This is a genomic window from Halobacillus locisalis (genome assembly GCF_013694105.1).
GTDB classification, from domain to species: Bacteria; Bacillota; Bacilli; order Bacillales; family Halobacillaceae; genus Halobacillus; species Halobacillus locisalis.
The window spans coordinates 634,039-691,709 of sequence record NZ_JACEFG010000002.1; the positions used below are offsets into that span (position 1 = coordinate 634,039).

The following is a 57,671-nucleotide window of genomic DNA, read 5'->3' on the forward strand; positions in this document are numbered from 1 at the left end:
TCAGATCAAGAAACCGTCCCTGTAATGGAACAAGAGGAAAATCTACAAATGCCTGTCGTCGATGAAGCTCAAGCTTCCATCGTAACGAAGTTCTATGACTACGATGCTTCTGAAGCTGATCAAGAAAGTGCACTGGTCCTATACAACAATAAGTATTATCAAAGTGAAGGCGTAGACATTACAAGAGAAGATGGAGAAGCTTTTGACGTAACCGCATCCCTATCCGGAACGATTACAGAAGTGAAAGAAGATCCACTTTACGGAAATGTCGTCGAAATCACACATGATAACGACATTACGACAGTCTATGCAAGCTTAGATAATGTACAAGTTCAAGCTGGTGCTGAAGTCGCTCAAGGCGACACGCTTGGTACAGCAGGAAGCAACTCTTTCGGACAAGCCAGTGGCGTACACGTACACTTCGAAGTACGTAACGCAGGTGAGCCAGTCAACCCTGAGAACTTCTTCGGTCAGCCATTGAGCAAGATCGATGAAAGTCCAGAAGGTGAAGAAGGCGAGGAAGCGGAAGAAGGAGCACAGCACAACGTCCCATCACATGATGAGTCAGAAGGAACGACGGGGGAAGAAGAAGAAACGCCATCCGAAGAAACTCCATCTGAAGAAGACCCATCTATGGATGAGGAAGAACAACTACCAGAAGAAGATAGCGCATCATCAATCTCTACAATCCAAACATAAAATGAGGGTCTCGTACCCTCATTTTTTTCTTTGTCAAAAGCTCTTTTTAAGGCGGTTGGGGAGCTTATAAAATACTAAACCTTGGATGAACGGGCCTCGATTCGGACATTTTGCCAAGCAATTCGGACAACAGATGCACGAATCCAGACATCCAACTGCTCAATTCGGACAAGCGCCCTTCTATATCGGACATTCCCACCCAATTCGGACACGAGATACAGTTTATCGGACATTTACTCAGCCTATTCAGACAAAACTCACACTTATTAGGACAAGAGTCACATTTAACGAATCTCGACTAAGATAAAGCATCCTGTACCTAAAAAGAGTTTCGTCACTCCATACTTGATTAGGTGGTCGGGAAAATGGGGAGACTCCTGTGGGGTCTGCGGGACAGATGAGACCCCGCAAGGCGATAGCCTGAGGAGGCTCAGCGCACGCCCCACGGAAAGCGACTCATTTCCCCGGCCACCTTCCCTATACTTAAAAGACGAAACACTCCATCCTCTTCATGCATTCCTATCCCGTTATGCCTAGATTAAAGGCATATCTTCAAGATTGTAATAATACAATGAGGATAACCGAGCACTCGGTAGCATCCAGGGTAATCCAACAAGACAAACACCATGAGGTACCCACAAAACTCAATAGCAGTAGCTTTCCTTATGAACCCACCCCCTTGGATAGTCAATCACAGGAGGCGAGTGGAGTGCATGATTACATCAAAGAGAGGACCATCAAGATTGGAGAGCACGTGATTGAAACGAAAAAAACAGTAAGAGTCATTGCCAAGGAATTCGGCGTATCTAAAAGTACGGTCCATAAAGATTTGACGGAGCGGCTTCCAGAAGTGAACCCGGAACTAGCCAAGGAAGTGAAGAAGATTCTTGACTACCATAAAGAAATCCGGCACTTGCGCGGAGGGGAAGCCACCCGTCGGAAATATAAAACGGATCAGTTAGAAGAACGGCCTGCACAACCTCTTTCGTAAAAATGAACGGTCCTTCCTTTGTCAAAAATCCTCGATACTTGGTAACTTTTTTCTTTTTAGGTAAGACGGATGTCGTAATTTTGTGATAGAATATAGAATTAGATATGTATGTTTTTAAAACCATTCGAGAACTTGATGAAGACTAAAAAAACAAGCTTTGATGAATGATAAATAGTATAGGATTGTTTTTACAATAGGGAGGATCTACAGGACATGTTCGCAAGAGATATCGGAATTGACCTTGGTACAGCTAATGTGCTTATACATGTAAAAGGAAAAGGCATCGTATTGAACGAACCTTCTGTCGTTGCCATGGATCGAAACACCGGAAAAGTACTTGAAGTGGGTGAAGCAGCGAGACGCATGGTTGGACGTACACCGGGAAATATCGAAGCCATTCGTCCATTGAAAGATGGCGTGATCGCCGATTTCGATGTGACGGAAGCCATGCTCAAGCACTTCATTCAAAAAACGAATGTGCGTGGCTTTCTTTCTAAGCCCCGTATGTTGATTTGCTGCCCGACGAACATTACAAAAGTCGAGCAGAAAGCGATCAAAGAAGCGGCAGAGAAATCTGGCGGTAAAAACGTCATTCTAGAAGAAGAACCGAAAGTAGCAGCGATCGGCGCCGGTATGGATATTTTCCAACCGAGCGGAAATATGGTCGTGGATATCGGTGGCGGTACAACAGACGTTGCTGTGCTGTCGATGGGCGACATTGTAACCGCATCTTCCATCAAAATGGCGGGTGACAAGTTCGACCACGAAATCCTTCAATACATCAAGAAAGAATATAAGCTTCTGATCGGTGAGCGTACAGCAGAAGATATCAAAGTCAACGTTGCGACTGTATTCCCAGGCTCACGCCAGGAAGAAATCGAAATTCGCGGACGTGACATGGTATCTGGACTTCCACGTACGATTACCGTGAATTCTGAAGAAGTGGAACGTTCGCTTCGTGAGTCGGTCCAAGTGATCGTGCAAGCGGCCAAACAAGTGCTTGAACGCACGCCACCTGAATTATCGGCGGACATCATCGATCGTGGTGTCATCATGACCGGTGGGGGCGCATTGCTTCACGGCATCGATCAATTGCTGGCAGAAGAACTGAAAGTACCGGTCCTTGTTGCAGAATCCCCGATGGATTGTGTGGCAACAGGAACGGGTATCATGCTTGAGCATATCGACAAGCGCGTTTCTTCAAAAGGCTAGAACGATAACATAATCACGACGAAGGCGACCGTTCAGACGGTTGAGCCTTTGTTACATAATTTTTTTAACCAAAAAAGGAGCGATCGACCGGTGTTACGAGGATTCTACACAGCAGCTTCAGGGATGATAGCCAACCAGCGGATGCAGGAAACATTGTCGAACAATATGTCTAATGCTTACACACCAGGATATAAAGCCGATCAAGGGACGATGCGGGCTTTTCCTGAGCTTTTGATTGAGCAGATGGGTACGACGTCGATCCCGACGTCACGTGGCCTGGATCTCCCAGTCAGAAAAGAAGTAGGATCCCTTAACACGGGTGTGTACCTTCAAGAGACGGTCCCTTCATTCTCTCAAGGAGATATAAGAGAGACGGGGATTTCTACGGATATGGCGCTCGTTCAGGGGAATGTTCCGGATGAGTCCGGATTCGTCTTCTTTAACGTCCGGAACGAAAACGGCGAAGAAAGTTATACAAGGAACGGAAACTTTACGGTGGATGGAGAAGGGTTCCTAACCACCAATCAAGGCATGTATGTGCTTGATGACACCGGTAACCCGATCAATACCGATGGACTGGAGTTTGATGTTTCTGAAGAGGGTGTCGTAGCCGTAGGAGATCAGCAGATTCCTCTAGGGTTATCCTATACGCCGAATGCCAATGATATGATCAAACAAGGCAACGACCTTTACCAACCGGGTGAAGAAGCGGCTCCACTAGTAGATGCACGCGCTAATCCGGAGATTACGTATGACGTTCGTCAAAATGTATTAGAAAGCTCAAACGTCGATCCGGCCCGTACGATGACCGAAATGATGAATACATACCGTTCGTTTGAAATGAACCAGCGTGTGTTAAAAGCGTATGACCAAAGTATGCAAAAAGCCGTCACAGAAATAGGGAGACTACGATAAGGGGGACTCGCATTGATCAATCGTTCAATGATCCAAGCATCCGTGACCATGGGACAATTACAGCAGAAGCTCGATTTGATCGGCAATAACTTGTCGAACAGCAATACGACCGGGTACAAGAGTAGAAATTCCAATTTCTCTTCGTTGCTTGTCCAGCAGATCGACAACTTGTCTGATGACGAAGTAGCCCGGGGACGCGTTACACCTGATGGCATTCGTTCAGGGACAGGCGCACAGCTCGGTCACACAAATATTGACTTACGCCAAGGTAGCCTGCAAAATACAGGACGGGAGCTCGACGTCGCGTTGCTTGAGGATAATCACCTATTTCAAGTACAGGTACCGACCGAACAAGGAACAGAAACTCAATACACACGAGCGGGGAACTTTTACTTGAATCCGATTGAAAACGATCAAGTATTGTTGACCAACTCTGATGGGTATCCAGTCGTCGGTGAAGACGGTGACTCGATTGTTCTCGATGAAGGCTTCGATGGCCTGTCCATTACGGAAAATGGCGGCATCCTAGTGACGCGTGGCGATCAGCAGGTCGTCGAAGGTCAGCTAGATGTCATCGAAGCGGTCCGTCCAAGGATGTTAGAAGCAACGGGAGCGAACCGTTTCCGTGTGCCGGATAACATTGATCAAGCTGGTCTTTTCGCTGATGTAGCGGCGAACGACCAACAGATGCAAAGCCAGACCTTAGAGTCTTCGAACGTAGATATTTCAAAAGAATTGACCGATTTGCTTATGGCCCAGCGTGCATATCAATTTAATGCAAAATCGATTTCGACAAGTGATCAGATGATGGGACTTGTCAATCAACTGAGATCTTAATATAAGGAGTTTGACGACCATGGCAACTGATCCTAAATCCGAGAAAAACAAGACCCGTGCAGAAGAGAAGGAACGTAAGAAAGTAGCGAAACAGGAGAAGAAGGGAACGAAGAAGGCCAAAAAAGAAAAGAAACCGAAAAAAGGCCGTCGACGCATCCTCCCGATCTGGCTTCGCATTTTGATCGTTCTGCTTCTTAGTGCGCTTGCTTTGGTCTTGGGTGTAATGGTCGGATACGGCATCATCGGCGATGGGAATCCAACCGATGCTCTTGAATGGGATACGTGGCAACACATTTTCGATATCGTAACGAAAACAGAATAGAGCTTGTACTCCTATGATATGTAGGAAGTCACAAGCTGATGACACGAGTCTATAACAGGCTCGTGTTTTTTAATGGTCCGTTTTTTGTGTGTGGGTGGGGAGGGAAGGGAAAACAGTTCGCTTTCCGCGGGGAACGCTGAGCCTCCTCGAGCTCTAGTAACGTGCGCCTGCGTCTGCCCGTATCGCTCTGTAGCAAGCTTTCTCGGCGCAAGGGAGCAAGGAAGTATATTCAAGTAGTACCCTCTCTGTGGGGTCTCAGCCTGCTCCATCTTCCCGTTATATCCAGTTCCAGCGCCTAGCGGCCAGTGAGACTTCCCTCGCTTCTGTACGATAAGTCAACATCGAATCGCTACGCTCTTCGTGTTTCCTTTATCTCCGACAGCTCAGTCCAGTCCATACGCCGCTGAGCAAAGCGCTTTCACATTTAAGTCAGGAGTCTACCTGTTTTCCCTTCCCTCCCTGCGACGTTTTCTTAAACGGACTGCTAGAACGGTAGTGCCTCTAATAGAGTCCGAGCTAACATCGGCAAATGAATTCGTACATTCGTTTCGTCATTCTATCTATGGAAAGATGGTCGGGGAAATGGGGAGACTCCTGTGGGATCTGCGGGACAGGTGAGACCCCGGAAGGCGATAGCCTGAGGAGGCTCAGCACACGCCCCACGGAAAGCGACCTATTTCCCCGACCATCTTACTCCTTATATGGCAGACGAAACGGGAGTTTTTCATGAATGTTTCCATCTTGTCAAAAAGGGAACTATGTAAGAATAGTGAAGTACTGAACGGCGGGAGGGGAATTCGATTTGAAAACAGACGTATTCATAGCCGGAGGTGGCGTGGGCGGACTTGCGTTAGCTGCAAAGCTTGCCAGCCGAGGCGTCCATGTCACCATCGCGGAACAATTAAAGAGAGAATCACCTGTTTATAAAGGCGAACTGCTGCAGCCGAAGACGCTTGCGATTTTGGAGCGGCTCGGTGTCATTGATGAGATTGAAGAGTGCGGTCACGTCCTCGACCAGCTCAGGTTCCAGGAAATCAAAAGGCGGCCTGGGCAAGCTCCGGAAGAGATCAACTTGACGGAGCTCGATTACGGGCGCGTCGCGAGTGTGTATGATCATGCGTTGATGGTTCCGCATGAACAGACTAAAGCGATTTTACGAAATAAAGGAAAAGAATATGAGGAGTATTATCATTACTTAGGCGGTGCTCGTTTTCTCGGTTTTGAAAATGGAATGGCCAAAGTGAAGCAGAACAAAGAAGTGACCTATATCGAAGCGCAGGTGTACATCGGAGCGGAAGGACGGAGCTCCCCGACTAGAGACGCCATGAACGTCCATGTAAAACGCAAAGACTACAACCACCACTTCCTGACGGTCACGATTCCGAGGCCCGAAGATTTTACAAAAGGCAAAGTCATTACGACATCGAGCTGTTTCTTAGGGTTGTTCCCCTTACCGGATAACGAAGTACGAACCGTTTTTCTTATAAAAGCGGGTGAATATAAAAATGTGAAAGAAAAAGGTTTGGAATATTTGTACCAGGCTTACGGAGAGCTTGAGCCTGAGCTCGCTGAGGGTGTCCGTTCGATCAAAGATTGGAAAACCGTCCAGTTGATGATTCCGTTCACCTATCATGTCGATCACTATTACTCTGGAAATTTGGCGATCATAGGCGATGCAGCCCATACTGTGCATCCGATGGCTGGTGAAGGGATGAACCTCGCCATCCAAGATGCAGACGTATTGGGGGAACTGCTCGCTTGGTGTAAAGAAGAAGGCAAACCGTTTGATGAGAACCTTCATTATTATGAAGACGTTCGCAAACCACGGGTATCGTTTTTGTTACAACTGAGTCATTTGTCGGCACTCGTTTACTCGTTCCGTTTCGAATTATGGCGTCAGATCAGATCACGTGCGGTCCAGCGTATTTACGACGATGACCAGCTGCACGTCAAACAAATGTTGAATATATCAGGCCTTGGCCGTTGGGACTTCAGCCTCTTCGATCGTGCTATCCAAGGAAGTATGCTCCCGACAAGAAAGAAGAAGGTAACCGATCGCAAGCAGCAAAAATACTTATTTTCTGAGGAAGAGGACTATCCTTGGAGATACGAATAGAAGGGATGAAATCTATGAATGAATGGGTAATCGCCATGCAGGCACGAAAATGGATGAAGAAGAATGAGTCGTTTCTACCGAGTTGGCATGCGTATGTCGGAGTAGAACTCGACTTGTTCAACGAGTTTGAAAAAGCCGTGACCATCGATACCGTCAGTGAAAGAACGGGGTATCCTAAAGATTTACTCACGTCATGGGTACGCGTAGGGGTCGCCGTCAAACACTTGAAGAAGCGGCCGAATGAACGCTATCGTTCTTCGAAAGCACGTTGTTCCGCCTTGATGGGAGATGACGTCTCCACAGGTGTCCAAGCGATTTTGAAAGAGATGATGGCGTTACACATTCCGACGATGCTCAAATATCCGGAAATCATGAGGTCTCACGAGCGTGCCCAGTTCGACCATGAACGCCACGGAGAAGTCGTAGCGGAAACGTCAGCACTACTCGAACATTTTGCCATTAAAAAAATCAAGAAGATGATCCGCAACCAGGAAGTGGAGACCATCGTCGATTTGGGCTGTGGTCATGGAGGATATTTGCGTAAGCTCTCAGCAGAATTTCCTGACGTGAAGATGGTGGGCGTCGACATCAACCAAAAGGTCATCAACAAAGCGCGCACGCTCTCTGAAGACTATTCGAACATCAAGTTTGAAGTCGGCGATATCAAAACGTGGAAGCCAGAAGACGATGCACAGGTCGATGTCATTCTCCTGCACAACATCTTCCACTACATCCACCCTAGTGAACGCGGGGAGCTCTTGGAGCACTTACGAAGCTATGTAACGAAACAAGGCCTGATCTCAGCCATCACGCCAATCAATGAAAGCGAGCAAGGTCAAGCCTTCTCATCTGCCTTCAACAGCTTCTTCGTCGCTCACTCGAACCTTTTCGCATTGCCGACGAAAAAAGAACTGGAAGGCATTTCAGAGGATTGCCAATTCGATATGTTCGACCTCGATCCAATCGTCAAAGAAGGATCATGGTACACATTCTGGCTGGCCCCATCATCCCCTGTCCAAGAATTGCGACACACGAAAATGGCCGGAAGCACGGAACAATCGTTATCAACGGAAACCTCTTCTGAACTGACTCGCACTTCTTAATAGTAGAAAGCGCCCTCCAAGGGGCGCTTTTTTCTTGGTTTTCAGTATATTTACTAGTAAGAAACTGAAACGAAGTCAAGGCACGCCCGTTATGGTAGGGGTTCGTCCCTCTACATTATGAAGGGGTGGTTTTGAAACGACGAGACTCCCGCGGGAGAAGGACCCAGGTGAGACCCCACAGGTAGTGTTAACGACCGAGGAGGCTCACCGGCTCCCCCGCAGGAAAGCGAGTTGTTTCAAAACCATCCCCTTCTCCCAATAAGATGACGAACCCAGCACAAAAATACGCCGTGGCAACATGTTCTGTCGCCACGGCGTTCATCTATAACCGTCGTCCTTGCACAAGTCGAACAATCAATACAATAAGAGCGATGATAAGTAACAAATGCACCAAGTTGCCTCCGACCCCACCAATCAGGCCAAGCAGCCACAGCACGAGGATCACGATCAGAATCGTGTATAGCATCGGTCAATCCCTCCCTTGCAAGAAAATGGTTACAGTTATTGATAACCGTAAAGCCTAACAATGAAACCGTACAAAAGAAATTTTGTCCTAACCTTCAACGACCTATATAATAAGACTAGTATGTATGAAAGGGGTCCAATTATGTTAGATATCCAACAAATTAAAGAAATCATTCCACACCGCTACCCATTCTTGCTGATCGACCAAGTCGAGGAGATCATTGAAGGGGAAAAAGCAGTCGGTTACAAAAACGTCACGATGAACGAACCATTCTTCCAAGGCCATTTCCCAGACTACCCAGTCATGCCGGGTGTCCTCATCACGGAAGCCTTGGCTCAAATGGGCGCGGTAGCTATGCTGAAGAAGGAAGAGAACCAAGGAAAGCTCGCCTTTTTCACAGGAATCGACAAATGCCGTTTCAAGCGCCAAGTGGTGCCAGGTGACCGTCTGAAACTTGAGGTTGAAATTGTCCGTCTGAAAGGGCCGATGGGCAAAGGAAAAGCGAAAGCGACGGTTGATGGTGAACTAGCGTGTGAAGCGGAGATCATGTTTGCCTTGAAATAAGGATGAGGGAGTTGAGCCGAGTGCTCAGCTCTTTTTTTATGTGTGGTTGTCTTGTCCGAATAAATGGATGTGGTGTCCGAAATCCTCAATCAAATGTCCGAATTAACGGCAATTGTCCGAAATACGTTGGAGGATGTCCGAATTATTGAGGACGGTGTCCGATATACATGAGAGCCTGTCCGAAATCCTCAATCAAATGTCCGAATACCCCGGCAGACTGCACCCCTAAGCACACTTTCACCGCGCCACCCCACCGGATGTCCGAATAATCCTGGTAATTGTCCGAAATCCCCGATCAAATGTCCGATAAACCCCCAGCCGTCCCACCACACACAACCCCCTTTTATAAACAAACAGTGAATGAATAGTAAATAAATGGATAGACTAGTTGGCGTAGTCAAAATAAAGGAGGAAATTTGGATGAAAAGTTTATCATTTAAGTTGTTGATCGCTCTCTTTGCTGTTTCTCTTCTAGGTGCATGTGCAAACGAAGAAGAGCCGATGGAAGAAAACAATGATACAGAAGAGAACATGGACGAAGAGAATGGCGAGGACAACATGGACGATGGCATGGATGACGAAATGGAAGAAGAGAACGAAACGAACGAAGAAGATATGGAGAATAAAGAAGAAGACCAAGGTGACATGACTGACGGTGAAAATGACGCAACAGAAGATGAAACAAACGAAGATACGATGGATAACGGAGACGATCAATAATACCGCCCAAGCCGCTAATGTTAGCGGCTCTTTTTTTGTTCACGAAACGAAAGGAACATCGCCACAATCACAACGCATATGCCGCCGATCGTAAATATAGGAACAAGAAAATCGAGGAACGATAAAGGCTCAAGAAGATAGATCCCCATCCCCACAAAGAAACCTGCAAAACCAATCACTGAAATAATCCGGCTCATCACAGCCCTCCTCTATATCAAAAAAGCGGCAGGAAGCCCTGCCGCCCACACCTATGTAATACCACAGGCTCAACCTTTCAAATCAATCTGATTCCCGAGGCTCGGGTGAGGAATGGACTCCTCGATCATTTTCACCACTTGGTTACCGCCAGACTCGGCATTGTCCATCGCTTTGTCCGTCACTTTCAGACTCGACTGTTGCTTCACATCGACCGCACTCATCGCCATCGATAAGGCTGCAATATCCATGAAATCCCTCCTTTATCGTTCGTATCGGTTTCCACTCCCGAACTATGAAGCAGAACTCGACTAAGTTCGCGATTTTGTTTTTGTTTGAAAAATGGCCCGTGTTCTGTAGAATGGAGAGTAACAACCATTTGAATGCGTTTTGAAGTTTTTCATCTGCAATGGAGTGGAAATAAGCGAGTAGAGGTGATGACAAATGAAATACCGTACGGCGGAAGATTTACGAGATTTACTATTAGAAGACCACGAATCTGTCGTCAACCAGATTCCGCAAGAAAAATTGGACGTGTACATCTACTTACAGCAATTGTATCAGGATACCTATGTACCAGATGACCACCTGTTCCAATTCGTATTCCGCTACTTTTTCAGGTTAGACAACCCTAGTCTGACAAAAGAATTCGAAGATCAATACTTCAAAGTGATGGAAGAGCAGCGAGGCGAAGAGCGGCCGAACATCGTGCAGATCACGAAACGTCTCTATGAAGTGAAGAATCATAAGGGCAACCCGACGATGCAGTTCCCGCTGGCTGCGGCCATGCTGCACACCATCAACCCGGAATTCCCTACGTACGATGGTGATATCGTGAAAGCCTTCGATTTCTCATCCACGTACCATCTATCAGGATTCGATAAAAAAATGAAGCGGTACATGGAACAGTATCAACATACGTTCCGCACGTATAATGAGCTCTTGGACGAGGAGTCGATGCAGCCGTTATTCGAACATTTCGATGAGCGATTCCCAGGCTACGACCTTCCGAAAGTGAAAAAGCTGGACTTGATCGTCGCTCAATTTGGCAACAAGATTTCTTAATCCATGAACCCGGACTCACATTCATAGAGTCCGGGTTTTTGTATGCCCTCAAAGACTTCCAGCTGAATGCGCTCTCTATCGACACAATTTTGTCACCCGAATCACGGTTCAGCAAGTTGCAATACCATTCGTGCTTTAGTAACATTATTCATAATTGTGACTACTCGGTCAGAACGATGAAATATAGAGAATCAGCCTCTCTGTAAAGGGGAGACTACAAACAACGAATTGCACGTGATTTATGGGGCTTAGAGTTAGATAAGGAGAGGAAGTCTTACATGAAACGTTTAGTCATGCTGTTGATGGTGATGACATTAATCGCCGCCTGTTCGAACGAGGAGGCGAATGAAGAAGTCGAGGAGCGGGTGACACCTGTTGAAACGGCGAAAGTCTCGAAGGATGATTTTATTATCGATCGCAAAATCGTGGGGCGCGCGACAACCGCGAACACGTCCCCTGTTTTATCGGAAACACCTGGAGAGTTGGTGACGCTTGATGTGGCGAAAGGGGACCGCGTTGAAAAAGGCGAAACGATCGCTGTCGTCGACCCGGGAAGCGGCGAAAGCCAGATCGAATTACAGCAGCTCGCTGTCCGCCAAGCTGAAAAGCAACTCGAGAACGCGCAAATTTCTAAGCAGCAAGCAGCCTTAGGCGTGGAAAACGCAAAAGAACAAGTCGACCTTGCGAATCAAGCTGCGAGCGCCGAACAAAGCCAGACCTCGCAGGCTGTCCAAGCTGCTGAGCAACAATACCAGCAAGCCCAGCAGCTCGCGAACCAGACCCAGGAACTGGTCGACGAAGGAGTTGTGCCAGAAGCACTTGGCGTTCAGGCTCAGAATCGTGCCGACCAAGCCCATGCTCAAGTTCAGCAGTTGAAGGGCCAACAGCCGCAGTCGAGTTCAGCCATTTCCCAGGCAGAAGCTCAAGTGGACCAGGCTCAGCAACAGCTCAACCAAGCTCAGGTAGCCGTTGAACAAGCCGAACTTCAAGTGGAGCAGGCGAACGTCCAGCTGCAACAAGCGAAAGATCAGACCGCGAACAAGGCGATTACGGCACCTGCGACGGGGGAAGTGTCGACGTTGAACGCGAGTACGGGCGACTTCGTGACGAACCAGCAGCCGTTCGCGTCGATTGTCAGCCTGAACCCGATGACGATTACGGCATCGATCACACCGGAACAGCTTCCGCTTTTTACAAAAGGTGAAGAATTGCAAGTTGAGATTGATTCCATTAACCAAACGGTCACGTCTACAATCTCCTACGTCAGCTCAGTTCCAGACGATACCGGCCTCTACCCAGTCGAAGCGACGGTCGCGAACGGCGAAGAGACCATCAAACCAGGCATGATGTCGACCTTCATTCTGCCTGAAATCGTCGTCGAAAACACGTTGATCGTGCCGACAGATGCCGTCGTGGATAATGGCGGTGAAAGTTTCCTATATCACGTCGTCGATGACAAAGCGGTGCGCGTTGACGTAACGGTCATCGAAGCGCAAACCGACCTGATCGCGATCGAAGCGGATCTCGAGGCAACCGCAGAAGTCATCACGTCTGGGCAGTTGACGCTGACGGACGGAGGACAAGTGACGATTATGAAGGAGGACGCTTGACGTGAACTTAGTCAATTTATCCGTTAAGCGCCCCGTCGGTGTCATCATGATCGTCGTCGCGCTCTTAGGGCTCGGGTTCGTTTCCTTGAGAAGCTTGACGATCGACCTGTATCCAGAAATCGAACTGCCGATCGCCGTCGTATCCACGACCTATGAAGGCGCAGCCCCACAAGAAGTGGAGAAACTCGTCAGCCGGCCCGTCGAGTCGTCGGTCAGCTCGATCGAAGGGCTGGAAGTGCTGCAATCTCAATCACAAGCGGGCGCATCACTCGTCCTTTTACAATTCAACACAGGTGTAAACCTAGATAGCACGCTTCTTGAAGTCCGGGAAAATGTCGACCAAGTCCGCGGGCTATTGCCGGACGGGGCAGGGGAACCGAACGTACTTCGTTTCGACCCGGGTCAGCTTCCGATCATGAACATCGGTCTGTCCGGAGATACGCCGGAAGAACTGCAACAGCTTGCCGAGAACCGGATCGTTCCGTTTCTTGAGCGTCAATCAGGGGTAGCCTCCGTCGGCATCGAAGGCGGGAAAATCCGCGAGGTCCAAGTCCTGATCGACAGGGCCCAACTCTCGCAATATGGGCTCGACTCGCAAACCGTCGTCCAGACCCTCACCGCCGCCAACCAGTCTGCGTCGGCTGGTGTGATTGAAAAAGGACAGAAAGATTTGCAAGTCCGCATCGAGGGTGAATTCGATTCCATAGAAGACGTCGAAGACACCATCCTGCAATCGCAGACCGGCGCCCGTGTCACGCTCGGCCAAGTCGCTGAAGTCAAGGATACGCTCGTCAACTCGAACACGATTTCCAAAGTCAACGGCGAATCATCCGTCGTCTTATCGATTTTGAAGAAGACGGACGCCAACACCGTCGAAACCGCCGATGAAGTGAGCGCGGCCTTAGACGAACTGCGCGCCGATCTACCCGAGGAAGTCGAGAGCGACATCATCCTCGACACCTCCGAATTCATCAAAATCTCAATCAACAGCGTCGTGTGGAATATCCTCTTAGGAGGCGTATTCTCCATATTAGTGCTTTTATTATTTTTAAAAAGTCTACGTGCGACACTCGTCATCGGGTTATCGATTCCAATCGCCATCATCTCGACCTTCACCCTGATGTACTTCACGGGCGAAACGTTGAACGTACTGACGATGGGCGGACTCGCGCTCGGCATCGGGATGATGGTCGACAGCTCGATCGTCATTTTAGAGAATATCGTAAGCTACAGGCAGCGCGGGTACTCGATGGTCGAAGCCGCCAAGCAGGGTGCATCGGAACTCGCGCCAGCCGTAATCGCATCCGCGACGACGACGCTCGTCGTATTCCTGCCGATCATCTTCGTTGAAGGAATCGCATCGGAATTGTTCACCCCGCTTGCGCTCACAATCATGTTCGCCTTGATCGCGTCGCTTGCGGTATCGGTGACGCTGATTCCGATGCTGTCATCGAAAATGCTGACCAAACCTCTCCAAATGAGCGGACGCCGCTATTGGTTCGACCGCTTTATGGAGAAAGTGAACGATAAATACCGCTCACTACTTAGGCTCGTTTTGAAGTGGAGAAAGATGACCATTGCGATTACGCTCGCGCTCATCGCGGGAAGCGCCGCACTCGTTCCGACCATCGGAACGGAATTCATTCCGCCATCCGACCAAGGTCAGATTACGATGAGAGTCAACATGCCTGAAGGGACATCTCTGGAAGAAACGGAAGCCAAAACGCGGGAAGTCGAAGAGCGCATTGATGAATTCGGTGACGTGATCGATGTCAGCTACGTGACGATTGGCGGGGGAGGCATGACAGGGGTCGGAAACGGCTCATCTGATTTTGCATCCTACACGATTGAACTCGTCGACCCCGGCGACCGCGAACGAACGACGCAGCAAATGGTCGAACAGCTGCAAACCGCTGTCTCGGATATTCCGGGAGCGGACATTCAAGTGAGTGAAATGGACGCAGGCCTCGGAACCGGTGCCCCGCTGCAAGTGCAGCTGAACGGAACCGAATATGAGGTATTGGATGAGCTAGCTCAGCAAGTCGCATACGTCATGAATCAAGTCGAAGGCGTCAGCAACGCGACCTCCTCGACGGATGAAGGACGCCCCGAGCTGCAAGTCGATGTGAACCGTGAAAAAGCGGCTCAATATGGACTGAGCTATCAGCAAGTCATCGGGCAAGTGCGTCTAGCCTTCAACGGCCAAATCGCAACCCGCTACCGAAACGGAAGCGATGAAATCGACGTGCGCCTTATCTTCCCAGAGGATGAGCGCCAGACGATTGCGGACCTAGAAGGGATGTCTGTGCAAACCCCGACAGGCAGCTTGATTCCACTTGCGACCATCGCGACGCTCGAGCAAGTCCAAGGTCCGGTCACGTTACTGCGTGAAGATCAGCAGCCGCAAGTGAACGTCGAAGCGGAAGTCATCGGGCAAGACCTAGGAACGGCAACGGAACAAGTCCGTGCCGAGCTTGAGCGCTTGAATTTCCCGGATGGCTACAGTTACGACATTGGTGGACAGGCACAAGACATGCAGGAAGCCTTCGGTGACTTGACGCTCGCGCTCTTGTTCTCGATCTTCCTTGTGTACGCCGTGATGGCCATTCAGTTCGAGAACTTCCTGTTCCCTTTCATCATCATGTTCTCGCTGCCGGCCACGATCATCGGGATTACCACCGGACTGTTCGTGACAGGACTGCCGTTCAGTTTACCGGCATTCGTCGGAATCATCATGCTCGCCGGAATCGTCGTCAACAACGCCATTGTACTCGTCGACTACATCAACATCCTGCGCAGGCGCTCTTATGACCGCTTCGAAGCCATTCTCGAAGCCGGACCGAACCGCTTACGCCCGATCTTGATGACGACCATGACGACCGTACTCGGCATGGTGCCGCTTGCCATCGGCATCGGACGAGGCGCCGAAGCCCAACAACCACTCGCCGTAACGATCATCTTCGGCCTGACGGTATCAAGCTTCTTCACCCTCGTCCTGATTCCCGTCGTCTACACGTATTTTGATGACTTATCCAATAAAATCACTGGATTGTTTAGGAAGTAAATAAAGAGACAGGTACTTGGCTTATGCAAGCCAGGCACCTGTCCTTTTGGTATAAAGGGAGAGTGAGAGTATTAAAAAGAAAATTATTTTAAGTATAGTCCTTTTGTTTGTAATAGGAGTATCGTATCTCGGGTGGATTGAAGTCAGAGATCAGCAGAAATTAGAGACCATTGAAGACGAGTTACATACGACCAATCGAGTACACGAACTAGTCGTCCAAGCAAAGGAATCACTGAAAGAGTATGAAGGTGAAGAAATTCCAACAGCACTTGGGGACATGGTCGTCTCTACCATGCATCATACTGAACAATTCTATTCATCTACTCTGTTGGACAACGGGATAGAAACGGGACGAGATTACATACTCACTGTTCGATACAACATCTGGGATATTCAAAAGATAGCAGGAAAGGCAGGAAAGGAAGCGTCAGTATTAACTGCCGAAAGCATGCAAGAAATCCAAGATTCAGAAGAACAAATCGCCGAAGTTCTAAGGATGTTGGACGGCAAGAGAAGTGCGCTTGAGAACAAGATCGAGAACTATTGGTGGAGATCATGATAGACATTCATAAGCAGGACTGGAATATGGGAAGGTATTTGTTGTGATTTCGAGAACTATATTTGTTGAGGGGAGGAGGAGAATGGTGAGACTCCGGCGGGATTTAGTGGGACAGGTGAGACCCCACAGGGAGGCACGACCGAGGAGGCTCACCGCCCGCCCCGCGGAAAGCGATCCATTCTCCTCCTCCACTCTCTACTGAAAGAAGTTTCGAAATCAATTCTTTTTGAACCTTTATCTTAAAAAATATGATCCAATCAGCGCCACGTTTCGATAGCTACATAACAACACCTCTACCCGAAAGCGAGGCGCACCTATGAAACTCAATTGGAGACTTTATTTCGCAACACTGGGCGTCATTGCCCTCGTGTTTCTTATATATGAATCGAACGTATGGAAGTCAGATCCAGACGTGACCCACGTCGCAAAGTCCGATGAAACGTATTCCATCATCCCGCCTGAAAAGAAACAACCGACTTTCGAACCCGAGCAACAAGTCGACAACGGCATCACCCCGACCCAGATCACCATTCCAGCCATTGACGTCGACGCGGCCATTGAGCCCGTCGGCGTGCTAAATAACGGGGAGATGGGGGTACCCGAAGATCCGGACAAGGCCGGTTGGTTCGAGCCCGGCACCGAACCCGGCAACACAGGAAACGCGGTCCTCGCCGGTCATGTGGACAGCCGCACAGGTCCAGCGGTTTTTTATGATTTGAAAAAGCTAGAAAAAGGCGACACGATTACCGTCAGCGACGACACCGGGGATACGCGCACGTATGTCGTGGAAAGGCTGGAGAGCTACCCATGGGACGCTTCTCCGATCAATCAGATTTTCGGCCCGACAGATGAGAAACGCCTCAACTTGATCACGTGCACAGGTGAGTTTCTCCGCGACCAAGGCGGCCACCAAGACCGCCTCGTCGTCTACACCACCCTCCAGCCATAAAGCAAGGGTCGGTTCTGTACTCGATATAGAAGAACGTGGGGTGGAAAACGACTCGCTTTCCGCGGGGAACGCTGAGCCTCCTCGAGCTAAAGCTCTGCGGGGTCTCAGCCTGTTCCATTTTCCCGCAGGAGTCTCGCCGTTTTCCACCCCACTATGCGATGAATAGTAGAACAGAACCTTTGCAATAACTTGGGGCATTGATCACAAGTAATTAGAGGTTCAGTCTTCATGTCGAAAGGTGGGGAGAAACGGCGACACTCCTGCAGGATGAAGAGGATTGGGTGAGATCCCGCAGAACTCGGGAGCGACCTGAGGAAGCTCACCGCCTCCTGCGGAAAGGGAGTCGTTTCTCCACCACCGATTCCTCCACTTTGGTAGAACCAATGCCAGAAATAATGAAAACAGCCACCGACATCATGCCGGTGGCTGTTTTGCGTTCTATTTAATACGATAATTTTCCCCAAGATGATCAATAATTCTCAGCAAACGCTCTGAGAACTGAAGCACATGCAGACCGCACGTTATCTTGCCATTCTCCTCGTTCACCCAAATCAACCGACCTTCAGCCGACAACGTCTCATTCTCGTAAATGAACGTGATGACGACTTCATCTTTCATCTCGAGCGACTTCGTTGCATCACAAGAAAAGCGAAGGCCGTTCATGCTGATATCGACAACTTGAAGCGATCCTTTCTGGTCACGGTTCAGCTTATGTTGATAAAACCCAGGCAGTGGTTTTTCAAAGATATAGCGAAACGGTTCATTCCGGCGTTCGTGAGTCATCTTCACACCCCAATGTTTGGAAATTGTTTACTATAGCATAGCTTTATACTGAATCGATTACAAGTGAAAATACTACGAAATCATTTGCTGTTTGACCAGTTGCTGATAGGTGGCATTCGAGTGATACAATTCCTCGTGAGGCCCTTGGCCGGTCACGCGTCCTTGTTCAATGATGATCATTTTGTCCGCTTCCACGACCGTCGATAAACGGTGCGCGATGATGAAGGTCGTCCGCCCTTGCATCAACGTCTTCAAGGCATCTTGAACGGCTGCTTCTGACTCAGAATCGAGGTTCGATGTCGCTTCATCCAACAGTAAAATCGCTGGGTCACGAAGCAGCGCACGGGCAATGGCGATGCGCTGGCGTTGTCCGCCGGAAAGCTTGATGCCGCGCTCCCCGACGGTCGTGTCCAGTGCATCAGGCAAGGCCATCACAAAATCGTACGCATTCGCTTGACGTAAAGCGGCTTCCATCTGTAGTTCGGGAATCTCGCGTTCGAGTCCGTATCCGATGTTTTCCCTGATTGTACCGGCCATAACCGGACTTTCTTGAGACACGTATCCGATCGACTGGCGCCAGTGGGGGAGGCGGATGTCTTCAAGTGGCGTATCCCCGACCGTAATAGAGCCTGACGAGGGCGAGTAGAACCGCTCGATCAGGGAGAAAATCGTCGTCTTCCCGGCCCCGCTCGGTCCGACGAACGCAACCGTCTCGCCCGGTTCGACCGAAAACGTCACGTCATGAAGAATCCGTGTGTCCTTGCTATAGCCGAACGATACGTCTCGGAAGTGGATGCTGCCTTTTTCAAAAGAAGCGGGTTGATCATCAGCCTCTTTGTCGCGTCCAAGCAAATATTGAATCCGTTCGGTCGCACCCATCGCCTTCTGGAAGGCGGTCAGGAACGTGGCCATCTGACTGAACGGCACGACGATCTGGAACATGTAAATGATGATCGCGACAAGCGAGCCAGCGGAGAGGGCACCTGACGCGACGCGGACACCGCCGTAACCGATCAAGACGACGAGGACGACCATGATGATCGTCGTCATGAACGGGGAAATGACCGCCTGTATGCGAGCTTCTTTCAACCCATATGTAAACAGCTTGCTGACGCCGTTGTACCCTTTCCGTTCCTCGGCTTGTTCAGCATTCGATGCTTTCACGAGGCGGATTTCACTGAGCACCCGTCCGAGGTTCGCACTGAAATCGGCCATTTCATCCTGCATTTTCTTCGACACTTTATACATCATCCGGCCAAGCGGAATGACGACGAGAAACGCGACCGGCACCGCAACAAGCATGATCACCGTCATGCGCCAATCGATGGTGAGGAGGATGATGACGGCACCGATAATCGAAATGATGCCCGTCAAAAATGAGACGAGATGATTCGTAATCAGCGATTTGACCGTATTCGTATCCTGCGTAATCCGGCTCATCGTTTCGCCGGATTCGTGCTCATCGAAATAGCTGACAGGCAGATGGAGAATCCGTTCCCATAATTGTCTGCGGATAAAAGCGACGATATGCTCTCCGATGTAGGCGAGGATATAGTAGGAAAATCCGCTCGACACCGTCTGGACGACGAATGTCACGATCAGAAAAGCGATGACGCCACCGCTCAATCCGCCACCGGACAGCTGATCGACGAGGTTTCGGGTGAAGAGGGGAACGACGAGACTCGCCGCCGTTTCGATCAAACTTAATATAATCGCGACCGCAACGAGCCATTTCGCCGGCAGTCCTCCTTTAATGAAGGAGAAAAACTGCCTGACGTTCCGTTTGTCATGACTCATCACGATTCCTCCGATCGACCTTGATCAAGTCCCACGTCGTTACGATCCCCATAGGCAGGTCATCCGGTTCGCCGGATTCAGTGAGGATGACCGCTTTCAGCTTTTGATTGTTCTCAAGACTATCTTCAAACCGTTCCTCCAAATCGTACACCGTCCGTTCCGCCTTTAAAAACTGCACATTCGGATGAGCATCATCTAATATGTCTTCGGCCACGACGGACTCGATGCGTACAGATCCATTGTCCATCGTACGCGACATCCAGTTGACGACACAGTCATTGGTCAACAGTCCGATGAAATCATGCTTGTCGCGATAAATCGGAAACTGCGAAACGGGATGTTTATGAAACGCTTCGATGATATGCGAAAGCGGCGTGTCGGATTTGAAAAAAAGAACAGGCCTTGTGGCGAAATCCAGCGCTTTAGGCGGTTGGTCAAGCGTTCGTTTAATACGCTCGAGTTCCTCGACGACATCGGTGTGAGGCGTGGCAATATAGTATTCTTCATCGATCCGCTCATGGACAATCGCATTGCGCAGTTTCGCATACTGCTTCAGTTTGTCGAAATAGACGCGGATTACGCTATGCTTCAATTTGGAATGTTGCAGAAGCTCGACGAAATTATCATTTTTCGGATAGCCATTCAATTCCTTCAAGTGCTGATGAATTTGATTGAAGGCAACCTCGAACCGTTCAACGATGTCATTCATACGGTTCACCTCCATACGTTTTACCCTTAGTATATCTTATAAGCTTACTTCTCACACATTTGAAGAATTCTGTAGAAAGTTTTCATGTGCTTTAAATAGAACGCCGTGAAAAATCATGTTATACTTGTATAAGGAAAGCAGGTGAGAAAATGATTGGTGATCGCATCAAACAAATACGCAAAGACCGGCATCTGTCTCTCTCTGAATTAGCCGAACGAGCAGGGGTGGCCAAGTCGTATTTGAGCTCGATTGAACGCAATATCCAAACAAATCCTTCGATTCAGTTTCTTGATAAAATCTCGAAAGAACTGGACGTATCGATGAATTTCTTGCTGCACGGTGACTCGGATGTGAAAGACGAAACGCTCGATGAGGACTGGATGAAACTTGTCCATGAAGCGATGAATTCGGGTGTTTCCAAAGAACAGTTCCGTGAGTATTTGGAATTCAATAAATGGAAAATCCACCAGAATAAATAGTCTGTTACCTTGAAGTAATAGGCTATTTATTTTGCCTGAAATCCTTAATTTCGAAACTATCGTAGTGAAGATGGGGCGGTGGGGAACGAGTCGCTTTCCATGGGCAGGCGCTGAGCCTCCTCAGGCTGACGCCTTCCGGGGTCTCACCTGTCCTTATGATCCCACAGGGGTCTCCCCGTTCCCCACCGCCCCTTGCGAAGTAAGCCTCTCGAAATCGCAGTCACAAATGATTAGTCACAAGCAAGGTTATGTAGCCAATCTTTCGTGCAGGGGGCTTATTAGCATCCCATGAGTGATAGGTCCGTCACTGAATATATGGATAGGGAGATGAACGAACGCACTACATAGGGCTGGAATACTTATGCTATCTCTCCACTTCAATGGGGGGATAGCTTTTCAATGTTTCCGTTATACTCACCAAGGCAAGAAGGGCCGGGAAATTGTGAGACTCCTGTGGGATGTACATGATCGGTGAGATCCCGCAGGTCGCGTAGCGAACGAGGAAGCTCACCACATGCCCACGGAAAGCGAGTGATTTCCCGGCCCTTCAAACACTCACTCCCGCAACGGAAACCAGCAAAAAAAGCCCGCCACCAATCAGGTAGCGGGCTCACATGTTAGTTCTCATCCATATATTCCTTCTTACTCTCAATCAACTCCGCAAACACATCACTCTTACCATACTCCGTCTCCGCCCACGCCTGCTGATTCATATTCAAATCCACATACGTAAGCTTCGGATAATCATTGCCGCTGAACGACAAATCCTCATTCACCTGATACCACAAATCACCATTGTCACGAATCCAGTCACGCCCGATCGCTTCAATCGCCAGACGAATCTCGTACGCCGTATCAAGGAACTCCTCGCGCCCAGTCTGCTCATAAACCGTAAGCAGATAATACGCCTCACCAAGCGCATGGTTCAACGACGCATGCGGCTGCTTCTTGCCCTCGACCGCCGGATAATCCGAAATCAACCGGTGCTCCCCGACCTCGATCACATTGCCACTTTCCATCTGATCGACCAAGTACTCCGCATAGCCGACATTCAATTCCTTCAGTTCAGGCAGATCGAACAATTCCGACGCCTCGCGCAAGAACAATCCGAGCTTCTCATTATGACGCGTATCCGTATACGGCGCGGTCACCCCATAAGGCTTTTTCAACCACGTACTCGTATACTCCGTCGGCCAAAGGTCCGTCCCTTTCTCCGCCTGATACGCCTCCGCCATCGTCACCGCATTCAACACAAGCGCCGCGTATAACGGCTCCTCCGTCTTCTCATACCGCTCAAGCGCCTCATCATTACGAATCAAACCGACATTCCGGCCGAAGCCCATCTTCGTCCCAGGCTCAATCGACCACGGCAGCTTCACATAAGCACCCGCCGGCGTCAACCACTTCTGCGTCATCAAATAATTCCGCTGCATATACTCAGACCATTTCTTCAACTCTGCAGGATCACTAAGCAGCACATCATCAGACAGCGCCCAAGACTCCGACACATCCGCCCCTTCACTACGAAGCGACAGCGTCAAACCATCCTGCTCATACTCATCCAAGAACTTCCGAAGCACACTATCGCCTTCGGTCAGCACCTCCGAACGATAATTTTTGCCGACATAGAACGACTGCACCAGTTCATCTTCTTGAAAAAGTCGAACGATGCCCTCGGGCTGTGTCGTAGGATCCACACCATACGTACCGTCGTGCTCGTGCTTAATATCAAGCGTATCGAACGATTCGAAGCTCGTATCAGAATGAGATGCTGTCGCGAGCTCGATTTCTAAGTTCGCCGCCCGTACAGAAGGGTTGTCCCACTGTGCGAAGACCAACTCAGCTCCGTTCATCAGCTCACGCTCTGTAATCTCAACTTCACCAGCATCCTTACCAGCTATGTACACCGCAAACGTACGGACCGTATCGGTGGCCGCCGCCCACTCTTTTTCCTTTTTTTCCATTTCGTTGAAACGAAGCTGGTCTCCACTAAACGAATAACCTTCCTCTTCCACCGATTCTACTGTATTCTCTTTGAACTCCTTAGCCTCATAAAAGGACCAGAAGCTGAAAACACCAATAATAACAACTGCAAGCACAATACCGAACGTCACGAACCGTCGCTTCACAGACCTTCCTCCTAACACAATCATCTGTTCACTAGTCTACCATATTCCTACATATTTCGGGAGGATTCTTCCTGTTTGTGAGGGGAGGTGGAGACAGCCCCCGCCATGCCCAACCTTAGCAAATCGGTCACGGACAAACTCCTATTTGACATAAAATAAAGAAAACTCTTAACAATATTTGAAAAAATATGGTAGAATAAACTCAATTTATAAAAACTAGACACGAATGTTGTATAACAAACTCGAAACATTCTTATTACGGATACATAACAACCGTCGCAAACATGACGTATGTACTCGAAATGTAACTAGTAAACAAGTCAGATAAGAAAAGGTGGGGGCATGGACAAACAAGAGCAGTTGAAAGAGTTGATGCAGTCAATCATCAGTCAAACCGAATCAAGCGAATTATCTTCCAAAGATGTCATCGATCAAATGATCCAGCATCTTCGGGGTTAATATAATAGAAAGAAAAAGACGACATCGCCTGTCGTCTTTTTTTATGGGGAGGCGGGCGGTTATAAAGACGTTTTCTCGATATGTCCTCGCTACAAAAGGTCTTAATGCACAGGTAAAAGCACTTTGCCCACGCCCAATCAATCATAACCGCTATAATAGACCAACTAAAGACCTTCTCACTCGCCGAAGCAAACCAAAACCGTCTTAATGAGCCAATCACCGCACTTTCCCTTCTCCCAACTAAACAAAACCGCCAAGACCAAACCTCTCAAAACACTTTTATTACAAAGGGGGAATGAAAAGTGCGGAGAGAAGACCGCTCTCCACACGTTCCATCCCCATAAGCAGATCAAAACCGTCGAGATCCCCCGAACCAACGCACTTTCTCGTCACATCAGCAACCAAAACCGCTGAGACAAAAAAAGCGACCAGCCTCAGCTGGTCGCCTCCTCATATCAATTCGCCGAACCACGTTTCGCTAACAATTGAATCATGCGGCGGAAGCCTTCTTTATAAAATACATACGTCGCACCCGCGTACACCACACCGGCAATCGGCACGATGATCGCGAGCTTCCATAAGGAATAGAGAGCATCAAGCATCGCCCACTGCTCTAGCAGCAAGACAACAGCACCCATCAACGCCGTCGGAATCAAGACGCGTCCAAACATGGCGACAAGCTTCAGGAATTCTGATTTTTCATAGCCACGGTACAAGACGAGCGTGATGCCGATGAAATAGTAGACTGACACGCCGGCACTGGATAACGCAAGTCCAGGGTAGCCGAGTGGTCCGATCAGTAGCGCATTCAGCAAGACGTTTACGATGATCGTCGTCGAGCTGACCATCAAGATTTTCTTCGCGTTGCCGTTTGCGTACATCGCTTTGACCGAAATCGTAAGTAACCCTTGCGTCACGATGATCGGTACGTAGAATTTCAGTGCGTCATAGACGGCTGCCGTATCTTCTGCGGTGAATGCGCCGCGCTCATAAATGAACGACAGAATCGATTCGCCGACTAGGAATACGCCGACCGCGATAGGCAACAATACCATGACGCCCATTTGATAGCCTAAGAACAGCGTATTCTGGAACTGCTTTTGATCATCGGCACGCTCAGATAACAACGTGAAGATGATTGCCACGAACGTTGTCGCAAAAATCGTACTCGGGATACTCATCAACAACGATGCGTTATTCAAGTACGTGACGGCTGCGCCACTCAAGCCCGCCGCGAACGCTTTGTCGACAAACACGTTTACGTGACCGACGGACGAGTGGAGGAGGGCAGGTAGTAATAATAGAAGAAACGCCTTCAAGAAGCGCTTGTCCATTTTCAATACCGGCCGCCACGTGAAGCCGCCACGGATCAAGTAATAGAACTGAATGCAGGCACCAAGAAACGTACCGAACACGAACCCGTAGGCCACGCTGTATATGCCCCACGCATCGCCGAAGATGAAAATGAAGACGACCGCGAACAGCGTTCCGCTCAGCTTCGACACTTGCGTCGGTACGAAGATCCGTAACGCCTGCAAGTACGACTCGAGCATCCCGCTCAAGGCAATCACCGACATGAATAATAGGAATACTTTCGTAATCTCGATTGCAATCTCGGACTCTGTTGCGGACATGCCTGGGTAGATGAGCGGCACGAACCAGCTGGCACTGACGTACAGGATTATCGACAACCCGACGAATAACAGAAACGTATAGTTCATAATCCCGGATGCGTCGTGTTCCGCTTTCGCCGTATTATCCTCATTACGACGGCGGTGTTTCAAATATTCGGGCAAGAAGACGGCGTTGAAGCCGTTTGCGACCATCGTGATCGTAAGCGTGACGAAGGCGAATGCGAGGAAGAATCCGTTCGTGACATCGCTTGCCCCGAACTTCCAGGCGACCGCACTTTCACGCAAAAAGCCCATGATTTTCAAGACGAGCGAGAGGAGGGTAATCCATATCGCCGCTTGTTTTAAACGTCCCATCAATCGTTCACCTCAGGAAGGAAGCCTGACCTCGACAGGGAGATCAGGCTTCATCTATTAATAATTCTCTAATGCATCTTGGTAAATATCTGCGAACTTCTTCGCGGCCGCATGGTGCGAGTAATTCTCTTCAATCATCTCGCGGGCATGCTGCGCCATTTTTTCTCCGAGCTCTGGATTCTCGATGATTTTGTAAACCGCATCGCGAATCGCTTCCGGGCTTTGTTCTTCAACAAGTAGTCCGCTTTTCTCTGGAATGATGATCTCTTTCAAGCCACCGACCGCAGAGGCGATGACTGGTACGCCAGCACCCATGCCTTCCAGCGCACTGATTGACGTCGCTTCTTCGACTCCTTCTGAGTGGATGGACGGAATCAGCGTCATATTGCTCATCGCGTAGTAGTCTTTCATAATGTCATGCGGAATGTTCCCGAGCATATGGACGTGATCCTCGAGTCCGCTCTCTTTCGTAATTTGGCGGATGTTCTGTTCTTCTTCGCCGGACCCAGCATAGACAAGGCGTGTGTTCGGATATTTTTCATGAATAAGCTTCAAGGCTTTAGCAGGAAAAATAACGCCGTTCTTACGCGTCATGCGGCGCGGGATGAATAATAGCACATCGTCTTTGTTGAAGCCGTATTGGGCGCGGAGTTCTTCGCGCTTCTCGACTTGTGGTTCGAACTGATCGACGTTGATGAAGTTGTAGATGCGCTCGCCTTCGACGCCGGCGAGGTCGCGGATGTAGTCTTTGATCCGCTGATCGACCGTGATCGGACGACGCGTCTTCTGATACACTTCTTTCTCTAAATCCTGCATCGCTTTCGCTTCTTTACTACCCGTCTTCACAGCACCACGGCTGACGGCTTCGAAAGAAAGGTAGCCGTGCACGGTAGACACGACCGGCAGTTTGCAAGGGAAAGAGGCGAGGGAGGCGTAGACATCTTGCGCGTTGATGATGTCGTAGACCTTTTCGCGCGCTTTCTGCTGGATCAAGTCTTTCAGTAATTGTTGGCGGATGCGGTGGCCGACAAGGATGCCTTTTCCTTGTGAGATTTTATTAATGAGAAAACTCGGTGCACGAGCGAGATCGCGTTTCGCTTTTGGGAGGTCGCTGAAGGAAACGACGTCGACTTCGTGGCCGAGTTCTTCGAGTCCTGCTTTCAATGTGGCTACGTGCGTTGATAATCCACCCGTGTGGGGGTAGTCGAATATGGTTGTGATCATAATACGCATCGTTCATACACTCCTTAATTATTGGTTCCTTTATGAAGTCAGTAGACGGGGGCGAGAAAACAACTCGCTTTCCGTGGGGCGGGCGTTGAGCCTCCTCGGTCGCAAAGCTCCCTGTGGGGTCTCAGCTGTCCCGCAGATCCCACAGGAGTCTCGCTGTTTTCTCTTCCCCAGCTCTAGAATAGTGGAAAGGAACCACTTATTACTTCGTTCCTGATTCGTTCCGTTACTGAAGAATTGGAGGCGGGTTCGTGGAAACGACTCGCTTTCCGTGGGCGTGCGCTGAGCCTCCTCAGGCTGTCGCCTCCCGGGGTCTCACCCGTCACTTCAATCCCACAGGAGTCTCGCCGTTTCCACGAACCCTCAACCTAATGAAAGTGAACGGAACCTGTTATTTCATGGGTCATGACCCCCTGCGCGTTGATGCTTTAGTGGGGTGGGGGTCAGGCACCGCTGTTTCTATTTTTCGAATCGCTCTTTCAAAATCTCTACATTACGTAAGGCTTCGTCTCGCAATTGTGCTTGGGCTTTTTCTAGTCCAACAGACAACTCGTCCTTTTGATCAATCACAGCTAGAGCCGAATCTTTCAATCCCGCAGCGGTGAAGTCTTCGAGGACGGTGGAGTAGTCCCACATGCCGGTCATTTTCGCTAAGTTCTCGACCTTTTTATCATAGCTGATCGCACAGAATGGCGTCCCCATGATGGAAGAGAAGATGAGCGAGTGGAGGCGCATGCCGATGACCATGTCGCAATGCTTCATGAACTGCAAGTACTGGTTCGGTGTGAAATCTTTGCCAAGCAGCTTCGTCTCAGAACCGTGCTTCATCATGTCTCGTACTTCGATCGAAACCGTTTCGTCATGATGACCTTCCATCGGTACAAACACGGGTGTTACACCGCGTGCTTCAATCAGCTCATCCAATAGCTTGGCCATTTCTTCCTTATAACGCTGCGAACCGAACCAAGGACGGACGCTGACGCCGATCAGTTTTTCATCACCTGTTACATCGAGAGACTGAATCGCTGTATCGTCGTCTTTCGGTTGGTAACCGAACACGATATCCGCCGTCACTTCACCAGCCGGACGCTTGACGCCGAGCTTACGCAGCAAATCAAGTGAATACTGATCTCGTACCGTGACGAAATCCGCCATGTTGGCGAAGACTTTCATTAAGAACTTCCCGTATTTCGTGTTCACAGGACCGATCCCTTGCGAGAAGAACATCACTTTCGTCCCGACAAGCTTCGCGAGGAACACAATCAATAAATAGTAGGGAAGCGGACCGAAGATGATGCGCGTCGGATATGTATCCTGCAGCAATCCACCGCCACCACTGACGAGAAGGTCGGCATCCTTCAAGGCGCGCACTTTCTCCTTGAACTGTTGACGCCATCCGCGGTACACACTTTTCACTCCATGTTTCTCAGCAGTCTCTTCAGGGGATAATGAGAAAACGGTAATCTCCGGATCATCGAGCTCGGAGCGTAAATTATCAATAATAGAATCAAGAATGGCTTCGTCCCCGGTATTCCCGAGTCCGTAAAAGCCAGAAACGACGATTTTCATGAACATCTTCCTTATCTATAAAAAATCATTCAGAATTCATCATAGCATTATTGATTTTAAAAAGGAATCCATCTTCAAGAACTGTATTATAAGTGTAAAATAACGCCGGAGAAAATTTTTCCTGTGAAAAGACCGTCATAAAAATGATGAAGTTGATGAATCATTATGGCATTTCACAAAACCGACAAAATGTGACAAGGCTTACACTAAACTTCTATATATAATACATGGATTTACCATTTGACTTATATTATAATGAAAACCGTCGAATTTAATTATAATCAGGATAAATGTTCCGTTATTTTGATTAATAGAAAGAGGTCCTGGGAATGACTCGCTTTCCGCGGGGAACGCTGAGCCTCCTCGGTCGTACCTCCCTGTGGGGTCTCACCTTGTTCCTTTTCCCGCAGGAGTCTCGCCATTCCCAGGACCTCTTAGCGAAATTTTTATATAACGGAACACGAGAAAATACATGCACGATCGTAGCAGACTAATGCTATGTAACTGAAAACCCCCCCCTATAAATGTTTATTATGCACTCATGTTAGGGGAGAAGTAGAAGTGCTTCATCTTAAGGGATGGGGAGAGCATCGGCGTTCGCCCGCGGAAAGCGAGCCTTTTCCCCAGTCCCGGAGCCAGAGAACCAATACTTAAACCATTTATCATACAAAAGAAAGTAGGATAACTATGAACAAGATTTGTGTCATCGGACTTGGATACATCGGACTCCCGACCTCCGGCATCTTCGCCCAAGCCGGATACGACGTCCACGGCGTAGACGTCAACCAAGACGTCGTCGATACACTCAACAAAGGCGAAATCCATATCGAAGAACCCGGCCTTCCAGACGTCATCAAGCAAGCCGTCGAAGCCGGTAAAATCATTACCGATACGAAACCGACCGAAGCGGACGTCTTCATCATCGCCGTTCCGACACCGGTCCACGAAGATCATACCGCCAACGTCACATACGTCGAACAAGCGACCGAAAGCATTCTGCCGTATGTGAAAAAAGGCGACACGATCATCGTCGAATCAACCATCCCACCGCGCACGATTTACGATAACGTCGCGCCGATTCTGACAAAAGCCGGCTGGGACCTTGAGAACAACGATCTCTACTTGTCCCACTGCCCGGAGCGCGTCATTCCAGGCAAAATCATGACCGAGCTGATCGACAACACACGTATTGTCGGAGGATACACAGAAGAAGCGGCAACAAAAGCCGCTGACGTGTACCGTAAAGTCGTCAAAGGTGAAATCCACCTGACGACAGCCCTGACCGCAGAGATGGCGAAACTGATGGAAAACACGTTCCGCGACGTCAACATCGCGCTTGCCAACGAACTGGCGAAAATCGCCGATAAACTCGACGTCAACGCACACGACGTCATCCATCTAGCCAATATGCACCCGCGTGTGAACTTGCATCACCCTGGCCCTGGCGTAGGTGGTCACTGTATTGCGGTCGATCCGTATTTCATCATTGAAAAAGCGAAAGACGTCACGCCACTTATGCAGGCGGCCCGCGAAATCAATGATTCCATGCCTGACTTTGTCGTCGAACAAGTCGACAAGCTGACCGAGAACATTTCCAACCCTAAAGTCGCGGTTCTAGGCCTGACGTACAAAGGCAATGTCGACGATGTCCGCGAAAGCCCGGCGATCGACATCGTTTTCCAGCTGACCAACAGCAACAAAGATTACGAAGTGTTCTGCCAGGATCCTTACGTGAAGGACAAGCAAGTGCCACTCAAACTGCACAGCTTAGAAGACGCACTCGAGAATGCCGACGTCGCACTCGTCCTTGCCGACCACAACCATTACAAAGAAATGGACACCGCGCTGTTTGCAGAATATATGAAAACACCGGTCGTGTTCGATACACGTAACTGCCTGCCAGAAGCGAAGGGTGAGACGATTATCTACCCGATCGGAAACTTAAGCGGACTGGAGCCGATCAAGCGATGAACAAAGAGACTTATCTTGGCGTCGACGTCGCTCCACTGACATACAAACAAGTCATTAAGGAAATCACGCAGCGCATCGATCAGAACGAGCAGTCTACGGTAATTGCTGTCAATCCGGAAAAAATCATGAAGAGTCAATCGGATGAAACGTTGCGGGGACTCATCAACGGGTCCACCTTCCAAATTCCGGACGGCGTCGGTGTGCTGCTCGCATCGAAACTGAAAGGCGGTCAGATCCACTCCCGCGTAACGGGTGTTGAAATGATGGGGTATCTGCTTCATTTGGCCGAACAAAAGAGCCTGCGCGTCTTTTTCTACGGTGCGAAAGAGGAAGTCGTCACAAAAGCGATCGAAAACATCCAGCACGACTATCCGAACATCATCGTCGCCGGATACGAAAACGGCTACGAACAGGACAACAACAAAATCATTACACATATCCAGGAATCCGAAGCGGACATGTTGTTCGTCGCCCTCGGCAGTCCTAAACAGGAACTTTGGATCCGCGACCATAAAGACCAACTGCCCGTGAAAGTGTTCCAAGGTGTCGGCGGAAGCTTCGATGTCTATGCCGGCAACGTCGAACGTGCCCCGGAATTCTTCCGCAACAACGGGCTAGAGTGGTTATATCGTCTCATCAAGGAACCGAAACGATTCAAACGCCAACTGGCATTACCGAAATTCCTATTTACGATTTTGAAATCCAAGTAAGGCTTGACCTCAAGTCAAGCCTTTTCTATTGTCAGGAATATATGTGAAGAGTTCACACGAAAAAGATTAACGGCGTCTATGCTTTAGATAGGGAGAGAGAATAATGAAAGTACTACATGTCATCTCCGGTGGGGAAACCGGAGGGTCGAAAAACCACGTCATTAGTTTGTTGTCTCAATTTCCAAAAGAAGACGTGATCCTCGTCTGCATGCAGAAAGGCGAACTGTACGAAGACGCTCTGAAGAACAACATCGACGTCCGCCTGCTTGAACAGAAGAGCCGTTACGATGTGCAGGCAGCCAAGAAACTGACGCAGATCATCAAAGAAGAAAACGCGGATATCGTCCACAGTCACGGCCCACGCGCCAACCTTTTCGCAGCCTTGATCAAACGTTCGTTTAAACGCCCGCTCGTGACGACGATGCACTCCGATCCGACGCTTGATTTCATGAAAGGCGGCATCAAAGGCAAAGTGTTCACGAAGCTGAACCTATGGACGTACAAACGAATGGATCATTTCTTCGCCGTATCGGAACGCTTTAAAAGCCACCTGATCCAGCTCGGTGTTCATTCCATCGATATCACGACCATTTACAATGGAATCGACTTCACACCAGCGACGAAACAGCGCACATTGACGCGCGCCGACCTCGGGCTAACGGAAGACGAGCTTGTCATCAGCATGGTCGCACGACTTCATCCAGTCAAAGGTCATAATTATGTGTTCGATGCGCTCAAGCAGCTGAACGATCCGAAAGTGAAAGTGTTACTCGTCGGAGACGGTCCATACAAACAAGACTTGATCAACCAAGTGAACAAGCTCGGTCTTGATGACGCCGTCCACTTCCTCGGATTCCGTAATGACATCAATGAACTATACCAAATCTCAGATCTCGGCATGCTGGCTTCATTAAGCGAAAGCTTCCCACTCGCTTTACTCGAAGCGGCTAAGGAGCATACTTCCGTCATTACGACAGAAGTCGGTGGTGTCGATCAGCTCGTCCCGAATCCGGGTTACGGCTGGATTGTCAGGCCGAAGAATTCCAATGAACTTGCCGGAGCGATAGAAGAAGCTGCTGAAATGAAGAAAACAACTCCTGATGAACTGAAAGCAAAAGGAGATCGACTATACAATCATGCAAGCGAAGCCTTTTCGCTCACCCAATTGGCTGCGTCTTATCGTGACACGTACGAACAGCTGATGAGTAACCACAGATAGAATCACGTAAGAGGAGCGTATGTATTATGATTCGAAACCATAGCTGGACGTTTTATATCGTCCTGCTACACTTGATCATCATCCCGTTAGTCCCATTAAAAGGGTATCTCGGCCCGATCCCGATTTCAGCTGAAATCTTCCTGATTCCACTCCTGACGGTCGTCGCCATAGTAGAATACCTAACGAAACGAATCGAACTGAACGAAACGAAAGCCAAATGGTTCGCGATTCTGTTTGCCGCCCATTTCGTCGCGATGGTCATCTCGCTCACTCAAGCGGTTGCCATTATGCCAGGCTTACTCGAAATGGCACGATACTTATCGTACGCGTTCTTGTTCTTGATCATTTTCAAAGTAAAATTCACACAAGGTGAATACAAAATATTCGGCCTCACGTTCATCAGCGTCATCGCCTTCATGGGACTTTACGGACTGTTCCAATTCGCGACCGACTACAATTTGAACAAAGCCGGACTATACGCCCTGACTGAAGCCTGGGGCCGCGTCCCATCCACGATGATCAACCCGAACTACTACGGTGGATTCGTCAACATCATCATCCCGGGACTGTTGTTACTCGCCGTCGTGTATTTCAAAAACCGTTTAACACAAATCATCTTCTTTATCTTGTTCGGCGTGTTTGTACTAAACCAGATCCTGACATACACAAGATCCGCCTGGGTCATCATGGCACTGTCGATCATCATGGCAAGCTTGATGATGCCGAAAAGATTTTACAAAAACTTATTCAAAGTTCACATGATCATCGCAAGTGCGGTGCTCGTCCTCGTCATTTTCAGCATGCCGGATGTGCAAAACCGTTCGACATCCGCGATTTTTGTCGTTCAGTCGTTCCTGCCTTTTGAAATCATCAGCGAAGAAGGTCCGGTTTCAAGCAGTGACCCAGACGATGAAGATGATGGTGGGGGCAATGCCCAGGACTTAGAAGAAAACAAAGACACCACAAACCGTGCCGTTGTATCCAGAACAACACTCTGGAAAACAGGCTGGGTCATGTATAAGGAAAATCCAGTGCTTGGGCTAGGAATCGGAAACTACAATGAACGGTACAAAGAATACGTAACCAAATATCCTGAATTAAATGTCGGGCACGATTTGTATTCCGTCCATAATTCCTATTTAAAAGTCGCATCGGAAACTGGTACAATTGGAATTGTGAGTTTTTTGGCAATCTATCTATATTTTTACATTTATCTTGGTAAACAATATTTCAGGAACCGAGACAACCGCTTGAAACAAGTTCTATTATTAGGGCTTTTCATCGGAAGCGGAACGTACTTCGGACAGAATCTAGCAAACAATCTGATCTTCATCCCGCAGTTGAACATCATGTTTTGGATGATTTCAGCAATCATTCTCAGCTACGCCACAACACGCCAATTTAAGTCCTGACGGGGATATATGCCAAAATATTCATATCGAACCATTTCTGTTGTAAAAAAAAAGCAACAATGTTAGTTTAATAATTACGGAAATGCGGAATGTAATGTAGAGAAATGTTTCATTCCGTATTTTCATGTAACAGTTTTGTTACTGATTGTTACATTTTTGCTAAGCTTGTCATTTTACCGAAAAATTTGTTGAAATTGTTGGCACATTTGGTAGAATGAGAGGTGGAACTTTGATACATAGATTTAATGTTGGACATCTTTGACTACATACATCGACGAAAAAACTGAATCTATGAATCTTCAACTCTGTAAAGAAGATTCCCAGACTTTATTCTCAGAATTTTTATGCATCTCTGTGGATAATGATGGGTTTTCTTTAAATAAAAAAACATGTGCTCTTAAGTACATAAAAGGGAGGAAATAGGTTAATGGCAAAACAACCTAAGTCTTTAAACAAGATTCTTGTAACATCTGCTGGTGCTGCTGTAGTAGCTGGTGCTCTAGCTCCTGCTGCTGTAAGTGCTGAAGCTGCAGACAATTTCACAGACGTTTCTGCAGAAACTCGTCACTACGTAGCGATCAACGCTCTTTCTAACATGGATATCATTAGTGGTTTCCCTGATGATACATTCCGTCCTGAAGCATCTCTTAAGCGTGTAGACGCTGCTAAGATGATTTTCGGCGCAGCTGAACTATCATTCGACGGTGAAGTAGATTATGACTTCACAGACGTACCAGAGCGTGCTGAAGAGTACGTTGATGCACTTGTAGAAGAAGGTGTAATCGATGGTTTCTCTGATACTCAATTCGGTCCACAAGAGAACCTAACTCGTGAGCAGATGGCTAAAATGATCGTTGAAGCATTCGGTTTTGACGTAGCAGTTGCTGTTGAATCTACCTTCACTGATCGCGGTCAAACTATTCTTTACCCTTATATCGACGTAGTAGCTGATCTTGAAATTGCTAGCGGTTACGAAGACGGTTCGTTTGGTGTAGGTGACGAAATCAAGCGTGGCGACTTCGCTGCAATGCTTTATGCTGCAATGAACGTTGGTTCTGGTGATATGACTGTAGAAGCTCTTGGCGGAACAGTAGTTTCAACACCACTAGGTACTCTAGCTGTAGAAGTACCAGTTGATGCACTTGAAGGAGCAACTGCTGAAACAGAAGTTACTCTAAACGTTGATGGTGAAGAGTTCACATTCACATACCGTGAAGACCGTGGAACTTTCCAAATCAACAACCTTAACGGATTCACTGAAGAAGAGCTTATGGCTGCTACAGTTGAATTCGATGTTGAAGGCGATGGCGGCAATGATGATCAGCCAATGAACTTCGGTATGGTAAGTGATATTGATGGTGCTGATGCTATCATTACTCCACTTGGAACAGGCGCTATTGAAGTACCAGTTGCTTCACTTGAAGGTACTGATTCTGAATCTACTGTAGTTGCTGAAATCGATGGCGAAGAATTCGAACTTGGATACCGCGCTGATCGTGAGTCGTTCCAAAACAACTCATTCAGTGGTTACACTGAAGAAGAACTATTAAGTGCTAACATCTGGGTGAAATAAGTAAAGATAGGTGATCATGATGAATAATCGTAAATTACTGGTTGCTTCTGTACTTTCACTCTCAGCTACAGCCGTTGTTGTAGCGCCTACTTTCACAGAAGCCGCTGCGACAATTGATTCCGTAGCACTTAATGATGGTAGTACAACGTTCACAGTGACATTCACTGAGTACTCTGATGCGTACTTGGATGGTTCTGGCGACTTATACAATCTACTAACTGGTGGAAGTGTAAGCGTTGAATCGATTGGTGTTGCTAGCGGTGTACACGTTGACTACAACAGCTATGTCGATGCTCTATTTGATGCATCTGACGATGAGGCTCCACTCGATGTACTTGAACAGGCTTCCCAAGATGACAGCAATGTCGTTGCTGACTCCGACGTTGAAGCTTATCAAACTATTCAAGGATTTGACGAAGACGGAAACCCACTCTTTGATGATGTGGTAGTACCAGAAGTCATTTCTATTGACTAAATATTATTTATTTAAAATTAGGGAGGAAACAATCATTATGAAAAAGAACACTCCATTAAAAGTTATGACTGCCTCTGCAATCGCAGCGACTATCGCAGTTCCAGCTGTTGCTTCATCTGTTTCCGCAGCAGAAGTTAACATTGAAACTGTTGCAATCGAAATGGACGGTCAGGTATATGTTGTAACTTACACTGAATTCACTGATGCTTACCTTGACGGCGAAGGTGAAGTATATGACCTAGCTACTGAAGGTGATATCGTATCATTCAGCACGGACGGCGAAAGCTACATCAGCTACGAAGCACTTGTAGACGCTCTATTCGACGCTGACGAAAATCAAGATACAGCTGACGTTATTGCTGAGCTTGAAGAAGATGAAGATGCAATGGTTCCAGCTGATGTAGTTGCAGACTACGTTATGTTCGGTAAAGAAGCTATGGTTGAATCAGTAAGTGCGAATACTGATTTAACTACAGAAGTAACAACTGTAGAAGGTATGGTTTCCAACCTTGAAGCTCTTGAGCTTGAAGAAGGCGAAACTGCAACTGTAACAGTTTCCGTTTTCGCTAATGGTGATACTTCAGTTGACCCTGCTGTAGTAAACGAGGAAGTTGAAGTTGATGCAGACGGAATGTTCTCAACTACATTCACTGGTCTTCCAGAAGGTGACCACGTTGTACGTGTATCTCTAAGTGAAGATGTTTCAACTGACGCTGAATTTTCAATCGACCTTACAGAGGTTACTACTGCAGTTGACGCTGTAAACAACGCAACTAACCAAGTTAATCTATTAACTGCTCTTGAAAATGATTTCTTTGAAAATGTTAATGCTGACTTGATTGCTGAGTATGATGCAGTTCTAGGTTCTGACAACGATGAACTAGAAACTGTTGCTGATGTGCAAATGGAAATCGATACAGTTAATGCAGTTAATGCAGTTAATACTGCTGATACTCAAGTAGAACTTCTAAACGCTCTTCAGGCTGGTCAAGAGCTAGGCGTATTCACAGACGTTCGTGAAGATTACATCGTCACTTACGCTGCAGATTTACTTGATGGAGACACTGAAACTCAAGACTCTATCCAAGATGTAATTGATGGAGCAGCAGAAGCAGTTGTCTCAGCTGCAGAAAGTGCACTAAACACTGCAGAAAGCAACCCATCTGATGCTAACATCGAAGCTGCTAGTGATGCTGTAGCTGAAGTTCCAGCAGATTTAGTTGATGAAGAAGGAGAGCTTATTCTTCCTAGCTTCGAAGAACGTCTAGCAGCAGTTAAAGTTGTAAATGCTGTACAAGCTGGAGATGGCTTCAGTCAGGTCCGCTTACTTGCAGCTCTAGAAGATAATAATTTCGAACGCGTTAATACTGACTTTATTTCTGATTATCAAACTGCCATTACGGCTGATGATCTAACTGTTGAAGACATTCAAGAGGAAATCGACACGGTTAACTTTAACGCAGCAGAAACTGCTGTAAATGCACTAACTGTAGATTCTTCTGCTGACGATTTTGCAGATGCTGAAGAGTTAATTTCTAATCTTGCTGCTGATGAAGAAGACGAGACTGCAGTCTCTGACTTAACAGCACAGTTTAACTTAACTGAAGCACTTGCAGAAGCTGCTTCTGTAGATGGAAATTCTTCAAACTCAGATATCATCTCAGCACTAACTTCTCTATCTGAATTAACAGAAGACTTTGATGTAGATACTGTTACTGATAGTCAACTTAACCAGATTGCCGTAGAAATTGACGGTGCGACTATTACTTCTGCTGCTGATATTCAAACTATTGTAGAAACTGTTGCAGTTAATGAAGTCCTTGCACTAGATGCAAATAGCACAGAAGCAGAAATCAGCGAAGCTCTTAATGCACTTGCACAAGCTTCAGAAGATTTCGATGAAGATTCTATCAATTCTGGACTTCTTGAAGAGTATGTTACTCAGTTCGGAAATGATAATCCTTCAGATGCAGCTGGAATCCAGACATCTGTTGATACAGCTAATAACACAGCCGCAGCAGCACCATTAGCTGTAATTAGCTCTGATGATGGTAGTGGCAATATCAATGCTACTGATGAAGAATTACTAGAAGCTCTTCAATCTCCTTTCATTGACCTTAAAGGTGTAAATGAAGACCTATTTACAGACTACAAAGCTGCATTAAATGCACTTGGTTCTGTTGACAGAGATGAAGTATCTGAAGTTCAAGCTGTAATTACTGATGTTAACAACCTTAACTCTGTTAATACAGCAACAACTGCTACAGAAATGCGTACAGCGCTAAACAAGGTAGCTGTGGAGAATGATGTGAATGCTTACATCAACCTAGGATCAGCTGCTAAACTAGAAGTAGCTGGCGTTGTTTTAAGTGACAGAGCAGATGAAACTGATGCAGAGTTCGCTACTACTGCTGATGTAACTACTGCTGTTACTACTGAAATTAGTGCTAGAGATACGTTATTCACAAGTGCAACTGGCGTTAACATGGGTACTATCAGCCAAGTACGTACTGCACTTGTAAATTATGGTTTGGATTCCTTCACAGACCTAAGCGCATCTCAACAAGTAGAAGTTGCTGAATATATTGTAGATAACCGCCCAGAGGTTACTACTAACGAAGCTGGTGACACTTACGTGTCTGGTGGTTACACTACAATCACTGGCCTTGAAACTGCAATCGAAGGTGCACTAGCTCAATAATACTTTTTCATAGATATTATTCAAGAAGCCAGCCATTATGGCTGGCTTCTTCCATTACATATAGAAATTTATAATAGGAGTGAGTAAGTATGCTAACACTACTAACAACTAAAGGAAGTATTGCAACTGAGGAAGAAATGATTCTGGCCCTCCCAGAAGAAGTGTATATTACTACTACTCCATATATAACTAAAGACACCTTATTTCATAACATATCGAGTAAGCTTGATTTATTAGAATCAAATTCTGATCTAACGTTAGATGACATTTCAGCGGTACAAGAAATGATGAACGATTTACCTGCTAAGTCGGAGGAATATTTCGAATGCCGATTCAGAGTTCGTTCACTTAAAAAGACAATGAAAAGCAATAAATCCTCTACTAGAACAAATAAAAATGCAGAAAATATTCAAACAGAGTCAATTGAAAGTTTTCTAATCAATGAAGGAGTTCATTCCTTTATTAACTTGGGTGCTAAGGGTAGGGAATGGGTAGCATCTAGATTAAAGTATGAAAATGTTGATGAACTTAAACAAGATGACTATAAGAACGAGTTGGAGTTTAAGATGTCTCTATTGAATGATTACATCGATGAGTTTAAAAAATCTTCTGATTCTGTTGATTTGATTAATATCATGAAAGAGTTGAAAGTTAATATTACGGAAGATGAAGAAGTCTTGCATCTGACGTTGGATAAATGGATCAATCAGCCAAAGGAAAGTGTTCATACTCTTACCCAAGTAGACCAGACACTTAAGAAGCTAAAAAAACAAGTTTATCAAGACGGAATCACCAAGACTACTATTACTGAACAAGTTTATTTAGAAGTGAAATAGTACTTGAGAGTAGATTTTCTAAAAGAATCAGAGCATTGAATGAGGCAGAAATAGTCTGATATAGGCTGATCCTGTCTCTTTTTGTATTTCGGTGCCTGCCCCCACTTTGATATTAAGATAAAGAATCGAATATAGAAAGGAAGTCTTGTTTGAGAGGAAACTCTCGGACGGGACTTTTCTCGTTCAAGAGTCATATCCGTTTGATGAGAGGACTAAATTTTATGGTGAGAACTTTGAAATGGGTGTTGTTTATACTCATAGAATTAGTATAAAGATTGTGAGCGTTTCTAAGTAGAGTATTATAAACTGTAGGAAGAAATATGCTGCAGGGAAGGTGGGATTGGTTGAAAGAAATAAGGAAGGCTTACGTTAAACTGAATATTTTGATGGGGATTACATACCAACCTGCTATTTTGTTCGCAATGTCTATGAGTATAAGTAGAGCAAGTAGCGTTAGCGAAGTCATTGCTCAATTATATTGGGTGATCCCTATGCATATCATACTAGGTTCGATTCCAAACATTATTCTTTTCATAATACACATTACAGGTCGTGGTAAATTTAAAGAAGTAACACGAGCTTTCTTATTTGGGACAATGCTCGTAATCATCACACAACTGGTCCTTTACATATTTATGTTTCTCTTATTTACTTATGGACCGAAAATATAGGGCTACACAGCTTTCCAAAAGCTCCATAAACCCACTGCTTTAGTGAAAAATGTTTGAGATGTAGTAAGGAAGTCTCTGAGAGGAAAATTTTATGCGATACTTCTTATGCATTGTATTGCGGACGGGAGTCTGACCCACTTCTTATAGTTGCCTGTGTGGAGTTACCTGTAAGAGTGCTTCTACCATCAGCGTATGGGCAAGGTCATGCACCTTAGACGGGATTTTGAAACGGAGACTTACGTATTAGTTCTATATTCTTGTTTTTTAGGTATATCAACTTTACAAACTACTATTTTTCTATATAATAATATAGGTATTTCCAACAATACTATTATATAGGAGTGATTTAATGGGTAAGAAACTATTAGCAGTCATTAGTATTTTAGTACTAATGTTATCAACGTTTTTACCATCAGCAACGGTTTTAGCCGCTGAAGAACAAAGTACGACATTTCCGATTTCAATGCCTGATTTGAGTGGATATCAAATTCTGGGTGGTGAAGTATCACTAAGGTCAGATGAAATATGGGAGCATAATCTATATTTAGATCGAGACCAAGAGAACAACTGGGTCGTTAATTATTCTGAAGCAAATAACAACTTAGCAGAACATACGGATCAGACATTCCATGTATTTGTAAGTATTGAACTTATAGATGGCGACCAAAATCACGTGAGTTTCTTTGATCACCGAGAAGTAAGTGGTCAAGAAATGATGGAAGGATTAGATTTATCAGACTCTAACATCAAGAAATACGAATACAGCACGGATGCTGAATATACAGATAGCAGTCTTACATATGAGTATCAAACAGAATATGACGAAGAAGTTCACAATTTCTATGTGTTTGGCCCTTATTTTTTAGCTAATGAGGTTCCTTCTTCGCTAAGAGTAAGTGGTAATTCTGAGAATGAATATTTTGCTTTTGAGAAATCCTTACCTGAACAAGATGCAGTGATTGACGTTAGTGAGGATTTCCAAATGGGGCATAAAATTTCTTTGAGCAATAGTTCTAACTATAGTGCAACGATTGATAGAATTGAGTTCGTAGATGGTTACAGTCATATGAGTTTCATGGGGCAACAGAGTGCTGTAGAAGAGGTTATGGTTTCGGACGCCTCGAACATCAGAACTCATTTATCTGTAAATGGAGAAAATGAAACTTATGAACTTGAAACAGAACCTATTGAAGTAACAGAAGATACGGCTTTAACTTTTACTGGTGAGGTAGACAGTGAAAAATTAGATAGCTACTCTTATTATGAACAAGGAGAAACGATAAACGGAACGCTTCTTTTTGAGTCTGGTGATTTTCACCTTACGGGTTCGAATGCTCCTGAAGAATTGGGGAACGGTTTGAATCTCAGTTTTTGGGATGGAACGAAAAAGATTGCAGAAACCTATGTAGGTTATGACCTTGATCACTTTTCTTTTCAAGGAATAAGTGAACTGGCCTATGGAACCTATCAATTAAAATACGAGGGAAGTCTTTTCGACAAAGATATCACCAATAGCCTCCCCCTTGATCATTCTCCTAGAAATGATTATCGGGAGCCCGATCTCAAACCGACGAACGTCATCCCTGTTGATGGTTTCGAAGTCCATGAATATTTGGATGGTGAATTATCAAGGATCAAAGACAATGGCGATGTTGATTACAGCAAATGGGTCAAAGAGGATTTAACATTATCGACATATGACAATTATTTAGAGGATTCTGAGGAATATCAGCTGGAATTATCGTATGTTGTAGAGAATAATGATGAATACCTGATTTACCATCATGTTCAACGATTGACGGGTCAACAGTTCAAGCAATTGAGTCAAATTCAAATGAATGACTCATTCCAAAGGTTTGAGTTGTCTAAACCAGAAGGGTATTCTGTGCACAGATTCATGGCTGTTCCGGAATTAAACGGATCTACGTTCACTTTGAATTCTTATGCTAAATTGAATACCTTCCTATTGGATTCTTCAGTGACGAATCCTAACTTTAAATTACAGGGATATACAGGTGGGGATAACTTTTATGCAGTAGCAGAAGATCATGACCCATCTATTCAGGAAGTCTCGTTCAGTGAAGAAAAAGAGAACATGGTTCCCGTAACCGTTACGTCTGCATCACCGATTGACTCTCTGTATATCTTTGATGATGTAGGGAGCTTAGCCAGCCATATTGATGTAATCAATCAACCTCTCATTCTTCACTTACAAAAGAATAGATTGGTAGAGGCGAATATCCTTACACAATCTGGTCAATGGGAATACGGCTTTTCTAGGGATATGAACCCCACAGGCCAAACCGAATTCACATTGGACGACATCAATGCGACATCGGAAATTACTCACAACAATTACTGGGTAGAGGCCAACATCTCTTATAATGGCTTTGCCTTGAATAGAGTGAGTAGCACCAATCATTTTGCGGATGACCAGCCGATTCAAATTATGCTGAAGGATGAAGAGGGCAACGTCGTTCTTCAAGAACAGAAGCAGCACTTTAGCATGGATTTACCTGAGACTCTAGAGGCAGGAAATTATACTGTAGTTTTCGAGTATCCTCATCCATTTGAAGATAAGACGGAAGCCTTTATGAAGGATTTAGTGATTGAAGGCGAAGAAAACAACGATGAAGTAGAAGTACCGAACTTAGAGGTCTTTAAAGTGACGACTGAAAATGATGGTGCTTTATTATCAATCGATCAGACAATCAACTTCAGCCTGGAAGCGGCGAAGCATGATACATTCATTGGTAGAGCAGAAGTTCATTATGTGGATACTTCAGATGAAAATAAAGTGCTACCTTTGACTTTAGAGAACGGCGACATTTCTTATAATGGATCGTTCAAAGTTGCAGAAGGAATGAAACAAGTCCAATACATTGAGGCATGGATTGTTGATCAATCCGATAACAAGTCGTCTAAGGCGACATTGAAGCTGAATAAAGAGGTCGCGAGTACACTTACCGGGCAAGTTGGCTTCGAAGATGGAACACCTTTAAAAGGAAAGGTGTCAGTCACACTTGTTAATGAACATAACTATTTCACAACGACTTCTAGTGAAGACGGACAATTTACATTCGACAAGATCCCAGCAGGCAGCTATTCTTTGAGTGTCTCTACAAATGGTATGAACATTGAGGATGTTGCATCTGTAGAATTGGGTCAATCTGTACGAAAAGTATTGGATAGCAATGTAACGATCCCTTACTATCAAACGATTAAAGTGGCTATTGAAGCGGACGACGATGTTGACATGAAAGATGTGGCAGGCTCATCTTTAGCATTGACTCATTCTGATAATCGCAGATTGTACGGAAAAATCAATGAAAGTGGGGCCTTCGTCAGCTTCAGCGGTGAAGATACTTTTGAACTCGTACCTTCCGGTGACTACGATGTAGAGTTTTATGGTAGTGATCACTATGAACTTAGTCCGACAACAGTGACAATCGATAATGAAACAGACTATCTATCAAACCCATTGACTCTGCAACTATCGGGCACCACACCTGAAACGAGTCAGGTGACGGTTAACGTGAAAGACGCTGGTGGTAATCCAATCAGTAATAGCTATGTCCAGCTTTACAACTGGTCTGTTTCTCAAGAGGTAGGTAAAGAGTATGGCTATGCTATGACAAATGAGGATAGCTCTTTAGGAGTTTCCCCGAAGACGGGTTATACTCTCGAAGTATCTAAGAATGGCTATCAATCATATAGACAAACAGTAGACATTACGTCTGATCGCACGATTGATGTCGTGTTAGAGGAAGCTGTCAGTGTAACTGGCAAGGTCCTAAGTGTAGACGGAGTCATTGATAATGCTAGGATTTATAATCAAAATGGACCAGAGTACACAACGTCAAATGCGGATGGATCATTTGAAATCGAAGGAGTTTCTAAAACGGATGTAGCTCTTAGCATCGAGATGGAAGGTTTCCAAACCCAGACTGTGACGCCAACGTCCAAAGATGGTTCGTATGAAGCCGTTAATGTAACTCTTGTGCGCGATGGATATGTGGAAGGTGCCGTTTATCTGAATTCTCAAGAGCACCCTGTAGCTGGTGGGTTTGTGAACCTATATGATGCTGAAGGGACATTCATCGGCTCTTCCCGATTATCTGAAGACGGACAGTTCAAAATCTATGGTGTGGATAATCAATCTGAACAAGACTACACAGCTAAGATTTCCGGGTGGGATATTCCATATACAACCGAAAAACTATCTCCAACAAAAACGGAACAAACGATTATTATCCCGATGAATGTGGAGAGTGACTTCACAGGAGAAGGGAATAGTTTCGCCGCTACTAAGAGCGGAGCAGCCCCTGGAGAAGTTTTTGAGTATCAAGTGAAATATCAGAATAATGGAGACGCAGCGAAGAATGATCTGCCTATTACATTCAATTTGGATGAAAACGTAGAATATGTTCCGAACAGTGCTTTATTAAATGGAACAAAGGCGTCCATCTCTCTGAATGGGCAAGAGCTGTCCATCGGTGCTCAGGATGTAAAGGCCGGAGATCATGGAACAGTGCGTATCACAGTGAAAATTAAAGACGACGCAACCAGCACTATTTCTACAACAGCAAGTATTAATGACGAATCTGCAAAAGTGGCAACGACAGAGTTGTTATTTGTATCACTCGAAGCTCCTGAAGCGACTTCAACAAAAGAAGTGAAAGTGTATGGAGAAGCGAAACCAGATACGACGGTCAAAGTATTCGCTGGAGACAAAGAATTGTCCACGACCACCGTTGATGGACGTTGGTGGTATGCGGATGTCGAACTTCCAGTAGAAGATGCTATTAAGACAGAAGACTTCTCGTTAGTGGCTCAAGTCACAGACGGAGAGGATACACATTATTCGAAAGCTGTTCAACTCAGCTATAAGCCTGATGTACCTAGAGTAAAAGGTGCCTCGATTACGGCAGGGTGGAACCAGAATGTTCCCCTCAACCCGTACACTGGACTTGTTACGACATCCATCGTTGAATATACACCGATTGATATCGAGGTTCAATTAGATAAAGAAGTAGACAAAGCGTCCATACAGTTTGTCGGGCGTGATGTCACTCTTACACATCAAGGTTCAGGAAAATACACAGGGAAAATCGATCATACTTGGAGTTCATTCGGTGAACAAGTGATGTATGTGACAGTTGAAAATGGAGAAGTGAAAACGAAACTACCATTGATGAATGTCATCGTACTGATTGACCCGTCCGGTTATGTTTTCGAAGGTTCTATGGACAATCGACTTGAAGGCGTAAAAGCCATTGTACAAGAGAAGGTCAACGGTACGTGGAAAGATTGGGATGCTGAAAACTTCGGCCAAGTCAATCCACAAGTGACAGATGATGAAGGTCGTTATGGCTGGGATGTTCCTCAAGGTGACTGGCGCGTCATCTTCTCGAAAGAAGGATACGAAACATATGTGAGTCGTGATGTTGTCGTTCCACCACCAGAAACGGAATTGAATATTCCAATGGTCAGAACATCAACGCCGAAAGTATCGAGTGTTACACCTAGCCATTCATCGACGGATATTGCCATTGGTGGGGAACTGACCGTAATATTTGATCGACTGATGAACCAAAACAATATGGAAAGCCAAATTATTTTAAAAGATGAATCTGGCAATCAAGTTCCTGTATCGTTTACTTTTGAAAACATATCAGGTGCGAAACAAGAAGATGGTTATTATGTAGAAGACGATACTCAAAAGCTATCCAAATCTATAACAGTAAAACCAAATCAAGCACTATCGAACGATACAACTTACACCTTAGCGATTGCACCATCCGTTCAATCGTATGATGGTAAAGCGCTAGGAACCGTTCATGAATCCACATTTACGACGAAGAAGAAAGTAAGTGAAAATGGAGGAAATGAACAAGGGAACACAGGAGGTTCTGATAATGGAAGTGGGTACACGCCAACTCCTACACCTACTCCAGAGCCTGAAGAAGAGACAGGGATTGTGGACCTGAAGCAAACAGAATTCAACGCTGCTGATCACTTTACGTCTATCGATCGTTCTGATGTAGAGCGATGGGATGTATCCGATGATTCTATCGCAGATATTCAGGATGACGGCACAATTGAAATGAAATCTGATGGCCTTGTGGTCGTTGAAGCTACAACGAAAACAGGGGATAAAGTAAGTAAGTTGCTCGTTCTTTCAGAAAAAGAAGTGAAAGAATGGGAACAAGAAGAGACGAATGAGAAAGGCAAGACTTGGACCGTAACATTCAACACGACGATGAATGCGGACCTTTTGAATGACAAAGAAGTACAAATAATCGACGAAGAAGGCAATAAAGTCTCCGTAACCCTCAAGTTATCTGAGGACGGAAAACAATTGATGATTACACCAGAAGAGGATTATGCTGCTGGAGGGTACAACTTGTATATTTCTCACGGGTTAGCGTCTGGAAAAGGGATTGAGATGGATCAATCTATCTTTATGAATTTTAAAGTGAGATAAATAAATATTGCGACAGGTTTTTAGGTAATTAAGCCTAGGAACCTGTCCTTTTTATTTTTAATAAGTATAATAAATAGAATAATCTGTTAATTTATCGATTTATTTATGGTATATTTGTATTGAATAATAAATACTAGAAAGGCTGGTTATTTGTTAAAATAGTCTATTGTTTTTTTGATAACTTTTCTCTTTTTATTTTCTATCCTAAAACTTATGAAGGTAGAAGCAGAAGAATGGTCGACAACAAATGTGAAGAATGACAAACTACCACCGAAATTATCAACGAAGTGGATGAAAAGGTCGTGACGATTCAAGTAGAGACACCGGATTAAGCTAGTCAGGGGAGTGGGGCTGTTGATGAATATGACTTTGAATCTTCAGCGAGAATCTTGATTCAAGCAAAGTAGTGATGGATGACCTTGCCTACTTGTGTCAGGGTGAAGTTGATGAAACACCTTCTTCCTTACGGTGATGGTATGTAAAAGTATTTAGAAAGGGTGGATGACTGATGAACATGAAGTGTATTGGCTTTATCGGTTTTTTATTGATAGTAATGTTCACATTTCCTATGAGTTCCTACGCTGATGTTTCTGAGAGCAAGACATGGACGATTACCTTTAATACAGAAATTGACCCTACCACCGTCAATGAGGATTCTATTAAAGTTTCTGATTTAGAAGGAAATATGGTGGGTGTGCAAGTCGACGTGATCAGTGACAAAGTTGTCGAGGTACGCTCTCCATCCACGGGGTATGAACAAGGGAGTACCTATCTATTGCGTGTTTCCAGTGGGATTCTTTCTGAAGAGGGCGTTCCTTTGAAAGAGGAGATCGTATTGGATTTTACAATAAGGTCCGAAACAGCGGACAATCAGTCTGATCTTGGAACGCACGAGCACGAAATCGGGGAATCTATGGATATTTATTCTCCGGACGTATCTCTCAACTCTTATGGGATTGAGGAGCAAAATATTGATTTGATGGGAATCTCTAAAAAGGGTGAGAATTTGAGTCGCTTAGTATCTATTGAAGGTGATCAGTTAAAAATAGATACTGAAGAAGGGCTGTTGCCTTTAGACATGAATGAGGCATATAAGCTGAAAGTTTATATGAAAAACGGGGATAGATACTACATAACCTTCCGAACATCTGGACTTCCTATTATCTCATCTGATCAAGATGAGGAACGCTTTATTCTTGTACCTGCTCAGCCGGAGAAAGGCTTTAACTATCCTTATTTCCTTAGAATTCCTTCAGATGAACATAAACAGCGTAATGAAGATTCTGCTAGACGATTGATGGTTGTTCCCAACAATACGGGTCCGACTGAAGGAATGTTAGATACGTTAGAGAGGACTCAAGAAGAATCATTTCGGTATCCTTTAGTTCGAGATATTGGTGAGAAGTTATGGTCACCTGTTTTGATACCCGCATTTCCAAGGTACAGAGCTCGATATGATGGAGGTTACTTTTATTCCCATGCTTTGGATCGTTATACGATGACACTTGATGATATGTACAGTGATATGAAAGATGATGATCGATTTTTACAGAGTTTGAATAGGGAAGATTTAACGCTGAACGATATTGAGAAGATGAGTGGGCTTGATTTGCAATTGGAATCGATGATAGATCATGCCATAAGTTATTTAAATGAAAATAATCAAGGTGTAGAAAGCGACAAAGTATTTTTGTCTGGGTATTCCGCCGAAGGGAACTTCACAAACAGATGGGCGGCTTTACACCCAGAAAGGGTCAAAGCAGTAGCTTCTGGAGGAGTGAACAGTACGGCAATCATCCCGATGGAAGAGATCGATGGCAGAGAACTGATTTATCCGATTGGAGTAGCAGATGTTGAAGAAATTACAGGCCAACCTTTTGACCTGAAGGCTTATAATAATGTCGCGAACTTCATGTATCAGGGAGAAGGGGACCGTAACGACACCTATCAATACAGTGATACTTTCGGCCCTGAAGAAAAACAGCTCATTAAGGATTTCATGGGCGAAGAAATGTATCCGACGAGGTGGGAAAATAATAAAGAGTTGTACTTCCAATCAAGTGCTGAAGGAGCTTTCGGATTATATTATGATCTTGGTCATGAAATTACAGATTATATGATCAGTGATCTTGTGGAGTTTTTCCGAGCTAATCGTGAATCGGAACAGCCCGTGTATCCAAGTTCTACTGACTATTTAGAAGTAGATAGTGGGCAATAGCTTAATATGTAAAAGATAGTCTCGTTTTAGAGGAAACTCTCGGACGGGTCTTCTTTTTTGTGGTCCGAAATTCGGTGCCTGCCCCTACTATGTTAGTGATATAAAGGTATAGATGTAGAATGGTCTCGCTTGAGTGGGAACTCTTGAGCGAGAATTTTTTATTTTATGAGTTATATGCGGTCAGGAGTCTGACACGCATTTTTTCGTTACTTGATTATTTTTGTGTGTTTTCCAATAGTAGTGTTTCTTTCATGAGCATGTGAGCTAGGGTCAGGCACTCTGGTGAAGCTGGTGTCGACTAGGTATGTACGTTTATTTGCTATGGTGATCGTGAACAGCTGAGTATCATGAAAACAGCGATAACTATTGCTGACTTGAAAGGGGGGGGAGGAGGATATTTCAAAGCAGACTTTAAATGAAGCTGTAAGACTAAGAACCACTGCTTCTTTCATTTCATAAAAAACACCTTTCAATTGCAAATAATTATTTGCAATTGAAAGGTGTTTTAATAGATTTGGTACAATAGATTATTCCACTTTTCGTGAATCTATGCGACTTTTCAGCTTATTGATTCCTTCATAAAGCATATAGACCCCGTAACTTTGAATCACAATCAAACTCGGCATTAGGACGAAACGATACCTTGTCTGTATCTCGATAAGCAGATGGATCATGGCATAACCGATAATGAACAAGACAAAGAATAGGGCGAGCTGTTTAGGGTCTTGGGCATTTCGTTTCAAGACAACGAAAAGACCGAGAATACCAAGGCCACCGTAGAGGAATAGAGGGAAATACATCGCTTTTTCCAATTGGAACAGCCGTTCTTTCACATTCTCGTTACGATCTCCATACCCCCATATGACGGAGGCATCAAGGTTCGCCCACATCATTTCAAACTTATCCCTGAATAATTCGACAAGCCGGGATGGGTCTTCGAGGCGTTCCTCAATCAACTCTCTTTCCTTTTCTACTCGTTCTTCTCCTTCGTACTGGTTCAATAGCTTCAAGTCGCTATCGGAATACGTTCCGCTCGTTTCATGGTTTAACCCGATAACAAATTTCCAAAGTGGATCCCTGTTCTCTAAAGGGTAATCCGAAACACCTGAGAGCATAAGAGACTGGGAGACAATGAATAGAACAAGCGAGTAAGTAGCAATGACTCCGGCTAGTTTCCCTGCTGAAAAGAGCGCTTCTCGAAGTCTCTTTCCAAGCATGAAGACAACGAAGATGAATAACCCTGTTGCTAACAGCACGAAAGGTCCAAGTGGTCGGATAATATGACCGAATGCAAAGAGCACGCCAATCACAGCCCAAACCCATGTACTCTTTTCAAAGTGGCGAACAAGCAGATAAGCGCCTAGGTAGAAAAGGAAGGTAGCTAAGATCTGGTTCGTAAGCAAAGACGTCATGATGATGGTGGGAAGGTAAAACGTGTACACGATGCCGCTTAATCTTCCGACGCGCTCGTTAAAGAGCTGGACCCCGATTTTATATACGATGAACACGGTCGCGCAGCTGAGTAGAATGTTAATCAGCTGTAGCGGAAATAGTTGATCACCAAAAATGAAAAGGAGAAATGCCTGGTACATGACAAAGCCGAGTTGATACACCCAGCGCTGGAAATAGTCACTTTCCATAAAGGCGAAATTACCTTCTGAAGCTGACATAGACGCTCTGTGTAGAATGTAGAAATCTGATACGGGTTGGGCTGGCACATATAAAACCCATAGAATTCGCACCAGAAAGCTGACCCCAAGCAGACTGATGATAAAGACCCGGGTGGACAGTTTTTGTGACGTTAATAGATAGGTCAAAGCCATAGCGGCTATACTGCCGAGGCCAATAAGAAGATCAGGCCTTACATAAAGCTCATCAAAAGACAGCCAGTTAAAATAAACACCCGCTCCCATATAAATAAGACCGAAAGTAAGAATGACAAAAGCGCAAAATAACTTAAAATACTTATTGATCATCGGAGAAAGACTCCTTTTTTCCATTAAATATATAATATTTGCTGATGATATAGTTAAAGATGACAACGACTACGTTGGCGATGATTTTGGAAAACAGGTCGTTCATTACAAGGACATCGACCAGCAGAATCATGACACCAAGATCCAGTCCTAATGAAAAAAAACGTGCCCCTATGAAAGGGGCGATTTCAGATAGAATCGATTGATTGCTTTTGAATACATACGCTTTATTTGTGAAAAAGGCAAAAAGTACGGCCGCTCCCCATGCTAAGGAGGTAGCCAGTCTGTAGTCCATCGACAGAACCGAAGCTAGACCATAATAGACGACGATATTGACAAGAGTGGTCAGTCCGCCAAAAAGTAAATACATGAATAACTCATTTCGCAGCAACGTTTTAATCATTGTTGTTCTGACTCACTCTCTTTTGGCCGTTAAAGTTCATGACTCTCTCCTCATTATATTCGTGAATGAAATAGAGCGGTCTGTTCTTCGTCTCATTGAAGACTCGTCCAAGATACTCACCAATGATACCAAGCACAATCAGTTGGATACCTCCAATAAATAGAATGACACTCATAAGGGAAGGATAACCGGCAACCGACTCCCCGAAGGCAATCGTCTTGAAGATAATCCAAATCATATATAAGAAGGCGAAAAAGGATACGGTGATTCCCATCAATGAGGAGAACCTCAAGGGAGCGGTCGTAAAGGAGGTTACCCCTTCAATCGCTAAGTCGAAAAGCTTGCCGTAATTCCACTTCGTTTCACCAGAAATACGAGGATCACGATCGAAGAGGATTTCTTTTTTATGATACCCGACCCAACTGAACATGCCTTTCGTATAACGCTGGGTTTCACGAATCTGTCTGATCGCTTCGACACAGCGGCGATCGAGCAGACGGAAGTCCCCGGTGTTTTCCTGAATGGGCACTTGACTCATACGCTTCAGAAGTTTGTAAAAAAGACCGGCGGTCGCTTTCTTCATGATTGTCTCGCCGCGACGGCTTCGACGCTTCGCATAAACGTCATCATAGCCTTGTTCCCAGTATTTCACCATCTCAGGGATCAGCTCAGGCGGATCCTGCAAATCCGCATCAAGGATGATGACAGCATCCCCTTTGGCATAATCGAACCCTGCGATCATGGCGGTCTCTTTTCCGAAGTTTCTCGATAAGTCCACATAGGAAACCTTCTCATCTTTTTTTCGTAAATCCTTGATGATTTCCATCGTGGCGTCTTGACTTCCATCATTGACGAACAAGAATTCGAACGCATAATGAGACAGGTCTGAAGTGGATTCTAGCAATCGATTATATAAATGATGTAAAGATTCTTCTTCATTATAAGCAGGAATCAGGATCGTAATCTGTTTCACTGTAGTAAACTCCTTTCGGGACTTACATATCAAAGGAAAGAATATAATTAAAATTAATAAAAATAACGCTCTTAATTGTAACATATGGGAAGACCATAGCAAGGAACTTCCTGTTTTGTATGGTATTTAACAATAAATAAAAATGTCCTATCGAATGAGTAAAAAGGTGATCTAAGTTGGTAATGTTTGTTACAATTCAAATTACATCAACTTTTATTGTAGATTCAACGTAGAGAGGAAGAATAGAAAGTGGGAAAAGTGAAAAAAGCCATCATTCCAGCAGCGGGATTAGGCACTAGATTCCTACCTGCCACCAAAGCGATGCCTAAAGAAATGCTCCCGATCGTGGACAAGCCTACGATTCAATACATTGTAGAAGAGGCGATCGAATCTGGTATTGAAGATATCATCATTGTGACTGGAAAAGGGAAACGTGCTATTGAAGACCATTTTGATAAGAATTTTGAACTAGAAAACAATTTAATGGAAAAAGAAAAGTTTGAAATGCTTGAGAAAGTGAACGAAACGTCGAATGTAGATATTCATTACATCCGTCAAAAAGAACCTAAAGGACTTGGACACGCCGTGTGGTGCGCTCGTAAGTTTATTGGCGATGATCCATTTGCTGTTCTTCTTGGTGACGACATTATCCAATCTGAAGAGCCTGGACTTAAACAACTGTTGGATCAATACGAGCGTACTCATTCACCTGTCATCGGAGTTCAGCAAGTTCCAGACAACCAGACACATCGCTACGGGGTTATTGAACCGGATACGCAAAGTGGACGACTATACAAAGTGAAGTCATTTGTTGAAAAACCTCCACAAGGTCAAGCGCCCTCTAATCTGGCCATTATGGGCAGGTATGTCCTGACTCCAGAGATCATGGAGTTCCTTAACCGCCAAGAAGTAGGCGCAGGTGGGGAAGTGCAGCTCACAGACGCCATTCATCATTTAAATGAAACAAAGCAAGTTTTTGCTTATGACTTTGAAGGGGCACGATATGATGTAGGGGAGAAATTTGGTTTCATAAAGACGACGATTGAGGTAGCTCTAGGACGTCCGGAACTTAGAGATGATGTAGTAGAGTTAATGAAGGAATTCGTTCAAAACGAAAAACAAGTTAAACCTTAACAAAATGAGACGATAAGCGTGACCAGGGAGCGAGAGTGTCTGTTTCCTGGTCTTTTTATTTCCAGGAGTCCGACAGTTTGATCGGAATTTTTATGATAGTAACTTGCCTACACATTGCTTATTCTCACATTCCGATTTATGGTATTCTGGAAGTAGTATATTCTTATAAATTTGCCTGCACAAAGGAAAATCATAAAGGGGATGATGCGTCATGGCGAACCTCTACTCTTCCACTTTAGAGAACCTGGAAAAAACGTTCATGCCTTACCTTTCTGAATATCAGCGATATATCGATTTTCATACGATGAGGAACATGAAGCAGGTCCTCAAAGGTAAGCGCCCCGTCTATTTTGACCTTGATATAAAAGAAACCGCAGAGATGAAAACGAGGACGATACTGGATGTATGGTGGGATGGGGTGTTAGTCACCGTGGTCATTCCCTCAACGAATACATTCAACACGACGATCGAGATTTACGGAAAGCCTCCGAAAATGTTGATTGCGAGACTTGAATTGAATGAAGAGCGAAAAGCGTTCTTTCCGACTTATATGAAAGAAGAGTTTGCCCGGCGAAAAGCGCTCAGAGATATATTAAGTGAGTTTTCGATGAAACTTTTCACCCACCTCAACACGTATATAGGAGGAGCGGAATCACAAGGGGAGAAGCAATCCTCCGAATTTCCAGGCGATGCGGAAAGATTCGAAAGCTGGGAATTTCCGTTTTTGGAACACCACCCTGATCTCCAACAGGAATGGCTTACGCTAACGAAACGGTCGGCCAAACAGTACAGGCGTATTGAAGAACTTGAGATTGAAGATAAATTCGCATTGGAAACGATGGTGGATAAAGATGTTCCGACGTTCATCGAATCGTTCCAGAAACTTTCCGATGAGAATAAGGAAAGGAAGAAGGACGAGCTGTTTGAGACGATGAGCGATTTGAAGATATTCATCGAGAAGCTGGAACGAAAAGAAGAGGAAGTCTATTCGCAGAGTTTTGATAAAAGTAAAGGCGTCATCGCTTCGAAATACAACAAGAACAGTCAGGATGATGAAGACGACTTGTTCTAAGGTTGGAGAAGTTATTTCCGTCATATAATCAGGAAGGAGAGAGGTACGATGAGTTCAGATTCTGTCCATAATGATCAGCTCAGCCCTGAAGATGTAGATGTCACGTTGATTCGAAAAGAAGATATCGAGCGTTTGAATAAGGAAGCGGAAGTGTATGCCGAACGATTGGAATCATCACAGGATCCGTCCCTTTCAGAAGTGCTGAAGGAACTGGCCGATCTAGGTGAAAAAGAGCAGCATGTCGCAGGCGAAACGATGGAGACGATGAAACGTCCTGTGAACGACCTGATGAACAAAAGCAATAACGATATCCCGCAAACGTTGAATGAGCTTGAAAGAGTCGTGTCCGATCTTGACCCGAAACGGACGGAAGGAAACGGTGTCCAGAAGTTCTTTTATAAGTTAAGCAAATCGAAACCGATCGATCGCTATATGAAAAAATATGAAACGATCGACGGCAAGATCGATATGATCATTCGTAGCCTTCTGGCAGGGAAAGACAAGCTTGAGGAAGACAGCGTTGAACTGCAGATGATCAAGGAGAATGCGCAGAAGCGGATTTATGATTTGGAGAAGCAGATTTACCTTGGAAAGAAGCTGTTTGAGCTTTTGAAAGAAAAAGAGACAGAGGGCAATTATGACCCAGCTCTTTTAACAGAAGGAAAAGAGAAAATCATTACCCGAACGAGAAACATGACGCAAATGAAAATCGTGCTCGATCAGAGTATGACGTCTGTTGATATCATCAAGAAGAACAATGAAAAGTTGAAAGAATCGATTCGTAATGCTGTGACGCTGACGAAAAACATCATTACCGTTTCGGCGGCTATTCAACTGGCCTTGAATAATCAGCGGCAGGTCATTGATACGGTCAACGGCGTCAATAAAGCGACGGAAGAGATGCTGCTTTCGAATTCTCGCAGTTTGAAACAAACGACAGAAGAGACTACGCAACTGATGGAGAACCCGTCCATTTCAATGGAAGCGTTGCAGGAATCGTTCGATAATGTATTTGATGCTCTGAAGACGACGGAACAGTCTTCTGAACGAATCATTGCTTCGAGTGAGAAGTTCATCGAGGAGATGGATACGTTGAATGATCGTGTTCGGGAGAGGTTGTCGGAGTCGAAGAAACTTCCAAGTAGGAGTTCTGAACTGTCCCGCAATACAAACTGATGGTTCAGTGTCTGACTGAGGGGTTATAAAGGAAGTCTTACTTGAGAGGAAACTCTTGAGTCAGGCTTCTTTTTTGTTCGGAAATCTAGATGGTTTTGACTGTATTAAGTGACTAAAACGGTAGAGAGAAGTGGGATCAACGCGGTTTTGAGATGGACGACTCAGGCATACTGCTTTGATTGACGTTCTCACCACGGTTTTAGTGAATGTCAGCGACCAAAACCGTAGAGAAGATCTTCATCACCACAGTTTCTAGTGTCGTTCTAGTTAGAAAGTGTGGAGAGGTGGTCAGATCCACTTGGTTTTTGACACGAGAACCGTCCCCATGAGCACTCTACTTATTTTATGGATAATATAGTAAAATGGAATATACATAGTATTCGAAAATGAGAGTGAGTGAAGGGAGGCGCGTTCCAGTGTATAAGAATTGGTTTTTCCGAAGAGTGGACCGGTTGATTGACTGGTTTGAGGCTCACCAAAAAGGTTTATACGGCATTTCCATAACCATCATCTTTCTGTTAGCTCTAGGCTTAGGAGGCTATACGGTTTGGGAATATTGGAATGATCCTATGTTCACGAACCCTGGAACAATACTCGAACATATGGCGAACATCCCATTCCTTATGGGAATTCTAGCTATGGTTTTGGTACTAGCTGGCGGGTTGTTCATCGTATGGATGTCATTATCTATGGTCAAAAAGGTGAAAATTAATAAAATGGAATTCGACATTGGAGATAGCTCCTTTGAGGAAACGAGAATCCGCCAACGTTTCACTTTCATCTCCTCCATGCTCGAACAGAATGTCGAAATCCTGTCTGATATATATGAAGACAAGCAATCGTTTGAACAGCGAATGAAAGAAAATACGGTGCAACATGAAATCATCAGCTATTTAGCTTCTGATTATCGAGATTACATACAGGTGTTCTATCCCGAATTAAAGTCAGAGCTGTCCATTGTAGATACGCCTCGGAATATGGATCATAACACAAAGCGTTTATATAAGTTCCTCATCAGAAATAAGGAGACCCAGCAAGCCGTTTATTCGAACCGATTATTGAATGGGGAGAACACGCTGGTCGGTTTAGCGTATTTTGAGAAGGAATTTGAAGGGGAATCCAAAGGACAGTATAAAGTGGATACGGAAGAGCACATCATTGTGATCATGAAAACCGGATTTGATTTACCATTCGAGCAATATGACGTCGATGCCCTTCAGAGTATCATCCATTACTCTAAGATTTTATATGAGGAGTTAATGGTCACATATATCCTGGATGCGGATGATCGGATAGACGATGAGTAAAGGGACAAGCGGTTCAAAATTTGGTATAATGGAAGGGAAGGAGATGATACTATGACCGTTAAGGATAAAGTATCCCCAGAAGAGAAAGCGAAAGAGTACGTGAGAAATCGTCAGAGACGTATTAAGAAGAGCAAATCTAACCAAGATGGTACTTCAAGTTTATTAAAATATCTACACGAACAACGTAAAGAGAAAAAAGCTCTCTAATGAGGGCTTTTTTTGATCTTCATTCGCTATAAGGAGGCACTGGATTATATCCTACTGTCCTGATTAAAGGGAGTCCTTAGGGGCTCTTTTTTTCTTCATCTTTTTAAAAAAGCTTTGATTAGCGATGTTATTAAGGATAGAGGGCGGCGAAACTTTCCCCTTAACCTGATTAATGAAGAGATTCACTCGCTTCCTTATGTAATCTTCGCGCATTTTCATTCCTCCTATAGAGCATCTCTTAGTATTGTATGTAAGTTGGAATAAAGTAATCATTTACCCTGTGTTTTCTTAGAGAAGCGTTGGAGTCAGAGGAAAGTATCTTTGATTTCGCTCTTTTTAATATTCATTCCACTCTACATCAGAACCGTCCCCACGAAAAAACACAAAAAAACATCCCCCATCGAAATGGAGGATGCCTTCATTTGAGATTAATATTGAACAGCGTCTAGAGAGTTGATCAGACCGTGCTCGAAGTAGTAGCCAGTACCACTGATCGGGTCAGCTGTTTGCTCGATGGCAGCGCGAATATTAGAGTTCGAGCGACCTTGAGAAGCGAGCAGTCCGGCCAGCCCGGCGACATGCGGAGCGGCCATAGATGTTCCGGATTTATAAGCATATCC

Annotated in this window: 46 protein-coding genes (2 of these 46 only partly in view); 31 read left to right on the forward strand and 15 right to left on the reverse strand. The window is 45.5% G+C overall.

Going from position 1 to position 57,671, the window contains the following annotated elements:
* Positions 1–699, forward strand: the 3' portion of a protein-coding gene (spoIIQ, locus tag H0266_RS10300) for a stage II sporulation protein SpoIIQ (protein WP_181472309.1). 204 nt of this gene lie to the left of the window's left edge; the window shows 699 of its 903 coding nt (coding positions 205–903); the start codon falls outside the window, past its left edge; it ends in the stop codon at positions 697–699.
* Positions 700–773: 74 nt separating this feature from the next.
* Here spoIIQ and H0266_RS10305 read toward each other — a convergent pair whose 3' ends face one another.
* Positions 774–932, reverse strand: coding sequence for a hypothetical protein (locus H0266_RS10305; protein ID WP_181472310.1), 159 nt, complete (start codon positions 930–932; stop codon positions 774–776).
* A gap of 476 nt (positions 933–1,408) precedes the next feature.
* Between H0266_RS10305 and spoIIID the strand changes: the two genes are divergently transcribed.
* The 7 genes from spoIIID to H0266_RS10340 all read left to right on the forward strand — a co-directional run bounded on the left by spoIIID (position 1,409) and on the right by H0266_RS10340 (position 8,195).
* Positions 1,409–1,690 carry a sporulation transcriptional regulator SpoIIID gene (gene spoIIID / locus H0266_RS10310; protein ID WP_181472311.1) on the forward strand — a complete coding sequence of 94 codons (282 nt, stop codon included), beginning with the start codon at positions 1,409–1,411 and terminating at the stop codon, positions 1,688–1,690.
* Positions 1,691–1,903: 213 nt separating this feature from the next.
* Positions 1,904–2,902: a rod shape-determining protein gene (gene mreB, locus H0266_RS10315; protein WP_181472312.1), complete on the forward strand. Its 999-nt coding sequence runs from the start codon at positions 1,904–1,906 to the stop codon at positions 2,900–2,902.
* A 90-nt stretch (positions 2,903–2,992) separates the two neighbouring features.
* A complete protein-coding gene (locus H0266_RS10320; RefSeq protein ID WP_181472313.1) occupies positions 2,993–3,817 on the forward strand; it encodes a flagellar hook-basal body complex protein in 825 nt (274 codons plus the stop codon).
* 15 nt (positions 3,818–3,832) lie between these two features.
* On the forward strand, positions 3,833–4,654 hold the full coding sequence (locus tag H0266_RS10325) for a flagellar hook-basal body complex protein (protein WP_181472835.1): 822 nt from the start codon (positions 3,833–3,835) through the stop codon (positions 4,652–4,654).
* A gap of 19 nt (positions 4,655–4,673) precedes the next feature.
* The gene (locus tag H0266_RS10330; protein WP_181472314.1) at positions 4,674–4,976 is read left to right on the forward strand and encodes a DNA-directed RNA polymerase subunit beta; all 303 of its coding nucleotides are present in this window, start codon (positions 4,674–4,676) and stop codon (positions 4,974–4,976) included.
* A gap of 802 nt (positions 4,977–5,778) precedes the next feature.
* A complete protein-coding gene (locus H0266_RS10335) occupies positions 5,779–7,092 on the forward strand; it encodes an FAD-dependent oxidoreductase (RefSeq protein ID WP_181472315.1) in 1,314 nt (437 codons plus the stop codon).
* A gap of 14 nt (positions 7,093–7,106) precedes the next feature.
* Positions 7,107–8,195: a class I SAM-dependent methyltransferase gene (locus H0266_RS10340; RefSeq protein WP_181472316.1), complete on the forward strand. Its 1,089-nt coding sequence runs from the start codon at positions 7,107–7,109 to the stop codon at positions 8,193–8,195.
* Positions 8,196–8,517: 322 nt separating this feature from the next.
* On the opposite strand, the gene H0266_RS10345 is transcribed toward H0266_RS10340, so the two are convergent.
* Complete coding sequence (locus tag H0266_RS10345) at positions 8,518–8,661, reverse strand: lmo0937 family membrane protein (RefSeq protein WP_181472317.1); 144 nt, start codon at positions 8,659–8,661, stop codon at positions 8,518–8,520.
* A 141-nt stretch (positions 8,662–8,802) separates the two neighbouring features.
* Here H0266_RS10345 and fabZ point away from each other — a divergent pair, with 141 nt between their 5' ends.
* Positions 8,803–9,225, forward strand: a complete 423-nt coding sequence (gene fabZ, locus H0266_RS10350; RefSeq protein WP_181472318.1) for a 3-hydroxyacyl-ACP dehydratase FabZ — start codon at positions 8,803–8,805, stop codon at positions 9,223–9,225.
* Positions 9,226–9,645: 420 nt separating this feature from the next.
* The gene (locus H0266_RS10355) at positions 9,646–9,945 is read left to right on the forward strand and encodes a hypothetical protein (protein WP_181472319.1); all 300 of its coding nucleotides are present in this window, start codon (positions 9,646–9,648) and stop codon (positions 9,943–9,945) included.
* Between the two features lie 20 nt (positions 9,946–9,965).
* On the opposite strand, the gene H0266_RS10360 is transcribed toward H0266_RS10355, so the two are convergent.
* Together H0266_RS10360 and H0266_RS10365 are read right to left on the reverse strand one after the other, a co-directional pair.
* Positions 9,966–10,142 carry a hypothetical protein gene (locus H0266_RS10360; RefSeq protein WP_181472320.1) on the reverse strand — a complete coding sequence of 59 codons (177 nt, stop codon included), beginning with the start codon at positions 10,140–10,142 and terminating at the stop codon, positions 9,966–9,968.
* A 69-nt stretch (positions 10,143–10,211) separates the two neighbouring features.
* Positions 10,212–10,391, reverse strand: coding sequence for a YjfB family protein (locus tag H0266_RS10365; protein WP_181472321.1), 180 nt, complete (start codon positions 10,389–10,391; stop codon positions 10,212–10,214).
* 193 nt (positions 10,392–10,584) lie between these two features.
* Between H0266_RS10365 and H0266_RS10370 the strand changes: the two genes are divergently transcribed.
* The 5 genes from H0266_RS10370 to H0266_RS10390 all read left to right on the forward strand — a co-directional run bounded on the left by H0266_RS10370 (position 10,585) and on the right by H0266_RS10390 (position 17,387).
* Positions 10,585–11,205 carry a hypothetical protein gene (locus tag H0266_RS10370; protein WP_181472322.1) on the forward strand — a complete coding sequence of 207 codons (621 nt, stop codon included), beginning with the start codon at positions 10,585–10,587 and terminating at the stop codon, positions 11,203–11,205.
* Between the two features lie 278 nt (positions 11,206–11,483).
* Positions 11,484–12,815 carry an efflux RND transporter periplasmic adaptor subunit gene (locus H0266_RS10375; protein ID WP_181472323.1) on the forward strand — a complete coding sequence of 444 codons (1,332 nt, stop codon included), beginning with the start codon at positions 11,484–11,486 and terminating at the stop codon, positions 12,813–12,815.
* A 1-nt stretch (position 12,816) separates the two neighbouring features.
* The gene (locus tag H0266_RS10380; RefSeq protein ID WP_181472324.1) at positions 12,817–15,879 is read left to right on the forward strand and encodes an efflux RND transporter permease subunit; all 3,063 of its coding nucleotides are present in this window, start codon (positions 12,817–12,819) and stop codon (positions 15,877–15,879) included.
* Between the two features lie 103 nt (positions 15,880–15,982).
* Entirely contained in the window at positions 15,983–16,438 is a 456-nt protein-coding gene (locus H0266_RS10385; protein ID WP_181472325.1) for a hypothetical protein, read from the forward strand.
* A gap of 316 nt (positions 16,439–16,754) precedes the next feature.
* Complete coding sequence (locus H0266_RS10390) at positions 16,755–17,387, forward strand: class F sortase (RefSeq protein WP_181472326.1); 633 nt, start codon at positions 16,755–16,757, stop codon at positions 17,385–17,387.
* 438 nt (positions 17,388–17,825) lie between these two features.
* Here H0266_RS10390 and H0266_RS10395 read toward each other — a convergent pair whose 3' ends face one another.
* The 3 genes from H0266_RS10395 to H0266_RS10405 all read right to left on the reverse strand — a co-directional run bounded on the left by H0266_RS10395 (position 17,826) and on the right by H0266_RS10405 (position 20,676).
* Positions 17,826–18,170 (reverse strand): PilZ domain-containing protein, encoded by a 345-nt coding sequence (locus H0266_RS10395; protein WP_181472836.1) that lies wholly within the window; start codon positions 18,168–18,170, stop codon positions 17,826–17,828.
* Positions 18,171–18,242: 72 nt separating this feature from the next.
* A complete protein-coding gene (locus H0266_RS10400; protein WP_181472327.1) occupies positions 18,243–19,967 on the reverse strand; it encodes an ABC transporter ATP-binding protein in 1,725 nt (574 codons plus the stop codon).
* A complete protein-coding gene (locus tag H0266_RS10405) occupies positions 19,957–20,676 on the reverse strand; it encodes a CBS domain-containing protein (protein WP_181472328.1) in 720 nt (239 codons plus the stop codon). Before H0266_RS10405 ends, H0266_RS10400 begins: the two co-directional genes overlap by 11 nt.
* 149 nt (positions 20,677–20,825) lie before the next feature.
* On the opposite strand from H0266_RS10405, the gene H0266_RS10410 reads away from it, so the two are divergent.
* Positions 20,826–21,155: a helix-turn-helix domain-containing protein gene (locus H0266_RS10410; RefSeq protein WP_181472329.1), complete on the forward strand. Its 330-nt coding sequence runs from the start codon at positions 20,826–20,828 to the stop codon at positions 21,153–21,155.
* 617 nt (positions 21,156–21,772) lie between these two features.
* Here the strand turns inward: H0266_RS10410 and H0266_RS10415 are convergent.
* From H0266_RS10415 to csaB, 4 genes are all read right to left on the reverse strand, one after another.
* A complete protein-coding gene (locus H0266_RS10415) occupies positions 21,773–23,284 on the reverse strand; it encodes a hypothetical protein (RefSeq protein WP_181472330.1) in 1,512 nt (503 codons plus the stop codon).
* A gap of 914 nt (positions 23,285–24,198) precedes the next feature.
* Complete coding sequence (gene murJ / locus H0266_RS10420) at positions 24,199–25,731, reverse strand: murein biosynthesis integral membrane protein MurJ (protein ID WP_181472331.1); 1,533 nt, start codon at positions 25,729–25,731, stop codon at positions 24,199–24,201.
* A 57-nt stretch (positions 25,732–25,788) separates the two neighbouring features.
* Complete coding sequence (locus tag H0266_RS10425) at positions 25,789–26,964, reverse strand: glycosyltransferase family 4 protein (RefSeq protein ID WP_181472332.1); 1,176 nt, start codon at positions 26,962–26,964, stop codon at positions 25,789–25,791.
* 456 nt (positions 26,965–27,420) lie between these two features.
* A complete protein-coding gene (gene csaB / locus H0266_RS10430) occupies positions 27,421–28,530 on the reverse strand; it encodes a polysaccharide pyruvyl transferase CsaB (RefSeq protein ID WP_181472333.1) in 1,110 nt (369 codons plus the stop codon).
* Between the two features lie 687 nt (positions 28,531–29,217).
* Between csaB and H0266_RS10435 the strand changes: the two genes are divergently transcribed.
* The 10 genes from H0266_RS10435 to H0266_RS10480 all read left to right on the forward strand — a co-directional run bounded on the left by H0266_RS10435 (position 29,218) and on the right by H0266_RS10480 (position 48,803).
* Complete coding sequence (locus H0266_RS10435) at positions 29,218–30,501, forward strand: nucleotide sugar dehydrogenase (RefSeq protein ID WP_181472334.1); 1,284 nt, start codon at positions 29,218–29,220, stop codon at positions 30,499–30,501.
* Positions 30,498–31,211, forward strand: coding sequence for a WecB/TagA/CpsF family glycosyltransferase (locus H0266_RS10440; RefSeq protein WP_181472335.1), 714 nt, complete (start codon positions 30,498–30,500; stop codon positions 31,209–31,211). Before H0266_RS10435 ends, H0266_RS10440 begins: the two co-directional genes overlap by 4 nt.
* 103 nt (positions 31,212–31,314) lie before the next feature.
* Positions 31,315–32,430, forward strand: a complete 1,116-nt coding sequence (locus tag H0266_RS10445; protein ID WP_181472336.1) for a glycosyltransferase family 4 protein — start codon at positions 31,315–31,317, stop codon at positions 32,428–32,430.
* A 26-nt stretch (positions 32,431–32,456) separates the two neighbouring features.
* Positions 32,457–33,842 carry an O-antigen ligase family protein gene (locus H0266_RS10450; protein WP_181472337.1) on the forward strand — a complete coding sequence of 462 codons (1,386 nt, stop codon included), beginning with the start codon at positions 32,457–32,459 and terminating at the stop codon, positions 33,840–33,842.
* A 427-nt stretch (positions 33,843–34,269) separates the two neighbouring features.
* The gene (locus tag H0266_RS10455; RefSeq protein WP_181472338.1) at positions 34,270–35,415 is read left to right on the forward strand and encodes an S-layer homology domain-containing protein; all 1,146 of its coding nucleotides are present in this window, start codon (positions 34,270–34,272) and stop codon (positions 35,413–35,415) included.
* 19 nt (positions 35,416–35,434) lie between these two features.
* Entirely contained in the window at positions 35,435–35,890 is a 456-nt protein-coding gene (locus H0266_RS10460) for a hypothetical protein (RefSeq protein ID WP_181472339.1), read from the forward strand.
* Positions 35,891–35,927: 37 nt separating this feature from the next.
* Positions 35,928–38,591, forward strand: coding sequence for a hypothetical protein (locus H0266_RS10465; RefSeq protein WP_181472340.1), 2,664 nt, complete (start codon positions 35,928–35,930; stop codon positions 38,589–38,591).
* Between the two features lie 89 nt (positions 38,592–38,680).
* Positions 38,681–39,427: a hypothetical protein gene (locus H0266_RS10470; RefSeq protein WP_181472341.1), complete on the forward strand. Its 747-nt coding sequence runs from the start codon at positions 38,681–38,683 to the stop codon at positions 39,425–39,427.
* A 1,020-nt stretch (positions 39,428–40,447) separates the two neighbouring features.
* Positions 40,448–46,585 carry a carboxypeptidase regulatory-like domain-containing protein gene (locus H0266_RS10475; protein ID WP_181472342.1) on the forward strand — a complete coding sequence of 2,046 codons (6,138 nt, stop codon included), beginning with the start codon at positions 40,448–40,450 and terminating at the stop codon, positions 46,583–46,585.
* A 508-nt stretch (positions 46,586–47,093) separates the two neighbouring features.
* A complete protein-coding gene (locus H0266_RS10480; RefSeq protein ID WP_181472343.1) occupies positions 47,094–48,803 on the forward strand; it encodes an Ig-like domain-containing domain in 1,710 nt (569 codons plus the stop codon).
* Between the two features lie 527 nt (positions 48,804–49,330).
* Here the strand turns inward: H0266_RS10480 and H0266_RS10485 are convergent.
* The 3 genes from H0266_RS10485 to H0266_RS10495 are packed head-to-tail and all read right to left on the reverse strand — an operon-like array spanning position 49,331 to position 52,155.
* Positions 49,331–50,779 (reverse strand): ArnT family glycosyltransferase, encoded by a 1,449-nt coding sequence (locus tag H0266_RS10485; RefSeq protein WP_181472344.1) that lies wholly within the window; start codon positions 50,777–50,779, stop codon positions 49,331–49,333.
* Complete coding sequence (locus H0266_RS10490; RefSeq protein WP_181472345.1) at positions 50,769–51,182, reverse strand: GtrA family protein; 414 nt, start codon at positions 51,180–51,182, stop codon at positions 50,769–50,771. The genes H0266_RS10485 and H0266_RS10490 overlap by 11 nt, the downstream gene beginning before the upstream one ends.
* Positions 51,175–52,155 carry a glycosyltransferase gene (locus H0266_RS10495; RefSeq protein ID WP_181472346.1) on the reverse strand — a complete coding sequence of 327 codons (981 nt, stop codon included), beginning with the start codon at positions 52,153–52,155 and terminating at the stop codon, positions 51,175–51,177. Before H0266_RS10495 ends, H0266_RS10490 begins: the two co-directional genes overlap by 8 nt.
* 249 nt (positions 52,156–52,404) lie before the next feature.
* On the opposite strand from H0266_RS10495, the gene galU reads away from it, so the two are divergent.
* The 5 genes from galU to H0266_RS10520 all read left to right on the forward strand — a co-directional run bounded on the left by galU (position 52,405) and on the right by H0266_RS10520 (position 57,051).
* Positions 52,405–53,289, forward strand: a complete 885-nt coding sequence (gene galU / locus H0266_RS10500) for a UTP--glucose-1-phosphate uridylyltransferase GalU (protein WP_181472347.1) — start codon at positions 52,405–52,407, stop codon at positions 53,287–53,289.
* Between the two features lie 211 nt (positions 53,290–53,500).
* A complete protein-coding gene (locus H0266_RS10505) occupies positions 53,501–54,361 on the forward strand; it encodes a hypothetical protein (RefSeq protein ID WP_181472348.1) in 861 nt (286 codons plus the stop codon).
* A gap of 48 nt (positions 54,362–54,409) precedes the next feature.
* Positions 54,410–55,537 (forward strand): toxic anion resistance protein, encoded by a 1,128-nt coding sequence (locus tag H0266_RS10510; RefSeq protein WP_181472349.1) that lies wholly within the window; start codon positions 54,410–54,412, stop codon positions 55,535–55,537.
* A 416-nt stretch (positions 55,538–55,953) separates the two neighbouring features.
* On the forward strand, positions 55,954–56,844 hold the full coding sequence (locus H0266_RS10515) for a hypothetical protein (protein ID WP_181472350.1): 891 nt from the start codon (positions 55,954–55,956) through the stop codon (positions 56,842–56,844).
* A 51-nt stretch (positions 56,845–56,895) separates the two neighbouring features.
* On the forward strand, positions 56,896–57,051 hold the full coding sequence (locus H0266_RS10520; protein ID WP_181472351.1) for a hypothetical protein: 156 nt from the start codon (positions 56,896–56,898) through the stop codon (positions 57,049–57,051).
* Positions 57,052–57,479: 428 nt separating this feature from the next.
* Here H0266_RS10520 and H0266_RS10525 read toward each other — a convergent pair whose 3' ends face one another.
* A protein-coding gene (locus tag H0266_RS10525) for a S8 family peptidase (RefSeq protein ID WP_181472352.1) crosses the window boundary here: on the reverse strand, positions 57,480–57,671 show its final stretch. It continues 1,011 nt past the right edge of the window; 192 of the gene's 1,203 nt are visible here — the last part of the coding sequence; the start codon falls outside the window, past its right edge — the gene reads right to left on this strand; the stop codon is at positions 57,480–57,482.

Coding starts and splice junctions, on each gene's coding strand:
- H0266_RS10305 (WP_181472310.1), bottom strand. CDS start 932: ATGTCCGATAAACTGTATCTCGTGTCCGAATTGGGTGGGAATGTCCGA.
- mreB (WP_181472312.1), top strand. CDS start 1,904: ATGTTCGCAAGAGATATCGGAATTGACCTTGGTACAGCTAATGTGCTT.
- H0266_RS10330 (WP_181472314.1), top strand. CDS start 4,674: ATGGCAACTGATCCTAAATCCGAGAAAAACAAGACCCGTGCAGAAGAG.
- H0266_RS10340 (WP_181472316.1), top strand. CDS start 7,107: ATGAATGAATGGGTAATCGCCATGCAGGCACGAAAATGGATGAAGAAG.
- H0266_RS10345 (WP_181472317.1), bottom strand. CDS start 8,661: ATGCTATACACGATTCTGATCGTGATCCTCGTGCTGTGGCTGCTTGGC.
- fabZ (WP_181472318.1), top strand. CDS start 8,803: ATGTTAGATATCCAACAAATTAAAGAAATCATTCCACACCGCTACCCA.
- H0266_RS10355 (WP_181472319.1), top strand. CDS start 9,646: ATGAAAAGTTTATCATTTAAGTTGTTGATCGCTCTCTTTGCTGTTTCT.
- H0266_RS10360 (WP_181472320.1), bottom strand. CDS start 10,142: ATGAGCCGGATTATTTCAGTGATTGGTTTTGCAGGTTTCTTTGTGGGG.
- H0266_RS10365 (WP_181472321.1), bottom strand. CDS start 10,391: ATGGATATTGCAGCCTTATCGATGGCGATGAGTGCGGTCGATGTGAAG.
- H0266_RS10370 (WP_181472322.1), top strand. CDS start 10,585: ATGAAATACCGTACGGCGGAAGATTTACGAGATTTACTATTAGAAGAC.
- H0266_RS10375 (WP_181472323.1), top strand. CDS start 11,484: ATGAAACGTTTAGTCATGCTGTTGATGGTGATGACATTAATCGCCGCC.
- H0266_RS10390 (WP_181472326.1), top strand. CDS start 16,755: ATGAAACTCAATTGGAGACTTTATTTCGCAACACTGGGCGTCATTGCC.
- H0266_RS10395 (WP_181472836.1), bottom strand. CDS start 18,170: ATGACTCACGAACGCCGGAATGAACCGTTTCGCTATATCTTTGAAAAA.
- H0266_RS10400 (WP_181472327.1), bottom strand. CDS start 19,967: ATGAGTCATGACAAACGGAACGTCAGGCAGTTTTTCTCCTTCATTAAA.
- H0266_RS10405 (WP_181472328.1), bottom strand. CDS start 20,676: ATGAATGACATCGTTGAACGGTTCGAGGTTGCCTTCAATCAAATTCAT.
- H0266_RS10410 (WP_181472329.1), top strand. CDS start 20,826: ATGATTGGTGATCGCATCAAACAAATACGCAAAGACCGGCATCTGTCT.
- murJ (WP_181472331.1), bottom strand. CDS start 25,731: ATGGGACGTTTAAAACAAGCGGCGATATGGATTACCCTCCTCTCGCTC.
- H0266_RS10425 (WP_181472332.1), bottom strand. CDS start 26,964: ATGCGTATTATGATCACAACCATATTCGACTACCCCCACACGGGTGGA.
- csaB (WP_181472333.1), bottom strand. CDS start 28,530: ATGAAAATCGTCGTTTCTGGCTTTTACGGACTCGGGAATACCGGGGAC.
- H0266_RS10435 (WP_181472334.1), top strand. CDS start 29,218: ATGAACAAGATTTGTGTCATCGGACTTGGATACATCGGACTCCCGACC.
- H0266_RS10440 (WP_181472335.1), top strand. CDS start 30,498: ATGAACAAAGAGACTTATCTTGGCGTCGACGTCGCTCCACTGACATAC.
- H0266_RS10445 (WP_181472336.1), top strand. CDS start 31,315: ATGAAAGTACTACATGTCATCTCCGGTGGGGAAACCGGAGGGTCGAAA.
- H0266_RS10450 (WP_181472337.1), top strand. CDS start 32,457: ATGATTCGAAACCATAGCTGGACGTTTTATATCGTCCTGCTACACTTG.
- H0266_RS10455 (WP_181472338.1), top strand. CDS start 34,270: ATGGCAAAACAACCTAAGTCTTTAAACAAGATTCTTGTAACATCTGCT.
- H0266_RS10460 (WP_181472339.1), top strand. CDS start 35,435: ATGAATAATCGTAAATTACTGGTTGCTTCTGTACTTTCACTCTCAGCT.
- H0266_RS10465 (WP_181472340.1), top strand. CDS start 35,928: ATGAAAAAGAACACTCCATTAAAAGTTATGACTGCCTCTGCAATCGCA.
- H0266_RS10470 (WP_181472341.1), top strand. CDS start 38,681: ATGCTAACACTACTAACAACTAAAGGAAGTATTGCAACTGAGGAAGAA.
- H0266_RS10475 (WP_181472342.1), top strand. CDS start 40,448: ATGGGTAAGAAACTATTAGCAGTCATTAGTATTTTAGTACTAATGTTA.
- H0266_RS10480 (WP_181472343.1), top strand. CDS start 47,094: ATGAACATGAAGTGTATTGGCTTTATCGGTTTTTTATTGATAGTAATG.
- H0266_RS10485 (WP_181472344.1), bottom strand. CDS start 50,779: ATGATCAATAAGTATTTTAAGTTATTTTGCGCTTTTGTCATTCTTACT.
- H0266_RS10490 (WP_181472345.1), bottom strand. CDS start 51,182: ATGATTAAAACGTTGCTGCGAAATGAGTTATTCATGTATTTACTTTTT.
- H0266_RS10505 (WP_181472348.1), top strand. CDS start 53,501: ATGGCGAACCTCTACTCTTCCACTTTAGAGAACCTGGAAAAAACGTTC.
- H0266_RS10510 (WP_181472349.1), top strand. CDS start 54,410: ATGAGTTCAGATTCTGTCCATAATGATCAGCTCAGCCCTGAAGATGTA.
- H0266_RS10520 (WP_181472351.1), top strand. CDS start 56,896: ATGACCGTTAAGGATAAAGTATCCCCAGAAGAGAAAGCGAAAGAGTAC.